47 protein-coding genes and 5 pseudogenes (1 of these 52 running past the window's edge) are annotated in these 57,671 nt (G+C 38.5%); 13 read left to right on the plus strand and 39 right to left on the minus strand.

Going from position 1 to position 57,671, the window contains the following annotated elements; all coding sequences use genetic code 11:
- From MKY82_RS30080 to MKY82_RS30125, 10 genes are all read right to left on the minus strand, one after another.
- Positions 1–187: the 5' end (the start) of an ATP-binding cassette domain-containing protein gene (locus MKY82_RS30080; RefSeq protein WP_071220935.1), read on the minus strand. 797 nt of this gene lie to the left of the window's left edge; the window shows 187 of its 984 coding nt (coding positions 1–187); its start codon is at positions 185–187; its stop codon lies beyond the left edge, outside the window.
- 110 nt (positions 188–297) lie between these two features.
- Positions 298–756 (minus strand): NUDIX hydrolase, encoded by a 459-nt coding sequence (locus MKY82_RS30085; RefSeq protein WP_071220936.1) that lies wholly within the window; start codon positions 754–756, stop codon positions 298–300.
- A 17-nt stretch (positions 757–773) separates the two neighbouring features.
- Entirely contained in the window at positions 774–1,967 is a 1,194-nt protein-coding gene (locus MKY82_RS30090; RefSeq protein ID WP_162487592.1) for a glycosyltransferase family 4 protein, read from the minus strand.
- Between the two features lie 149 nt (positions 1,968–2,116).
- Complete coding sequence (locus MKY82_RS30095; protein WP_071220938.1) at positions 2,117–3,589, minus strand: AMP-binding protein; 1,473 nt, start codon at positions 3,587–3,589, stop codon at positions 2,117–2,119.
- Between the two features lie 57 nt (positions 3,590–3,646).
- Positions 3,647–4,576, minus strand: a complete 930-nt coding sequence (murB, locus tag MKY82_RS30100) for a UDP-N-acetylmuramate dehydrogenase (RefSeq protein ID WP_083397646.1) — start codon at positions 4,574–4,576, stop codon at positions 3,647–3,649.
- The gene (murA, locus tag MKY82_RS30105; protein WP_071220939.1) at positions 4,569–5,858 is read right to left on the minus strand and encodes a UDP-N-acetylglucosamine 1-carboxyvinyltransferase; all 1,290 of its coding nucleotides are present in this window, start codon (positions 5,856–5,858) and stop codon (positions 4,569–4,571) included. Before murA ends, murB begins: the two co-directional genes overlap by 8 nt.
- A 46-nt stretch (positions 5,859–5,904) precedes the next feature.
- Complete coding sequence (locus MKY82_RS30110) at positions 5,905–6,372, minus strand: hypothetical protein (protein WP_074961878.1); 468 nt, start codon at positions 6,370–6,372, stop codon at positions 5,905–5,907.
- Positions 6,373–6,807: 435 nt separating this feature from the next.
- On the minus strand, positions 6,808–7,752 hold the full coding sequence (locus MKY82_RS30115; RefSeq protein ID WP_071220940.1) for a ketopantoate reductase family protein: 945 nt from the start codon (positions 7,750–7,752) through the stop codon (positions 6,808–6,810).
- Positions 7,753–8,951: 1,199 nt separating this feature from the next.
- A complete protein-coding gene (locus MKY82_RS30120) occupies positions 8,952–9,302 on the minus strand; it encodes an SBBP repeat-containing protein (protein ID WP_071220941.1) in 351 nt (116 codons plus the stop codon).
- 492 nt (positions 9,303–9,794) lie between these two features.
- Positions 9,795–11,429, minus strand: coding sequence for a glycosyltransferase family 4 protein (locus MKY82_RS30125; RefSeq protein ID WP_339220078.1), 1,635 nt, complete (start codon positions 11,427–11,429; stop codon positions 9,795–9,797).
- A 629-nt stretch (positions 11,430–12,058) separates the two neighbouring features.
- On the opposite strand from MKY82_RS30125, the pseudogene MKY82_RS30130 reads away from it, so the two are divergent.
- Positions 12,059–13,323: pseudogene (locus MKY82_RS30130) on the plus strand (IS110 family transposase).
- A 1,036-nt stretch (positions 13,324–14,359) separates the two neighbouring features.
- Positions 14,360–15,601: a hypothetical protein gene (locus tag MKY82_RS30135; protein ID WP_071220747.1), complete on the plus strand. Its 1,242-nt coding sequence runs from the start codon at positions 14,360–14,362 to the stop codon at positions 15,599–15,601.
- 60 nt (positions 15,602–15,661) lie between these two features.
- On the opposite strand, the gene MKY82_RS30140 is transcribed toward MKY82_RS30135, so the two are convergent.
- From MKY82_RS30140 to MKY82_RS30150, 3 genes are all read right to left on the minus strand, one after another.
- On the minus strand, positions 15,662–16,012 hold the full coding sequence (locus MKY82_RS30140; protein WP_063477440.1) for a DUF3221 domain-containing protein: 351 nt from the start codon (positions 16,010–16,012) through the stop codon (positions 15,662–15,664).
- A 179-nt stretch (positions 16,013–16,191) separates the two neighbouring features.
- Positions 16,192–16,611: a hypothetical protein gene (locus MKY82_RS30145; RefSeq protein ID WP_063477439.1), complete on the minus strand. Its 420-nt coding sequence runs from the start codon at positions 16,609–16,611 to the stop codon at positions 16,192–16,194.
- Positions 16,612–17,122: 511 nt separating this feature from the next.
- A complete protein-coding gene (locus tag MKY82_RS30150; protein ID WP_063477437.1) occupies positions 17,123–17,806 on the minus strand; it encodes an SOS response-associated peptidase in 684 nt (227 codons plus the stop codon).
- A gap of 156 nt (positions 17,807–17,962) precedes the next feature.
- Between MKY82_RS30150 and MKY82_RS30155 the strand changes: the two genes are divergently transcribed.
- Complete coding sequence (locus MKY82_RS30155) at positions 17,963–18,178, plus strand: hypothetical protein (protein WP_162487585.1); 216 nt, start codon at positions 17,963–17,965, stop codon at positions 18,176–18,178.
- 815 nt (positions 18,179–18,993) lie between these two features.
- Positions 18,994–19,656 (plus strand): hypothetical protein, encoded by a 663-nt coding sequence (locus MKY82_RS30160; protein ID WP_071220746.1) that lies wholly within the window; start codon positions 18,994–18,996, stop codon positions 19,654–19,656.
- A 573-nt stretch (positions 19,657–20,229) separates the two neighbouring features.
- Here MKY82_RS30160 and MKY82_RS30165 read toward each other — a convergent pair.
- Genes MKY82_RS30165 through MKY82_RS30175 form a run of 3 tightly spaced genes read right to left on the minus strand, consistent with a single transcriptional unit; the run spans position 20,230 to position 23,293 of the window.
- Entirely contained in the window at positions 20,230–21,255 is a 1,026-nt protein-coding gene (locus MKY82_RS30165) for a hypothetical protein (RefSeq protein WP_063477442.1), read from the minus strand.
- Positions 21,256–21,270: 15 nt separating this feature from the next.
- Entirely contained in the window at positions 21,271–22,749 is a 1,479-nt protein-coding gene (locus tag MKY82_RS30170; RefSeq protein ID WP_339220087.1) for a class I adenylate-forming enzyme family protein, read from the minus strand.
- Between the two features lie 46 nt (positions 22,750–22,795).
- A complete protein-coding gene (locus MKY82_RS30175) occupies positions 22,796–23,293 on the minus strand; it encodes a hypothetical protein (protein ID WP_063477444.1) in 498 nt (165 codons plus the stop codon).
- 435 nt (positions 23,294–23,728) lie between these two features.
- Here MKY82_RS30175 and MKY82_RS30180 point away from each other — a divergent pair, with 435 nt between their 5' ends.
- Complete coding sequence (locus tag MKY82_RS30180) at positions 23,729–24,367, plus strand: hypothetical protein (RefSeq protein ID WP_063477446.1); 639 nt, start codon at positions 23,729–23,731, stop codon at positions 24,365–24,367.
- Positions 24,368–24,535: 168 nt separating this feature from the next.
- Here MKY82_RS30180 and MKY82_RS30185 read toward each other — a convergent pair whose 3' ends face one another.
- The gene (locus MKY82_RS30185; RefSeq protein ID WP_339220089.1) at positions 24,536–25,174 is read right to left on the minus strand and encodes a hypothetical protein; all 639 of its coding nucleotides are present in this window, start codon (positions 25,172–25,174) and stop codon (positions 24,536–24,538) included.
- Positions 25,175–25,219: 45 nt separating this feature from the next.
- Entirely contained in the window at positions 25,220–25,708 is a 489-nt protein-coding gene (locus MKY82_RS30190; protein ID WP_074961862.1) for a peptidoglycan-binding domain-containing protein, read from the minus strand.
- 269 nt (positions 25,709–25,977) lie between these two features.
- Between MKY82_RS30190 and MKY82_RS30195 the strand changes: the two genes are divergently transcribed.
- Positions 25,978–26,187: a hypothetical protein gene (locus MKY82_RS30195; protein WP_063477448.1), complete on the plus strand. Its 210-nt coding sequence runs from the start codon at positions 25,978–25,980 to the stop codon at positions 26,185–26,187.
- Here the strand turns inward: MKY82_RS30195 and MKY82_RS30200 are convergent.
- Positions 26,170–26,646 carry an AbrB/MazE/SpoVT family DNA-binding domain-containing protein gene (locus tag MKY82_RS30200; protein ID WP_063477449.1) on the minus strand — a complete coding sequence of 159 codons (477 nt, stop codon included), beginning with the start codon at positions 26,644–26,646 and terminating at the stop codon, positions 26,170–26,172. The two genes, MKY82_RS30195 and MKY82_RS30200, sit on opposite strands and share 18 nt — an antisense overlap.
- Positions 26,647–27,199: 553 nt before the next feature.
- Positions 27,200–28,248 (minus strand): annotated as a pseudogene (locus MKY82_RS30205) (IS3 family transposase); the annotation flags it as partial.
- Positions 28,249–29,091: 843 nt separating this feature from the next.
- Here MKY82_RS30205 and MKY82_RS30210 point away from each other — a divergent pair.
- From MKY82_RS30210 to MKY82_RS30225, 4 genes are all read left to right on the plus strand, one after another.
- Positions 29,092–29,841 carry a DUF4046 domain-containing protein gene (locus MKY82_RS30210; protein WP_063477451.1) on the plus strand — a complete coding sequence of 250 codons (750 nt, stop codon included), beginning with the start codon at positions 29,092–29,094 and terminating at the stop codon, positions 29,839–29,841.
- A 406-nt stretch (positions 29,842–30,247) separates the two neighbouring features.
- On the plus strand, positions 30,248–31,855 hold the full coding sequence (locus MKY82_RS30215; RefSeq protein WP_082834227.1) for a spore germination protein: 1,608 nt from the start codon (positions 30,248–30,250) through the stop codon (positions 31,853–31,855).
- A gap of 4 nt (positions 31,856–31,859) precedes the next feature.
- Positions 31,860–32,960, plus strand: a complete 1,101-nt coding sequence (locus MKY82_RS30220; protein ID WP_063477452.1) for an endospore germination permease — start codon at positions 31,860–31,862, stop codon at positions 32,958–32,960.
- Positions 32,950–34,179: a Ger(x)C family spore germination protein gene (locus MKY82_RS30225; protein WP_231887923.1), complete on the plus strand. Its 1,230-nt coding sequence runs from the start codon at positions 32,950–32,952 to the stop codon at positions 34,177–34,179. The genes MKY82_RS30220 and MKY82_RS30225 overlap by 11 nt, the downstream gene beginning before the upstream one ends.
- Before the next feature lie 1,361 nt (positions 34,180–35,540).
- On the opposite strand, the gene MKY82_RS30230 is transcribed toward MKY82_RS30225, so the two are convergent.
- The 4 genes from MKY82_RS30230 to MKY82_RS30245 all read right to left on the minus strand — a co-directional run bounded on the left by MKY82_RS30230 (position 35,541) and on the right by MKY82_RS30245 (position 39,229).
- Positions 35,541–36,686 carry a Ger(x)C family spore germination protein gene (locus tag MKY82_RS30230; protein ID WP_339220095.1) on the minus strand — a complete coding sequence of 382 codons (1,146 nt, stop codon included), beginning with the start codon at positions 36,684–36,686 and terminating at the stop codon, positions 35,541–35,543.
- Between the two features lie 14 nt (positions 36,687–36,700).
- Positions 36,701–37,678, minus strand: coding sequence for a spore germination protein (locus MKY82_RS30235; protein WP_339294955.1), 978 nt, complete (start codon positions 37,676–37,678; stop codon positions 36,701–36,703).
- A 136-nt stretch (positions 37,679–37,814) separates the two neighbouring features.
- Entirely contained in the window at positions 37,815–38,363 is a 549-nt protein-coding gene (locus MKY82_RS30240) for a GyrI-like domain-containing protein (protein WP_071220731.1), read from the minus strand.
- A gap of 2 nt (positions 38,364–38,365) precedes the next feature.
- Positions 38,366–39,229: a helix-turn-helix domain-containing protein gene (locus MKY82_RS30245; protein WP_071220730.1), complete on the minus strand. Its 864-nt coding sequence runs from the start codon at positions 39,227–39,229 to the stop codon at positions 38,366–38,368.
- A gap of 439 nt (positions 39,230–39,668) precedes the next feature.
- On the opposite strand from MKY82_RS30245, the gene MKY82_RS30250 reads away from it, so the two are divergent.
- Together MKY82_RS30250 and MKY82_RS30255 are read left to right on the plus strand one after the other, a co-directional pair.
- Complete coding sequence (locus MKY82_RS30250) at positions 39,669–40,643, plus strand: phosphotransferase (RefSeq protein ID WP_339294956.1); 975 nt, start codon at positions 39,669–39,671, stop codon at positions 40,641–40,643.
- 63 nt (positions 40,644–40,706) lie between these two features.
- Positions 40,707–42,821, plus strand: a pseudogene (locus MKY82_RS30255) (Tn3 family transposase); the annotation flags it as partial.
- Positions 42,822–42,981: 160 nt separating this feature from the next.
- Here MKY82_RS30255 and thyX read toward each other — a convergent pair.
- The 5 genes from thyX to MKY82_RS30280 form a co-directional block, all read right to left on the minus strand.
- Positions 42,982–43,677 (minus strand): FAD-dependent thymidylate synthase, encoded by a 696-nt coding sequence (thyX, locus tag MKY82_RS30260; RefSeq protein WP_059040594.1) that lies wholly within the window; start codon positions 43,675–43,677, stop codon positions 42,982–42,984.
- An 86-nt stretch (positions 43,678–43,763) separates the two neighbouring features.
- Positions 43,764–44,261, minus strand: coding sequence for a DfrD/DfrG/DfrK family trimethoprim-resistant dihydrofolate reductase (gene dfr / locus MKY82_RS30265; protein ID WP_059040595.1), 498 nt, complete (start codon positions 44,259–44,261; stop codon positions 43,764–43,766).
- 232 nt (positions 44,262–44,493) lie between these two features.
- Entirely contained in the window at positions 44,494–44,877 is a 384-nt protein-coding gene (locus MKY82_RS30270; protein WP_059040596.1) for a DUF6262 family protein, read from the minus strand.
- Positions 44,870–46,906 carry a tyrosine-type recombinase/integrase gene (locus tag MKY82_RS30275; protein ID WP_339294957.1) on the minus strand — a complete coding sequence of 679 codons (2,037 nt, stop codon included), beginning with the start codon at positions 46,904–46,906 and terminating at the stop codon, positions 44,870–44,872. Before MKY82_RS30275 ends, MKY82_RS30270 begins: the two co-directional genes overlap by 8 nt.
- Positions 46,906–47,994 (minus strand): tyrosine-type recombinase/integrase, encoded by a 1,089-nt coding sequence (locus MKY82_RS30280; RefSeq protein WP_071220727.1) that lies wholly within the window; start codon positions 47,992–47,994, stop codon positions 46,906–46,908. The genes MKY82_RS30275 and MKY82_RS30280 overlap by 1 nt, the downstream gene beginning before the upstream one ends.
- A gap of 149 nt (positions 47,995–48,143) precedes the next feature.
- On the opposite strand from MKY82_RS30280, the pseudogene MKY82_RS30285 reads away from it, so the two are divergent.
- Positions 48,144–48,836, plus strand: a pseudogene (locus tag MKY82_RS30285) (Tn3 family transposase); the annotation flags it as partial.
- Between the two features lie 273 nt (positions 48,837–49,109).
- Here the strand turns inward: MKY82_RS30285 and xerS are convergent.
- From xerS to MKY82_RS30335, 10 genes and pseudogenes are all read right to left on the minus strand, one after another.
- Positions 49,110–50,105, minus strand: a pseudogene (xerS, locus tag MKY82_RS30290) (tyrosine recombinase XerS); the annotation flags it as partial.
- A gap of 387 nt (positions 50,106–50,492) precedes the next feature.
- Positions 50,493–51,239, minus strand: coding sequence for an SDR family oxidoreductase (locus MKY82_RS30295; protein ID WP_071220724.1), 747 nt, complete (start codon positions 51,237–51,239; stop codon positions 50,493–50,495).
- Between the two features lie 64 nt (positions 51,240–51,303).
- Positions 51,304–51,636, minus strand: coding sequence for an antibiotic biosynthesis monooxygenase family protein (locus tag MKY82_RS30300; RefSeq protein WP_071220723.1), 333 nt, complete (start codon positions 51,634–51,636; stop codon positions 51,304–51,306).
- Between the two features lie 139 nt (positions 51,637–51,775).
- The gene (locus MKY82_RS30305) at positions 51,776–52,483 is read right to left on the minus strand and encodes a Crp/Fnr family transcriptional regulator (RefSeq protein WP_071220722.1); all 708 of its coding nucleotides are present in this window, start codon (positions 52,481–52,483) and stop codon (positions 51,776–51,778) included.
- Positions 52,484–52,644: 161 nt separating this feature from the next.
- Complete coding sequence (locus tag MKY82_RS30310) at positions 52,645–52,914, minus strand: hypothetical protein (RefSeq protein WP_071220721.1); 270 nt, start codon at positions 52,912–52,914, stop codon at positions 52,645–52,647.
- On the minus strand, positions 52,914–53,135 hold the full coding sequence (locus MKY82_RS30315) for a MerR family DNA-binding protein (RefSeq protein ID WP_074961847.1): 222 nt from the start codon (positions 53,133–53,135) through the stop codon (positions 52,914–52,916). The genes MKY82_RS30310 and MKY82_RS30315 overlap by 1 nt, the downstream gene beginning before the upstream one ends.
- On the minus strand, positions 53,068–53,427 hold the full coding sequence (locus MKY82_RS30320) for a hypothetical protein (protein WP_162487578.1): 360 nt from the start codon (positions 53,425–53,427) through the stop codon (positions 53,068–53,070). The genes MKY82_RS30315 and MKY82_RS30320 overlap by 68 nt, the downstream gene beginning before the upstream one ends.
- Positions 53,428–53,862: 435 nt before the next feature.
- Positions 53,863–55,007 (minus strand): IS3 family transposase gene (locus tag MKY82_RS30325; protein WP_339220106.1). Its coding sequence is split into 2 segments (ribosomal slippage): positions 53,863–54,734 and positions 54,734–55,007, totalling 1,146 coding nucleotides; the frame shifts between segments, so codons are not numbered across the junction.
- A 365-nt stretch (positions 55,008–55,372) separates the two neighbouring features.
- The gene (sulP, locus tag MKY82_RS30330; RefSeq protein WP_339224612.1) at positions 55,373–57,130 is read right to left on the minus strand and encodes a sulfate permease; all 1,758 of its coding nucleotides are present in this window, start codon (positions 57,128–57,130) and stop codon (positions 55,373–55,375) included.
- 173 nt (positions 57,131–57,303) lie between these two features.
- Positions 57,304–57,633 carry a metalloregulator ArsR/SmtB family transcription factor gene (locus MKY82_RS30335; protein WP_036684721.1) on the minus strand — a complete coding sequence of 110 codons (330 nt, stop codon included), beginning with the start codon at positions 57,631–57,633 and terminating at the stop codon, positions 57,304–57,306.
- Positions 57,634–57,671 lie beyond the last annotated feature (38 nt).

Here is a 57,671-nt window from a genome sequence, read left to right on the forward strand (position 1 = left end):
CAGCTCCATTTGGTCCAATAAATCCAATAATATCTCCCATATTAATAGAAAAACTTATATCATTAACGGCATGTATTTCCTGCCTCTCTCGTGAGAATAGAGTAGATAACGCACCTAAAAAACCAGATCGTTTAGATATCGAAAGAAAGAATGATTTATGCAGATGCTTAACCGAAATAACCTCCATTTTTCTTTCCTCCAAGTAATAGAGTTATAATTAAAAAACTCCCTTCAACCTCCCCTTATATCTGTGTATAAACGCTTATAGTTTGATCCATAGATAAAAATTCCCTCGAGTTAATTTGAAAATTTAGAGATAAATTCATTTATGATTGTTTTATGACTTTTAGCTAAGTTCTCTGGAATTTCGTCAAGCGGAAAAAATTTAAAATCCTGAGATTCTTCACGATTAATTATCATCTCACCACTTATGTGTTTAGTGTAGTATGCAATTACAACAACATAAAATTCGTCACCATTCGGTGCTTTTATGAAATTTTCTTTTCCCGAATATACATTCAGCAAATTTAGATTTTCAATCCTTAAATTTGTTTCTTCTAAAATTTCCCTTTTCGCTGTTTCTTCCGTAGTTTCTCCCAATTCCATAAGCCCACCAGGAATTGCCCAAGAACCTCTAGGCTGTTTTCTTTGTTGAAGTAGGACTTCATTCGAATCATTGAGAATAATAATAACAGTTCCGGGAAAAATTAGAGGCCTAGTTCCTACTAACCTTCTTAAATCTTCAACATATCCCATCCATTATCCCCTCCAAATTAATCATTAATTATCATGTTATAAATATTATTCGTCTCAATTACAATATTATCCCAGCTATACTTTTCTATTCTTTTTAGAGCTTGTTTGGCTAATTGGGACCGGGTATAGGGGTTATTTAGTAACTTATCCATTTCATTTGCTAATATCTCAGAGTTTCCTAACGGAAATACAATCCCATTCACACCATTTTCAATAATTTCAGAAAGTCCTCCTGTTTGACTTGCGATTACGGGAATGCCCTCAGCTATTGCTTCTAGAGCTGTTATCCCAAATGACTCTTCTATACTAGGTATCACATGTAAAGATGACTGTCTTAATAATAATTTCACTTCGTTATTTTTGAGAAATCCTAAAAATTCAACATCTTTATCAATGGATAAGGATTCAGATAGTAATTTCAGCTCATTTTTTAATGGACCGTCACCAGCTATTTTCAATTTATAGTTAAAGGAACTATTACTTCTTTTTAAAATTGCAAATGCTTTTAATAAAACATCACAGCCTTTTAGAGGCGATAGGCGTCCACAAAATGTTATAGATAGTGGTTGAAATTGAGGGTTACAAGCCCTTCTAAAAGAGTCTTCACAAGAATCATAGTCAATACCATTGGGGATCACATGAACATCTGTTGCTAATTCCCCATACCTTGTACCTATTTCTTCATTCAACCATTTACTAACAACAATAGCTTTATTAGAATTATTTAACATATATCTTCGCAAAGAATCATTGAAATGGTTAGGGGGAGCTGAAATTGAATGAATAGTTGTTACCATGGGAATATTAAAAAGGTCTTTTATAGCAACACTAGTGAAGGCATGAAATGAATCATGAGCATGAAATACATCAAATGGATCAACACTTTTTAAAAATCTATATACCATAGGAAATAATTTATTACTTAGCTCTGCCCATTTAAACGGTGTTGCGATACGTGTTTTACTAAAATGAGGATCAATTTCATTACTGAAATCTCCATCCATTGTAGTGGGAAAATTAATAACAGTAAGCTTACCATTTTCACTAACTTCAAAATTATTAGGGTCATCAGAATGTCGATTAATTTTAGCAACAAGCACTGTCACAGAATTACCTTCATTAACAAATCCTGTAGCTAAATTATAGACATGTGTGCCTATTCCACCATATAAATTAGGTGGATAATCGGGAGTCATCATTAATATTCTCAAAATATCACACCTCAAATATGCATAAAAATTTCCTTCTATAATCAATTGCTTTTAGATCTCTTTTTATCTGGAAATATACTACAACAAAGTCTTTCCTTTAGCTTTGCTTAAAGATTCATTATGATTTTTGTATTATGTTTAGTGAAGCTTTACAACCTAGATCTTATCAATTTTCCACTTTCAGTTTTTGGTAATGATTTTGCCAGAGCTATGACTGAAGGAATCTTGTACCTCGAAAGTTTGTCTTCACAAAATACTTTTAATTCCTCTAAACTTAGTACTTCATTTTCATTTTTCAGTACGACAATTGCCGAAATTTTTTCACCATAAACCTCATCAGGTACTCCTGTAACAGCAACTTCTAACACTTTCGGGTGCTTATATATAACTTCCTCTACTTCTCTAGGATAGACTTTAAACCCGCCATATATTATCATCTCTTTCTTACGATTGATAATGTAATAATAAGAATCTTCATCTTGCTTCGCATAGTCACCACTGTATAACCAACCATCTTTTATTACTTTCTCAGTTTCTATATCATTATTTAGATAGCCTTTCATAAGGTTTGGACCACTTATTAATAACTCCCCGACCTTTCCGATTGTCACATCATTGCCATTTTCATCTACAATCCTAAGTTTTACTCCTGGTAAGGCAACTCCTATGCTGCCTTTCTTTTTTTTCCTTTTTAATGGATTCAAAGTAACCATTGGTGAAGTTTCAGTAAGTCCATAACCTTCTGTGATTTCAAAATTGAAAATCTCCCTCCATTTATCAAACACTTCCATTGGCAAAGGTGCAGCCCCAGTAAAGGCAATCTGCAAGCAAAGATTATATTGAGTTAATTTGGGATCCATTAACAAATACGTATACATTGTTGGGGGACCAAAGAAAAATGTTATTTCTTCTTTTTCTAGTACAGTTAGGGTTTGTTCGCTGGATTTCCAGCGCTCCAAAAGATGGACATATCCACCTATTAGCAGTGTGGAGTTTAAACAACATGTTAGAGCTGCAGAATGAAATAACGGGGAAACGATTAAGGTCTTATCTAAGTGGGTTAAACCTATCGATTCAGAAAAAACTTTCGCATTACTGTAGAGATTATTATGTGTAAGTATTATTCCTTTGGGTCTGCCTGTTGTCCCAGATGAATAAATTATTGTGCAATCTTCTACATCGGTCTTTTCATATTGTGTAGGTTGTAAGGAAGGCTTAAAACTTGTAATTTTATTAAGCTGTTCATCAATATCTATTATTGTGCTATATTTTTTGATACAATCGCTTATATTCTTAATAAAAGGTTCTCTAGACACTATGAATTTCGGTGAGGAGTCTGTTAGAATATACTCGCTTTCTCGATGGGTAAGTAGGGGATTAATCAATACTGAAATCCCATTAGCTCTTGAAACTGCATAATACCAAATTATAAATTCAAGAGTATTTAACATCATAATTCCTACTTTTTGCTTCGGTTTTAGATTTTTATTTAACAAGAAGTTGGTACAATTGTCGATCATCTTGTCAAGGGCTTTATACGTTACCTTGTGATCCATAAAACCTACTGCAAATCTTTCCGGGCTATTGATAGCATGAGACTTTATTACCTCATCAATCCTCATTTATACCTCCTATAAATTTTTTATTTGAAAGTTATCGTTCTACAATGGGACATTAGTTTAGAGATTCTCACCCAAAATTTCCACCTCTGGTATTAGGTTAATGTTGTATTTGTCGGCGATGACTTTTTTTACATGCTCCATTAACTTTAAAAAATCAGATGCAGTTGCTTGTCCTTTGTTTACAAAATGATTAGCATGTATTTCAGAGACTTGGGCATCTCCCATTCTATATCCCTTTAAACCCGATGCTTCAATAATTTGACCTGAATATTCATTAGGTGGGTTTAGAAAAACACTACCGACGCTTGGAATTCCGTATGGTTGAGTTTGTTTTCTGTGATTCATAAACTTTTTCATTCTCTTAATACTACTCTCTTTATTTCCTTCTATTAGTTTTAAATTTGCTTGATATACAACCCATTTTTTCCCTTGTAATATAGATTTGCGAGGTCCAAAATTTAATTCGTCCCTGTGCATGGAATGCATTTCTCCATTTTCATCAAGAACATGTATATAATTCACAACATCAGACATTTCGGACCCATAACCCCCAGCGTTCATGTATATAGCCCCACCAATAGTTCCAGGTATACCACAAGCAAACTCCAATCCTGACATACTAGCCTTACTTGCAAGAATACTTAGTTTAGTCAATGAAAACCCACCAGAAACACTGATAGAATGATCACTAAATTCAGTATTGGAAATATTTTCCGGTAATTTAATAACAACACCCCTCACTCCACCATCTTTTATTACAACATTCGATCCATTACCAATAAATTTCCAAGGTATATCTAATTGCTTAAACATTTCAATAGATTGTTTCAGTGATCTAATGTCATGAGGGATAAAAAATATATCTACCAATCCTCCTATTCGTAAGGTTGTATGTTTTGACATTTGCTCACAAAGTCTTATTTTCCCCAAATTCATGCTTTCAATCTTCTCTACCAAGACTTTCAAGTTTTTATGATCCTTAGACATTAGCACCCTCCTGGTATTGCATATGCGCGCCTAATGAATTAAAAGTCTTAACAAAATCGGGGTAGCCCCGTTCGATATGAAAAGTGTTGTTTATTGTAACTTTTTCACCCTCACATAATGAAAGTCCACAAAGGAGAAGAGACATTCCCCCTCTGATATCCTTGGCAGCTACTATATGATTGTCTTCAAATTTGGTTGGCCCTTTTATCACTACTTCTCTGTTTGATAATATCTCTATAATTCCCCCCAACTTAATAATTTCAGGTATATGATGCAACCGATTTTCGAATACATTTTCTTTGATATAACTTTCTCCACTACAAGTTGTTAGCAAAGCAGTTAAAATGGCCTGTAAATCAGTTGGAACTCCAGGGTATGGGTTTGTTTCGAAACTCACACTCCTATATGGGCGCTTCCCAGAAATCCTAATCGTGTTAGTGTCAACTGTTTCAATTATTGCACCAATATTCTTTATCAAATCCATAAAGCTCTCTAGGTTCTGCAAATAACCTCGAGGCACCAATATTTCGCCGTCCGTCATAAGCGTTGCAACTACATAAGTACCTATCTGTAAGCGATCAGGCATTACATCATACTCACATCCTTTAACAGCTTCAGTTCCATAGATTATTAATTTGGAACTGCCTGCGCCATAAATTCTCACTCCCATTCTAGTAAGTAAATTCTGCATATCAATTATTTCCGGTTCCAATGCTGCATTATTAATCGTGGTTTTCCCTTGTGCAAAAGAAGCCAATACCATTAAAACTATTGTTGCGGAATGACTAGGATATTCTAGCTCTATATCAATTCCATTCAAAATCTCATCTCGTTCAATTAAAAATATCCCAGACTCATATTTTATTCTTGCACCCATCATCTCAATTCCTCTCATCATTTCAGCTAGAGGTCGTTCCCCTATTTGATCTCCTCCAGGGAATGGGATCATTATTTTCTTTTTCCTTATTAATAGAGGACAGATAAGACCAATAGATGCCCTAAAACTCCGTGCTAGATCCACATCAATAATATGAGAATCAAAATTTTGGGCATGAATCGCGAGTCTACCCTCCTCTTTTATCCAATTTGACTCAACCCCCAACTTATTCAATATTTTCAAATAGTTCTCTATATCTAGAATATTCGGTACATTGGTAAAAATCACTGGTTCATGAGCAATTAGGGCTGCTGCAATCAGCCCTAGTATTGAATTTTTGGCCCCACTAACTTTTAGATTACCTTTAATTATATTCCCTCCATAAACCACTAACTTATTCTCCATTGCTTAATCACCTCGTGTATTTTAATGGAAATATTTATATAAATAATTAGAACTGATTTAGTGGAGCAGTATTAATTAAAGAATGGTAGTTTGGTATATAGATTTTCGAATTTTCTGGATAATAATCAGTTCTCAATGAAATTTGAGGGAATATTAAGCAATTAGGCTCAATGATTACTCCAGGGTTAAGAAGTACATATGATCCTATTTTGCAATTACTACCTATAACTGAACCGAATTTACTTATCCCTAATTTAATTTTTTCCTTATTTTTATTAATCATTACTATAGGACTTTCATTTAGTAAAACGGAAGCAGTTGATATGTAGGCCCCAAAATGCACATTACTTCCAATTATTGAACTGGATATTCCGCAATAGTGAGTTATGGAAGAGTTATTCAATATAAGGCTGCTTACAACTTCGCAACAGTGTCCTATTTTTGAACCTGTACCAATTATTGAATTGTCTCTTATAAATGAGGACTTACCTATAAAAACATTATCAAAAATCACGAGGGGTCCTTTTAAATAAGCAAAATCTTGAATTTCTACATTTTTTCCTATAAATACATTGCCCTCTATTGTTGCCTTAGGAGATATTTTAGCTGTTGGGTCAATATAAGATTTTAGGGTATAACTTTTTATATATTCTTCGACATTATATTCAAGTGAAGGTAAGAAATCGAAAAGCTCTGATGTCCCGAAAAAATCACTAAATTCAGAATCTATTTGACCAGGAAAGAAGTTTAAAATTTTTATAGTCTTCTCCTCCTCAAATCGAGTTGAGTTTGCATACTATTCTGTAATTGCATAGGGAATTAAATGAAAGCAGCGCTTTGGGGAAGGATGCAAGGCATATTCCCCTACGCTCAAACGAAGAGTATCTTTGGTACGCAGTTCACTTTTTAAAAAATTGATACCTATTAAAGCCACTTTCCCCTGGAGATTCTAATCCAATGCATATACATGCTGAGGAACTCCATTCTCAAATGGTTTAAGTAGTGCATATAACGTTTTTATTGTAGGCAATTCTATTTCTTTTCGTCTTGCAAGGTTGATAGCGGATCCCTGTATACTTTCAATCTCCAACTTTCTACCATTAGTTAAATCAAAATGCATTGAGGAAGTAACTTCACTAGGTAAACGTCCACACCAACGTATTGTCTTCTCAATAAAGTCTTTTTCAAGATTCACACCATAGGAACGTGATAAACACATCATTTCATTAAGTACATCACTAAAAACTTTCTTTGTTGATTCACAATTAATCAGTTGACCTATGTTTAACCTTGAGGTTGATGTCACTCCTGAGTAAGCTACTATGAACGAAAACTTTTCCCAAATAGTTCTCATAATATTTTCTGATCTTATTACTTTGATACTACAGTCCTTCATTAATTCCTCAAATCTTTCACAAAAATTTCTTTGAGTAGGAAAAAGGGCACCAAAGTATATTTCTTTTAGCTCTCCGATACAATGAATATAGCCGTCATCGTCCATAGTCACACTTATTTTGCATGTACCTCCTAAAACCTTTTCATCCCCCAATTTTTCTGAAAGAACTTTGTAGTGTTCAACTCCATTCATCAGTGGGAGTATATATGCACCCTTATTTGTAAGTTCAATAAGATTCTTCATCAATTCTGCATCGAGGTGATAATTTTTCACTGCAACAATTACTAAATCAACATCCGCTATATCTTTAGAATTTGTGAAGATGCGTGGTGTTTTTATGTTTGTTAAATTTGTGTTAGTTTTTATAATAAGTCCTTGTTTAGTAATTTGCTCTGCTCTTTTAGTACGGATCAGAAAATTAACATTTAAACCATGCTCGATAAATTTTGCTCCAAAATAACCTCCAACTGCTCCGGCTCCTATAATAGTAATATTCATATAACCCCTCCTATATTCGTGTTACTGATCAGATGAATGCCTATAAAGTAAAAGCGCTTACAAATTTTCTTGTTTCAAAGGTACCCTTAGTGATAAAGATTCCTTATAAGTTTTATTTAATTTAGATATAAATTATAGATATCATCCCAGTATTTGTATATAGTAATAAATTCCCTATTTTACTAAATATGATCTTATTTTACATAGGTATTATGGGTGGTGGAAATGAACCATTTTCGATTCGCTAATATACTATGGTTGAACCATTATTCAAATCCATAACATTGGATCGACCATAAGAGGTAGTTCACTTTTAGAAAAATAATGAATGGAACTTTAGTCTTTTATATTCCACTGTCTTATATGTTGGGGAGGGAAGGTGTCATATCAATAAATACGTCCTTATTTGCGATTTATATTTACCATTCTTGAAATCATCGTCATACATTACAGCAGTTCACCATTAGCTGTTTCCTCCACTTTCACATTGTCATCTACTGAAATAATTTTGAAATCCTTCACATGAATATGAGTGTTATATAAGATAGTTTTCTCTGATGATGTTTTTCATCTTTAAATCTATGATTATCGGAGATTTTTACTGCATCTTCAAAATCACCTGATTGTAAATCACTAAAATATCTTTCTACGACAGAAATTGCTTTTTCTCTTGGATTCTCGGGGAATTTTGATTCATAATTTGCACTCGCCTAACTTAAATTATAAACTAACTGCAAATTTGAATTACTTCTTTTCATTACATTGCTAGCTTTTAAATATACAACACCTATTTGTTACTAAAAGTTGGTTTTTTCACGACAAAAATAACCCAGCTTGTGTAAATTCGGGTAGGGGGTCGAAAGGATAAGCTTTTGTACGAGCAGATGAGGAGTTCAAGGAAAACAAAGTATTTTATTAGTGCTTAGGTTGAGATAAGTCCCTTGTTTAAACACTACATGCTACCCGCGTAAAATTCCCTATAAAACTAATTTTATACATGTTTTCTTTTACAGCTTCGGCGAACAAGCTGATAAAAACAAAAAGAGGGTTTCCATCGTCATTTTTATGCTAATGACATTTGGGACACCCTTGATTACTTTTATGATTCAATATTCATGAATCGTTTCGTACATGCTGGTCGCCGATGATTAAGGTTTAAATATATATCTAACGTATCTTTCTGAAACCTTTTATTCTATTTATACAATTGATCTGCAGCTAGAAAATCCGGGCGGACTGGGTTTTACCGTCTGGAAAGCTCCGGGCGTCGTCGGAAAATCGCTAGCGATGGTATTCCCTGTCACATAAGCATTGCCGGAACCGTCCGTGGCAACGCTACGACCAAAATTAAAACCGTCCACTCCGCCAAGAAAGGTAGAGTAGATCAAAGCGGTACCGTCAGCATTCAGCTTTGCAACGAAGGCATCCGGGCTCAGCTCCGAAATAACGCTGCGCAAAGCTCCGGGTGTCGTTGGAAAATTGGGGGACGTTGTAATTCCCGTAATCATGGCGTTGCCGAATGGGATCCACGACAATCCCAAGACCTTCATCGGTACTGCTTCCTCCGATATTAGTGGAATAGACAAGAAAAGACCCGGTCGGATCGAACTTGGACACGATTGCATCTGTGCTGCCGGCGTTAGAGGGTTGAAAAGCGCTCGGCGTAACGGGAAAACGACGCCAAAAGCACCAGTCATATAGGCGTGCCCGGACGCATCCACCGCAATGGCTTGGGTACTCCCCCCTTCGCTGGCGCCTTTGTCATTGAGTTATGACAAGAACTTATATACTTAAAACAAAAAGACCGCAACTTATGCGGCTTTCAATGTCTATATGTTCTTGTCGTTCGATATCTGTCATATGTTTATGGATAGTGTCACAAGACTTTTTGAATAGTACTATTAAAGGCTTATCTGTTATTACGCTAATCTACCCGTTAGTTCAATATTTTGCGTATTATGCCATATTATACGTTACGAATGATTCTATTTTAGCTGGGAATAATTACGTAGTAACTATAGACAAATATCGCTGTTTTCCCTCTAACTTCTGAAGAGCAAAAAGCCATCTAAATATAAATTCCAAACACTTATTATACAACGGGTAAGTTCGAGCCCTGTAATAGCTACGATGTTGTTCAGAGTACGCTTACCATCTATGAACCTTAGCATACTGTACTCGTTCGGCGAAAGAAATCTGCGACTGGGCCAGATCGGATCTTCCGAGATGGCCAGCAATCGAGTTATATCAAACCTGACCGACGAAGTAAAATACGGGATGCAGTTTTCATTGAGGGAATTGATTTGAAGTTCCTCCGCCAATCGCGTGGAGTAAGGCTGCATAAGTTTTTCATATAATTCGTATTGTTCGCCTTCAAACATTGGTGGATACCACTGAGGAGTGCCCGTTTTTGTGCTAGTTGCGTACCACCCGCATGTACGTTTATGGGCCTCGTATTGTTCAGCAAATCGGCTTGGCTCGTAAGCAACGGAACTTAATGCACCTTTACTCATTGTAGCTAGACTACTTTGTATATCTGTTACCACGTTTACTAAATTTTTTGTTAAAGCGGCTATACTAAAATGTTGATGTGCATAGTTGGCGGCTTGTCTTCCAAACTCCACACGTAGATCCTCTCTTTGCAATAAAGTAATTACGGAAGCAACACCTTTGGCCCAATCCACACGTATTCCACGTTTTGTTAGTACCGTATCTACAAAATAACCTGTTAAACCATGCTGTACAACATCCTTGAATCCCCCCCATTCAGTACAAACAACAGGCGTACCACAAGCTGCTGCTTCTGCTTGAGAGAGTCCAAAATTTTCACGATGGTAAAACCCTAAATTAGTCACCACATCTGCAGTAGAATACATTTGTGCCAGTTCGTCACCGAAAAGTGGGCCTACAAATCGTACACGTTGTGCTAAACCAAGTTCATCTGCTTTTTGTTGTAGCCACTCTTTATAATTGGTATTCCGGACCTTAAACTCTCCCAGTACAATATCATCTTCTTCACCGATGATACAAAGATGAACATCAGGGATCCCTTCACTTACAGATATTAATATTTTTAATAAATCGTGGATATTCTTCTGTATGTTTAATCTGCCTACAAATATTAAAAGCGGGGAATGAACTGGAATGCCGAATTTATTGCGTATATCCATTTGTTCAGCGATACTTCGAGGATAAAATATTTGCTCGTCTATGCTAAGGGGTATAACCCATTCCTTTAATTTGCTCCATTCTGTCAATTGCCTCCATATATCTTGGTCTGCCTTACAACTAAAGAAAATCCCATCATAAGTACGTAGTAGTGGCTGCCAAGGAAACAACATTGCCTCTGCTCCTTTGGGCATGGCTCCTCCAGCAAACAAAATCGCTGGACAAGTTAGGCCTAATTCGTCACGGAGATTAAGTGCATAAGTACTGGATGAATATAAATCTGCCCAGAGGATATCTATGCTTTTAAGAAATGAAGTCATGTTTTCCCGCTGATTAGGTTCACCTTCTGACTGTGCGTACGGGATAACCACCATGTTTTCACGCAATGCATGCGAAACATCTCGGGCCACCCTGCCCATACTCCACAATTTCCCCATTTTCTTTGGAGCAGTAGTCCATGGATAATCCCCCCATAACATTCCTATACGGGTTTGCCGGTTGAATACCAAAAAAAGCACCTCCAGACAAGTTCACCAATATATATTTACATATTAATATTCAAGGGATACTTTAATTTACCTGTTCAAATCATGGTCTCGTTGTCTATTATGTTTATCTGCCCGTTAGCTTAATGAAATTTGATAGAAACATACTTAGATACTTATCTAATCGTTAATCGGTACAAGTTCTTCTCCTCTTACTCAGGACAAGAACTTGTACCGATAAAACAAAAAAAACGCTAAATTAGCGGCTTTCAATGGGACTATGTTCTTGTCCCTCGACAGGTTTACATAAATGATGACAGAACTTGATAACATCCCCCACACCACCCCCAGAACTTGATATCTATTCCCTCCATCCCCCGAATCCGGGACTTAGTAATTGTCATCGGCGACGTCAGCAACTCCCGAGAACCAGAATGTTTGTAACGCAAAACTACCCTAACTGTCCGTTAGCGCAACGCGGCTGCCGAACCAAGCTGGCAGTCGCGTTTTAGTTATTTATTAAACTATAGTTTCCCGTTAGAATTCCTGTAATACGAATATTTTGGAGATTGAACAAAAACGAGCGCCTCGGTACGATGGGGTTACACACGAGGTCATTGCCTCAAAAAGCCCATCCAGGAGGTCGCTCTACTATGAAGTTTAAAGCACAAGATAAGCAAAATCAACTCATTGAAAACATTACCGCTCATCATCTGGTCGTCGGAGTAGACATTGCTCAAGATACTCATGTTGCCCGGGCCGTCAGCTTTCGCGGGATTGCTTTAGGTGCACCGCTGGAATTCGGTAACCATCTTGAGGGTTTCAAGCTATTTGGACGCTGGATCCAGGATCTACTCCAAACCTACAAGCTTAACAAAGTCATTATAGGCATGGAACCTACAGGTCATTACTGGCTGAATCTTGCGCGCTGGCTCTCTTCTCAGCGCATTGAAGCCGTTCTCGTTAATCCCCATCTCGTTAAAAAGAATAAGGAGAACCGTGACAACTCGCCATCTAAAAGTGACCGCAAAGATGCTCTTGTCATTGCAGACATGGTCAAAAACGGGTACTACTCCCCTGTTCGTTTTCATCCAGAAGCCTACGAAGAACTGCGAATTCTCATGGCTAACCGAGACACGGTTACAAAACGGCTCAACAGTGCTGTTAACCAAATTCATCGATGGGTTGATATCGTGTTCCCTGAGCTGCGCCAGGTCTTTAAAACCCTTACCTGTACCAGCTCTATTGCTACGCTCAGACTCTTTCCCTTACCGGAGGAAATTAGTAGATTAACCACGAAGAGGTTCTTACCGGTTGGAAACAATATGTAAAGCGTCATGCTGGAGTTAAACGAGCGGAACAGCTCATTGAACTAGCAAAATGCAGCATTGGCGCCACGCAGGCACTCCAAGCCTACAAGCTTCATCTGAGTCAACTACTAGAGGAATATGACTTGGCTCAGCGCCAACTTGAACAAATTGAGCATGAACTTCATCTCATCTTGAGGCGTATCCCCTATGCACAGAAACTGCTCGATATTCAGGGTTTGAATGCAACGAGCTTGGCTGGCATTCTAGGAGAAGCTGGAGATCTGAGCGGCTATGTACATGGAAATGCTTTATTACGACATGCCGGCCTCAATTTAACTGAAGCCAGTTCCGGAAAGTGGCGTGGTAAAATGGCGCTTAGCAAACGCGGCCGCCCTCGTCTCCGACGTTTTCTCTATCTCATGACGATGTGCATGGTCATGACCAATCCGGATATTAGAGCCCTGCACCACCATAATGTCGATGTGAAAAAACTCAAGAAAATGAAATCTATAATGAAATTGTGCGGTAAAGTCGCCCGTATGCTTGTTGGTCTGGCCAAAAGCAGTGAAGCTTACGACTCGACTAAAGTGTTTCCGCAAGCAGCTTAAGCAGTTTTTCTCACCAGCTCATGCATTCGCAGGATGACAAGAAGCACGAGGTATCGGGAGATATTAAACAAAAGGGCTCGGACCCGTTCCGTTAGAAAGACCGACCTCCACCCCTTAGTTAGATGTGACGAAGGAATGAAAGGGCTAAGACCCGTTGAGACATGGGAGTGAGAATCACTAGGGCAAAGTGGAGACGTGCATGATATGGAACAAAGTGGGTATTGGACACAACACCCTTGTTCCCGCATGCCCTTTCTACTGTCCCCAGCCACCGACTCCCCTGGATTCTCTTCTTTCATGTTTAGCTCAGGGTGAAATCCTGCGAATTCATGAGTTTGAGTGAGGAAATTGAATCACTTCGAGGGAGTTTAATAAAAGGGCGTCTGCCGCCGTCGATGAGATCAGATCGGGAATGTTATCAAGTTCTTGTCATTGTGTTTTGACAAGAACTTGATAACATAAATATATAAAGCCGCATAATCAGCGGCTTCTAATGATACTATGTTTTTGTCACCCGACACTTAGCCACCAGTTCTTCTTGCAGCTCCCTTTTTAAGTCCTCCAGTTCTTCTTTAAGCTCAATCGGAATCTGAATTGGTACTCTGGACATATTCTTCCCCCTTGGTGTATACATTTTTCCGGATCTCGTAAGCATGCACGAAAATGTATACATTTCATCCTGGCTGAAGTGTCGCCGGTTCGGTTAATTGTATACATGCGCGGCTTGGATCGAGCCCGGCCGTTGCCGCGGGCGCTCGCTTTATGTATACAACTGCTGAATTGATGTACTTGATCAGAAAACTTCTGTAACTTCAAAATCCTCGATTGGAAAAGGCGCCTTTTGGCTACATTCAAACGCCAATTCAAAATTAAATCATACTAATTTCAATTCTATATGAAACAAAATCATTGGAAAATGCGTTTAAATAGTAAACCCCCCAGTAATGGGATGAATTTACACAAAGGAAGTGAATTAGGTCACAATTTCAGCAATTGTTGTATCATCATTAAATTAATGTAAGAAGGGAGCAGACAAATGAAAAAGAAACTTCGATTCCTAACCAGATTTAGCACGGCTGCAATATTGTCTCTATCTCTGATTTCAGGCTCAGTATTTGCACAGGATTTCAATGATCCGACTCCAGTTCTTCCAGGAGAAATCCCCATTGAGGCAGGCCCTGCACCACAAAATGCTGTAACGCAAACTTTTTCAGAAGTCGAATATGTGAAAACTCAAATACTTGATGATCGTGCAAAGGTACAAGAATTCGTCACTTCTAATATGGAGGATATTTACGGTGGAGTATACACCGATGAAGATGGCTATAATGTTATTTTACTGACAGACACGTCACTTGCTAATGAAGAAAAAATCAAAAGTATCGCAAAGTTCAAAGATAAAACCAAAATTCAAAAAGTGAAATATTCCAAGGAGAAATTGTATTCCTCTAAGGAAGCATTATCTGCTTTAGCAATAGAATTAGGTCTTGAAGGGGTCGGAATTAGTGTAGAAAAGAATAAAGTGAATGTCTACATCACGGAGGAAAATTATAAAATCAATAAGGAAACAATACTTAAACATATTGATGAAGATATGGTTAATTGGGTATTTGGCGATCTTGTTGTCAAGAAAAAAGCATACAATCTTTATCCCGGTGAACAAGTTGAGAGAACTGTCACGGGCGGTGAATATCAGTGTAGCCTTGGTTTCAACGGGCGTGCCAATGGAAACGATGTCGGCGTTATAGCAGGGCATTGTGGAAATGGTACTTGGTATGATAAATCGGATGGAACTGCCGCTATCGGGAATATGTCTAATGGAAGTCTACTTGGAAACTTTGATGCTGGATATATCCGTTATACTACTAATGTAACTGTGACTCCAAGCGTCTTCCTTAATGGGAATTCTATGACAATCGGAACAACGGATTATGCAGGCTATTACCGAGAAGTAGGAGATTATGTAAGAGTCCATGCACGGTCCGGTAATGGTTCCAGCTTCGGTCCAGTTCAAGTTATTGATAACTCCTTTGACATTCCTGGAGATACACAAGATGTAGTTGTCACTACGCTATCCGGTGCAATTGGTGGAGACAGTGGAGGGCTGGTTTACTCTATCGCTAACAACGGAACAAAAAACTATGCTCGTATAGAAGGAGTTTATGCAGGATCGCTATTGGACCAAAATGGCAATGAAGTTTACGATTACTTTTCGAAGTATAGTCGTGTGTTTGATGGTCTAGGAATGTCCGGTGTTTATACTGATTCATCGTTTTAAATAAACACGCTTTTGTGGCTAACCAATCCACAAAAGCGTTTTTTAACATTGTAAATGACACTAGTTCTTGACTTTTACGGTAGCATTGGCTTGGGCGGGATAGGAGTTTTTAATTACTCCTTCAATACCTAACTCCACATTATCACCTATTGCTATAGTGTCATACACTTCTGGATTTTTGAGCGTTATCCAGATTGCATCAGGTTGGTTTTGTTTGAGAAGTTCTGATACTGACATGTTGCCAGTTTCAAGTTCAGGTTTATGCCTGACTACCAATATTTTCTGGTCTTCTTTTGCAATCACATAGCCACTTGAACGATCCCATTTCTCAGGATTGATTGATTCATTTCCAGAGCAACCAACAATAAACAAGAAAAGACAAGGTACTACAAGCAAACTCCACCTTTTCATTCATATTCCTCCTAAAACTGTTGTACCTTCCTCAATAATTGACGGTTTTTCCCTATAGAATGTTGCTATCAAATTCATACTAAATTTCGTTGCCAGGCTCCATGATACATCGGACTAAAGGATACTTTTTACGTTTCCATGCCTCTTTCTTGTAGAAAGTAGCCCCGATACTTGTACATTTATAAGCCAACCATTGCAACGGATTTGCCCGTCGAATCTCTATTGAAAATATTCATGTTTTTTGCCAGTTCATGAAGCCGTTCTTCCTTGTAATGATCCGTATAAAATAATACACTAACCCCCTTTTTCGAAGCTAGTCGTCGAATTTTTGCTGCTCTTACAGCAATCATATTCCAATCCGTGAGAGATCCAATATGAAATTCAAACGTATTAAACAACCGATTGTACCATATACCGTGTCCGTAATTTTTCTTGGAAATGGTTACTTCGACAATAGGATAAATTATAGCAGCTATTAGAAAAAAAAGAGAAATTGATGTACCGAGAATATTAGCTCGAATAGCAAAAAAACTCCCGATAATAGCCATAGTGAATGATAGTGAAAATACAAACTCGGTTATCTGCAATTTTATTTTCAATTGAGCTCTTCTCCCTCGGTGATTTGTGTAGTGTTTTACTACCTCCAATACGCACACAGGTCGCGGTCGACAGCTTCAACTTACAAGTGTTATCCTTTAGGAGATAGGGTTAACCTCGAGAAATGTGGTAATATGATCCGTCTTCATTGAATCTATAGCCCTGGGAATCTAAGTGACCGCGCACGTTTTTGTACAGTGTTTTTCCTATGCTAATGTACTGACCGGACTCTCTTTGTGCGATGTTCAATGCATCTTCTAGTAGAAGTAACTCCGCATTACTGAACTGTAGCACTTCCTTTTTATTAGCTTCTTGGCTAACATCTGAAATGTTGTCATATCGTTTTGCAATCCATCCCAAGTTTTAAACAGTCCCTTCCATGATTTTTCAGAAAGAAGTCAGTAGAATTCTCAGCCGATGAACTCGGCTCGCTTCTTCCATTATATCTCATCTTATCATCTCCTACATAGAAGACGACTACTCTACTCCCACGCCTTAGCGTGGAAGTGGGTCTTATTTTGAGTTTAACGGAATCTCATCTATTAATTCCGAACCCGTATTCTTAACGTTCCCTACTGCAGCAGAAACTGGATAGGAAAGCATGTTGGCAGCAGGGAAAGGAGATAATAATTCCTGAAGCTTTTCTTTATCTTGTACATCCGGATCCAGCCAGATGTCTGCTTTTTTATCATCCAAAATAACCGGCATTCTATCATGCACATTTGCCACCAAATCATTTGGTTTGGTAGTAATTATGGTACAACTGCGCAGTGTCTCTCCGTCCGGATCCTTCCATTCGTCGTACAAACCGGCAAAGCCATACACGCCCTTTGATTTGATCTGGAATCGATACGGCTGCTTTTTGTCCTTCCCTTCTCTTTTCCATTCATAAAACCCGTCACTCGGGATAATAATACGTTTCGTGGAAATAAGATGTCGAAAGGCCGGCTTAGATTGTATCGTTTCAGCCTTGGCATTAATCATCTTATAACCAATTTTAATATCTTTGGCCCAAAATGGAACAAGTCCCCATCTATATCCTTCCAATACCCTTCTTCCGCTACTTCCATTTACGACAGCGATCGTTTGAGAAGGCGCTATGTTGTAACGCGGTTTTAACTCATACTCGACCCTGCTCACTTTAAAATGATCGACGATTTCATTTTCGTTAATAGTTAGGGTAAATCTTCCGCACATTGATATCCCCCCATTCTTATTAATATTATCCAATATCACCGATAATTAACTTCCACAAAACACCAGGATTGTCTATACGCATGCCATCGATGAAGGGTGAGCTTACTTTACGACCTCTTAATTGCCGGGAAGTGGAAACATCGGAGGGCTCTGCATTTGAGAGGGCTCATCGTACACATGATGATGTACGTTGAGTCAGCGGTCATAACCTGGAGCATCACGCCGGGATCTGCGACGATCGAACGGGCATCGACAGCGGCGATTACCGTATCAGCTCATGGATCAGCTCACCGGACTTCAGTTCTCACGGCGTACTCGACGTTTGCGCGTACTTCCGCAAAACCGGTGTTCTCCAAAGGTAGAAATGCATAAATTACAGCACGTTTTGGATTATAAATATTGAATATCAAACAAGCCATTTGCGTATTTGGGGGGCTTGAATCCTGCCCAAATCAAACTGAATCAATTTATCGAGATCGTTTATTGTTCCGCATCGCTAAGGAGTATTTCATCTCGTACGATGAGGGCATGTGGAGCTGATACCCTCTAGCCAAAGAAAAGGGACGATATGGCGTTTTCTTCTAATCCAAAATTAAACGGTGCAAAGAAATCGTAATGCTGTCTTCCTTGGAGTGAACATAGTATAAGCTACGAACATCAAAGTTCAAAAGTTGGCGTGTATATCTTTCTATTTGCTTCTTCAAGAATACCTTAAGCGTTGATACGAAGATCCGATAGAATTGCATACAAATATGATGGTCCCATCAGATCTTGTAACGCTCTTGGTCCGGATACTGGCATACGTTTCAAAGTCTTTTCAATTTGTGTTTTGGAAATAAGATAATTTGTGGTACTTGGTACCAGATTATACCCGGCTAGTTTATAGGTATAAGTCCTCCCTCTTATTTGCCGAAACTCGCTTCCTTCGTTCTCCATGATACGTTGCCAAATCATTTCAAGAGTACCCTTAGTGTCTATCTCTCATCCATTTAGATGCCCCTATGACTCAGAATGGTTACCATAATCTTCATACTACAAGAAAAAGCCTGTACTTTTAAGACGAACAGCTCTTTAAAAAATGTTGGAGTAGTGAACATGAACTACTTCACTTTTAATAATTGGCCATCACTTTCCTTATTCGCATGATATAAATAGAAGATGAAAATGGAATGATGTGGAGGGCAAATATGACCAAAACTGTAGATCTCACAAAACTGTTCAAAAAGGCTCTTGAATTACTAAGGACTGATTTATCTAAGGCTGAATTTGAACATATCGAACCTTCTGCCACGCGGTTTTTAAACGAGATTCAGCAAAGAATTAACAGTTGGGATGAATCTTCTTCAATTTCGATTTTCGAACCCTACTGGCTCGATAAAAACGCTAATGATGTCTCGGCCGAAGGCGTTGCTAAAATGAACAAAGCTAATTTTACTGTCTTTGTCAATGATCCAATTACTCAAGACAAGTTGAAGCAGTTGCTCATGCTCCGCAAAAATGCTGATCTGGATTACAGGATGCCCGCTAAAATCTCGAAAGTTGGACTTATAGAGCATTTGGATCGTTTTAATTTCTCACGGGGAAATAAGCCTGTTTTCTATGTCCATCGCATGCTAATCATGATTTTTCCAGAGCTATTTACTTCAATCGCAGATCGGGTAAAGCTGGATGAGAGTTCGAAAGTACTTGGCATCAAGAGCAAAGGTGTTGCTTTTGAACTTGTACAGTACCAAGTCCGGGACAAGGTTAATGATTTTATTATCGAGGCAGGGCTTCAGAATGAAAGTGAGTTTGTTAAGCGGGGCATTGCATGGTGGGTGCTCGATGCTGTCAAAGCGCTAAAAGGATAATTCACAGAGGGCGAGTAAACCTACGAGTTGGATCTCCGGATGTTTCCAAATCAGATAATCATCGTTGTAATATTCAATACGGCACGGATACCAGCTTTCTATATCATCGGAATCGCCTTTGTATAGGTATTCAATTGATCTTCCGGAGGTAAGTTCACGGCCAACTAGTGTAAACCTTCCGTTACTATTACGGGTAAGAACGCCGTCTGCTGCAATTGGCGAAGTTACAGGATCTATTATATTGTGGTGTGTAAAACTCCTAAATCTATTAAAATGGAACATAGTAGAAAGGTTGGGAGAACACATGGGACTTTGGGATAAACAGCAGCTACGTGTTCATTAAAGATCATAATCTAGTGACCGTGCAGGATGCACAAAACGCCTTGAAAGATCTGTTTGCAGAAACACTCCAAGAAATGCTGGAGGCCGAGAGCACCAGTATCTGGATTTTCTTGTCCTTGGCTCGGGACAAGAACTTGTACCGATAAAATAAAAAAGCCGCTAAATTAGCGACTTTATATGGGATCATGTTCTTGTCCCTCGACAAGTCGCAATAATGCGACTACTTACAAATTATCTCTTTAATAATTCAATAAGATGTTTAATAGAATCGCCATCTTGTTTTTGTATATCGAGTAACCATTTTTGAGTCTTCTCTCTGTTATACTTTTTACTCATCAAACATTTCATGAAAAAATTTCTTAACTTCAATACATCGTTTTCAATATGAGAAAATGTACTTTCAAACTGTATAGCATCATCCAAATATCCACTTTTCATTAAATATTTAACACGCATGGTCATCAGTTTTTTGTGCTCATACAAGGCATGAAGAGATCGTAATGTTACTGGCGATATTTCTTCCTGATCAAATACCTCTACTAAACTACGATAAACCCCTACCCCCCAAGTTCTATTTCCTGAAGTCCTACCTTCCGGGTCTAAAAGCGGTACTTCTAATGCTGCATATCTCATCGAAGTATTAAACTCATTGATATAATCTTCTAGTTGAGTCACTACATAATCAAGATTTAATTGATACTTCGACTGGTGTCCTTCATCAATTCTTTTTAGCAATTGGACACCTTTAAATTCATTAGTATCCGAATACTCACTTTCCACAGCTTTTTTAAACGATTTATACTCTACAACTTCACGACTATAAGTCCCATTGAAAAAATCAGCAACATAAAAATGCTCATGCTTAGAATCGTAACCATATACAAAAATATCATGACCTATATGGTTGGAACTACGATATAATGGCAAATAAAAGGTGTCAACACCTAAATATACATAATAACCTAAGTTTATGCTATTAATTATAAAATCACAGACATCCATTTCAATACTATTAAAAATATCCTTCTTTATAAATTGTACTTCGACTAGAGGATAATGTATTCGGCTTAAAGGTTCATATGTATCCAGGTAAGTATCAAAATTAGTTACTGCAGGATATATTCCACAAAATAATTGTACATGATTATTAAATAGCCAATCATAAAAGTGAGGATGATTGTTAAGTATAGAAGTAATATTAGCACGGAATGGATAACTTTTAATTAATGGTTCACCCATTTCTAATATTTGTTTCATTCTTCTAATCTCCTTTTACTCAATATACGATAATTTTTGGCGTATAATTTTCCCATTCTCATTCCTAGGTATTTTATTCACATTATAAAAATAATGAGGAATCTTATAAGGGCTTAAATTTTGTTGGCATATCTTCTTTAGTTCAGTAATAGAGTTGTCATCAGCATTATTTGTTACTAATAAAGCTATTATTAATTCACCAAGAATAGGATCCTTTTTACCATAAACCGCAGCATCTAATATATCCTTTTGCTTAACTAAAAATTCTTCGATCTCCTCAGGGTATATTGTATTTCCTCCAACCAGAATGACATTCTTTTTTCTTCCAATAATACATAGTTCCCCTTTTTCGTTCAGGTATCCTAAATCCCCTGTTCTTAGCCAATTATTATTTAGTACTTCTCTCGAAGCTACTGGATTATTATAATAACCAATCATATTGCCAGGACTATTAATTAGAATTTCGCCGATCTGATTTGTTTTACATAGTTCATTATTCTCAGTGATTATTCGAAGTTGGATGCCCTCAAAAGGTCTACCGACAGTTTTATCATCAGTGCTAGGATATATATCACTATCGGGGTCAGTACAAGAAACTCTAGGCCCTGCCTCTGTAAGTCCATAGGCTTTTATTATTTTTGTATTTGGTAATTTCTTTCTAGCTTCAATTAGTTCTTGCGCCGGAGTATAATCACCGGCGCTAATTATAAATTTTAAAGATGATAGTAAGTCTGGGTCTTTTGGAGGGTAACGATTCATTAAATGCAAATGTGTAGGCACACAACCCAGTGAATAAATTCCATGCTCCTTTATTAATTTGTAAATATCTCGTGGAAAAAAGGGTTTAGAATAAACTACTGAAGTACCACCTAAAATTAATTGTGCCAGTAGTTGTGTTGTGTTCACGAAACTTGATGTTAGTGGAAGGATAATTAGTGTCTTATGAATACTATTTTTAAAAACTCTGTTATTATGCCTTTTTGCGACCCATAACAAGCCAGAATGAGATAATTGGACAATCTTAGAGGATTTGCCTGACGTCCCTGAAGTCGGTATCAAAACTGCTGTTCCATCTTTTAAATACCTTATATCCCTGTCATTATTGATAAAGGTTTCTTTTTCGCTATAGTTTAGAATTTTTATATTGAATTCTTCGCGGTCTAATAAAACATCCTCTCTATCTGTTATAAGAATAGTTGAATTCGTTTCTCGAATATGATTTTTAAGTTCCTGTACTGTGCTTTTTATTGATACTGGAACAACAACGCTTCCGGAAAAAAGGATCGCTAAATATGAAATATAGTAAAAAATAGGGTTATGAAGACATACAGAAATATTGGTTGGGTTTCCAAGTTTATTTGAAAGCTTTAGAGCCTCTTCCAACAATGAATCATATGTGATACTTTCGTTGTTCCATATTACTGCGATATTATCTGGGTATTTTCGTGCTGTTTCAGTAAATACACTTTGTATAGTATTAGTGCTCATATACATAATATGATCTCCAATGAAAAATAATAAAATATGCTGGATTCAAAAACTATGACAATGGAATAAAGGATCTAACCTTTCCTGTACTTGAATCTGGAATTATTATGTCAACTTTTTCTGTTGTCACAAATATATCGCATTTCAAAAACCTCTTTAATGCCTTTTCTATTTCTGTCTTAACATTTTTATCAATAATACCTTTTCCGGTATATTTTATATGGAACAGTTCGTAGTTTTTTTGTTCAACTTGTATTTGTATAATATCAGCTATAGGATTTAATAGAAGCCAAATTTGTGAGAGAACTGATCTATTTACAGGGCCTTTAGGTGTGATTACAGATTCACCCGTTCTACCTAAAATTTCAAGGATAGGTTCGTTTGAGCCACAAGAACATTCTTCCTTTAAAAAGCGACCTACATCACCAATTCTATAACGTACAAGAGGCATAGCTAATTGCATTTTTCCAGTTACGATAATATCTCCATACTCCAATCCGTATTCGTTGAAGAAGAAGAAGTTGGTTTCTCTAGTAACAGTTTCGCTCATGGGTTCACTTTTGTTTAGTGGTATAGCAAGTGCTGCTCAAGCAGGCTTCAGTTGGTGGCCGACTTTGAGAGAAGGTTCAACTGGTGGTTATGTTTCAGGTTTACAGGCTAACTTGTGGGCGTTCGGACAACAACCATATACAGCGATTGATGGTAGTTTTGGATCCGGAACAAAAACAGGGGTTATGAACTTTCAAAGATATGCGGGTGTTACCGCTGACGGTGTAGCTGGTTCATCTACATGGAATAGGTTCGATTACTACTCATTCTATTCAACCGATAAACATTGGTACCTAGATAGCCCCCAAAGCTCGACTTATTGGACCTTCTACGATGCAAACGGAACTAGAGTATCATACGAAGTACTGTATAAGTCTAATAACGCGAGAGTTAAATTCGGATATGTCAATTAATTAACAAGGAGGTACATTATACAATGAAGATAAAAAAAATACTTGTTACATGTGCGACAGGGGCTTTACTTCTAACAGGTGCTGGATATGCGTATCAGTCCTATGCTGCCGAAGGGGATACTACGATTCCAGAAGTGGTTACAGAAGAAAATACAGTACAACAAAGTGAAGGAATTACCGCCTCAAACACTCAAGAAACAGTAGTCCCGCCTGATCCGGGAGTTCAAGACAAGAGAGTTGATCTGTCTCAGCTTCCAGAGGGTGTTGAAGTGCGTATTCCTGAATCAATCAAGGACACAGCTCCTGCAGGAATAAGTGCTGCACAAAGCAGTGATGTTCCTAATTTGAAACAACTCACTCCTATCACTGCTAATGAAGTTGCTCCTGGTGAGTTTCATTTCATAGCAAGATACCAATCGCAAAATGGTGCTGAGATTATTGTAAATCAGGTACCTGTCGAGGGAAGTACCATCGAGACTATAAAGGGCTTCTATAAAGAACCGACAGAAGTTACCGAAATCAACGGCCATACCGTTGTTTATGTAGATGGCGAACATAGAAAAGCCGCACATTTATTCTTGAATGATCATCTGTTTAATGTCTCCACCTCCACTGGAGACCTTGATGATGTAATGAATGTACTCCAACAAATTCAGGAGTAACAATAAAAACCCACCGGGATTGAACTGTACCTCCAATGTTAGATGTGTCTAACAATTGGGGTGCAGTTCATACGCGGTGGGTTTTCGCTTGTTTAACTTCCGTCAAATCCATCGATAAAGCTTCCGCAAAATGCCTAGTTGCTCCTTTCTTTGAGTGTGCCTTTTGGATTACTCTTTAATTTCTTTCGCTAGTTCAATCAGGTAATCAAGAGTCACATCTTCATAAACTGTACCCACGGTAAATACATGATCATTTGTAACAATGTGGACCGTTTTCCTTGGGCCTTCATCTGTAGTCACTGCTTGGAATCCATTGATATCAATCACGGACACTTCACTAGAGTCATATATGCTCAAATTTTTAAAATAGTCAATAGACACCCTTGGGTCACGGTCTACTTGGAAAAACGTTACTTCTGATCCGCTCTTAAGAGCATAGATTACTTGTTTTTCTACATTTGTTCCCCAATCAGTTTCATTTGCCAATACCAATTTCTCAATAGAATTGTTAGACGCAGTACTTATATTCGCTTGAGACATTGTTCGATCTGCCAAGTCTAACGGAATATGGATATTATCAGTCGAAGCATTTTCAATATCAATATTTACAGTAACCGGTTCAGGACGTTGATTATCAGTAAAATCGCTTTCATTAACAACACCTTCCAAATCAGACGGTGTAGACTCAGATATGCTGCTTTCATTTACATTTGTTACAAGCGGTTGTTCAGCGGTATAAGCATAAATTGAAGTGCTTGCTCCCAAAGCAGCCACTATTCCTAAAGAAATTAGAATAGACTTTTTCATGTATTCATCCTCCTATTGATTTTATTGAGTATATTCGAGATAACATTAGAGCCATCTCTGGAAAACCAAACCAGAACTTACCACATTTCCATTTGATCTGTACTGAAGATAATAATTCATAGTTACATCGACGTTAGTCGCATAGTATGAATATATAGTTTGGTAGGTTGTGCTACCAGGATGAAGGTAACGGTATTCTCCATACCCCCCAGTAGGCATCACATAAGTATCCATCCTTGACCATGTACTTGAGCCAGCAACCCCGTCTGATGTCAATCCTTCTCTTGATTGGAAAGCTTTCACCGCATTTGTAGTGCCAGAACCATAACTGCCATCTATCGTTCCTACTGTTGATTGATATCCAGATGACCACAAGTTAGCTTGAAGTGCTCTAACATACCCTCCAGAAGAACCGGAACGAAGTGTTGGGAACTCCTCCCTGAAAAGTGCATCAGCTGCAGTACCTAAAAATAACATACTGGATAGAGAAATAGATGAAGCAAGCAATAAGACTTTCGACAGTGCTTTTTTCATTTTACCACCTCGTATTCTTATATTAACTTCATAAACTTGTAAACCATTACATCACAAATTATTACCATAAACACCATTTAATATAAAAATAGTTATTAAATTCCTAAAAATAGGGGTGGTTACCTACAAAATACTTAAAACCTAAGTATTCCGTTGGTTATATATATAAACACCTAAACCAGACTAAAGGTTAGGAAGAGTTGAAGAAATTTATCCGATATGCTGAATTATCGATAGGATACAAGGTGTTATTAGTGGAGAAATAAGGGGTGAAATTTAGGACTCATGCTAGCAATCCCAAGATATCGCTTTATAATGCTAAAAGAATAGAAGCGATTGAAAATCTGGAAATGCTTACAAAGGTGCAGCGTGAAATACAAAACTACCCGGGGGCGCCCGCAACAGAATTTTTTCGAGAATTTACTGTTTTAAAAATAAAGAAAAAGCCTAACTCTGCTGAGTTAGGCTTTTTTATCTAACTTCCGAATTAACTGACTCACGTAACCTTGGGAAAAACCAAGCTTTCTTGCCCATTCGCCTTGCGTAGCGTTGGGATAGGTCTCCATCACCTCGGCGAGCCGCCTCAAGGCATTGTCCCCTTTTTTTCCTCCAATACTACTCCCCTGTTCCGGTTGATCATCGCTTTCCAAAGCGGCGGCGCTTTCAAGGATGGCCATTGAGTCTAAGTCAGGTTGAGACACCATATCTCGTAAACAAGATCCACAAACTTGCCGCCCCTTGAAGTAACTTATCGACTCCATCGAATCACAAAACAAACATCCCGATTGATATTTACGAAACATCAATCGATTCGCCTGATCATCGATAAAAATCTCAACCGGCTCTCCCACATCCATCCCCAAAACCCGTCGTAATTCGATGGGGATCACAATCCGGCCAAGCTCATCCACCTGCCGGACAATTCCTGTACTTTTCATATAGCTTCCTCCTTCAAGCAAAAACTTTGCAACCCATTATGTTATCATCCAAGCTTTTTAGGACTTCAATTCATTTTGCTTACTGGACGTTGTGAAATATGTCGTTTCTAGTTAACACCAAATTTTATTAGAATTATAGATGAATTTACCTAATAAATCTATATTTCTATATAATTTGGTATTTTAATTATGGTTGGCTACGTTGCGTACCGGCTATCTAAATGACCGCTTTACCCCACATAGTCCGACTTTTTTATATTCAGAAATCCGGTACACCCACCAAGATGAATCGGCCGTCTTCCGGAAACGATAGCTAACACACAGAGCGGTTGCTAAAACCATAACCCTTGAATTACCTCTAGGGAAAGTTCAAGATATTTCGATATAATTTCTTGAGAGACAAACTTTTAGGCTTAGTGACAGGGTAGCTGCTCTAGACCGCAAAGTATTGTTTTCATTCTCTAGTCAATAGATTACACTCGAATTATTATAATATATAAGTTGGTTTGTTTATTATTATTTTGTCCACTATAATATGTAAAAAATTAATAATTGGATTTGTGTAGTGGAATCCTTGATCAGAATGAATCAGTGCATCTGATGTAAGTGTTATTGACCGGTTATTTTTTAGCTTTTTAACCGTTTCTAGTGCAATATCAAGCGTAATCTTATCCGACACCTGATAAGCCAAAATTTCATTGGTAGATGCATCTTGAATCGTAGAGAGATATGCTTTCTTCCCTTGTCCATAAAATAAATAGGTAATATCAGTAAGTAGTACTTTCCCAGGAGTTTCTTGTTTGAATTTACGGTTTAATTCATTTTTTAATACACGATGTTCCTGCGTAGCCTTAGCCATTTGACGATAAGGATTTGCTTTTCGGATGGGGCAAACAATGTTATATTTTTTCATTATTCTACGGATCCGTTTTAAGTTAAAGTTCACACCAAATTGAAGGGCTAACGTCATCTTAATCTGACGTGCTCCTTTTTTGCGATTGCGGTAACGAAAGGCTTTGAGGACCCATTCCTTAGCCTTTTCATCCTGTAGATCCCTCTGATTGCGACATAGCTGTGCCTGCATTGAAAAATGATTATAGTAGCCTGATCTGGATACACCAGCGATCTGACATAGGTACTTGACCATACGAATAAGGTGAAACTTTTGGATAACGGAATGAATTAATGTGAATTTTGTTGTATTAGCTATTTGAATTTCTTGTTCATCAGTCTCCTTTCTTCCATTTCGAGCTTTTATAACAGTTCGTTTTCTGCTTGTAATAGTTTGTTTTGAGCTAACAAACGTTCATACTTCTCCTCCATCGATAGCTCACGACCCAAAGGTCTACCTGAGTTTCCCTTACGTGTATCTGTAAGTCCATCTAACCCACTGGTCGTGTATGCACTCTTCCAACGTTTTGCAGCCTTATTTACACGAACCATTCCGAGGATTTCAATGTCAAAGCCGCAGGACTCAAAGATTTCTCTGGGTAGTCGACCTGACTCATATTCTGCAATAAATAAGCGTTTGAATTCATCTGTGTACGTAATACTCTTTTGACTTACGCTTTTCACATACGGATTGGATTTTATCTTGTTCACATCACGTTGACTAAATTAACTTAATACTCATGGTTTTCTCCCCGAATTTTATTTCCTTAAGTATATAGAAAAGTACCCCGTAGAGTAGACCTTTGGTGTCTACTCTACGGGGTACATTTTATATTACTGGCTGACCTTTTTTATAGGTTCTTATTATAATGACAGTCAGGATAGAATGTAGCGCATCGTTTTGAATTTCCGGCTGTCGAACAGGGTTTCGTTGTCCAAGCATACTTTATGACACATTTATTAGGATAGTTCCTGCCTAGCTGACATTATCTAAACGAGCGTGTCAAAACCTCTCGAAATATAAAGCTCTGCTATGTCACATTCTTGTGGAAACATCCCAAAAAGCAAGCTAAATCTGAACCCTACAGAATTTAAAAGCAAATGATTCTTTTTATTGAATTATTAAATGGACAAAGAGAAACAAATGATTTCATTTTGGTAAAAATAACGACCCCAAAAACAATTTAAGTGTGAATAAATGAGTCATATGGTGGAAAAGTATTTAACAAAGGAGGCTGTTCACACTGCTGAATATATTTAAAATTCATGAAACATTTGGTTGGATTTTTTACTTTCGGAGTTATTTTTTCTAAAGACTGGGTATATTCCCCTGCTTGTCCTGATAATTATCAATTTAGTACAGATATATGTTACAAATCGCCTTGCTAACGTCGAGGTAAAACCAAAATAACCTGCATCATTAATATGGCACCAGAACTCCGCTTAGACTGCAAAGCTAAGGAAATCCCATTATATAAAGCCCAATTTCTCGGTGTTGTAAGTGGGAAATTAGGCTTTAGTTAGTTCAAAAAAGCACCCTAGGAGGAATGGATTATGGAGTCGTCAGAAATAATCACGATATATCGGGAAGTATTAGAAGGAAAGCGAGCACGTTTTCCTAACTATTTTTTTGATGGGAAGCAAGGAAAGACACATCTTATCTGTCTAACTCAATACTTATTAGAAAAGCATCTGAACATACCGACTAAGGATATTCCTAATAAAGTGAATGCTAGACTCCTGTGGAGCCACCGCCTGCGGCCTCCAGCCAGCATGCATGGATGGAGTTTTATGGAACTAATTCAACATGCCTATCCCGGGCAATTTCACTCATGGCAATTTAAACAGGTATCGAATGGTTATTGGAGGGGACACATAGGATTAGAACGTGCTGTGGAAACGATCAAATATGTTATTGAAAATAAGTGCAATATTCCACACAACAAAATCCCACAGCACATAGACTGTCACTTCTTTAAACAACATAGGTTGACTGGTATTCTTTCTTTGTTTGGTGATTCTCCATATCAGGCCATTAATGCCGTATACCCAAACCAATTTCAACCTTGGGAATTTAATAATGTCCCTATGAATTATTGGAGAAGTGATCATAACATTAAAAAGGCCATGAACAGTCTCATTTTTGATAAGCTTAGCTGTTCCTCATACGATGAAGCTCATTTAAAACTAAAGAAGACCCACTTTGAAAAGTATGGATATTCCGGATTATTTCAAACAGCATTTAACATGCGATTATATAATGTAAGAAAGTGGTTAGATGAAGCCGGCGATTCAGGTAAATAATGATTCAGTTCGAAGGTGCTTGGAAGTTCTTATTGCCATTCGGAGCCAAAAATCCCTACCGAAAATAGAGGTTCACGAGAGTCTCTATCCAGAAGTCTTTCATCTATTGTATTGAGTTACTTCTAGTTCATACATTGGGTTTTCGTTTCCCGCTCGTTACTCTATATCATGAATGAGAACATAGGGATGACGAAAATCTTTGGTAAGGTTAAAAAGAGATTATAGAATTGCGGTGAAAGGTCTAATATGAATATCTAACAGACAACCGTCAAAGGCTGTCTGATTTTTTACTTTTTAGGTATCCATTAATAGTGTGTTTTCAACACCGTGTAGATGAATAAATCTCCACATCTTTACACATGGTAAGAACTATAAAAATAAATCAGTGTTTGGAGTGTTTCACGCTATGTTTAAAAGAGGACGTCATTTTTCTATGCCTCGAAAAAAAGAGGCACCATTCATTCAAGGGAAATTATCAAATCATCATTCCGAACGGTTAAGTCCAGCGTTAGATGAGAACCTGAGACAGATCCATGCCCGAATTGGGGAAAATGGTGATGTTATCAATCGAGAGTTTCTTATCTTCGGGAAATACCGCGGGGCTATTGTATACTTGTCATCCCTGGTTGACGAACCCTCCATTTATAGAGATATACTGAAGCCTTTAATGCTGACTCCCTCACATGATAAAGACTTGGATGTTCCTTGTCAGGAATTGATCGATATGATCTGGTGTGAATATTTACATGTAAGCAAGGGAAAAAACATATCAGAAGTGAGCTTAATTCTTGAATCCCTCTTTCAAGGAAACACCCTATTCGTGGTTGAAGGCTCCTCGGAAGCCATCCTGTTAGATACGCGCACTATTCAGAAAAGAGGAATCCAGGAACCTCAAACGGAGCAGGTCATTCGTGGCTCTCGAGAGGGATACATTGAAGTTTTAGAAACAAACTTAAACCTCCTTCGTGCAAGATTGCAGACGCCTGACCTGCGAATTACCATCAAACCTATCGGCCAAAAAACCAAGTCAAAGGTCGCTGTTTGTTACTTAAACGGTATTACAAATCCAGAACTGATCGATGAAGCCAATAAAAGGCTATCTAAGATTAATACGGATGGGATATTGGATGCGGGCTACATTGAACAATTCATCGAGGATTATCCCTACTCCCCATTCCCACAAGTTCAAAATACGGAGCGACCGGATAAAACAGCCGCTTCTCTTTTGGAAGGACGTGTAGCTATTCTGGTCGATGGGTCCCCCTTTGCCTTGATCATTCCTGCGGTATTTAATCAGTTCTATCAAACCCTAGATGACTATACAGAACGTTTTATTATAGGCAGCTTGATACGTACGATTCGATTAGTTGCCTTACTATTTTCACTGTTTATTCCAGCGCTGTACGTATCGATCATTTCCTTTAACCCGGAATTGATTCCCACTGAATTTGCCGTCGCTGTGGCAAGCGGACGTGCAGGTGTACCTTATCCAGCCGTCGTTGAGATCTTGATTATGGAAGTGTCGATGGAGGTCCTACGTGAAGCCACATTAAGGCTCCCTCAACTCATTGGAGGCGCCCTCTCGATTGTGGGTGTTCTTGTTATTGGAGATGCGGCTGTTTCAGCGGGATTTGTTAGTCCCATTACTGTCGTCGTTGTTGCTTTAACCACCATTGGATCATTCGCAACTCCAGCCTATAATGCTGCGATCGCAGTACGTATGCTGCGATTTCCAATGATTATCTTAGCAGGCATGTTTGGCATTTACGGTATGGTGATTGGCATGCTATTCATTGTCAATCATGTATTGAACATTGATTCGTTTGGAGTTCCTTACTTATCCCCTTTTGTTCCAGGAAATAAGCAAGGGCTAAAAGATTCTCTTATGAGGGCGCCATTATGGTGGATGTCTCACCGTCCAAGCCACCTGCATACACTCGATAATACGAGGCTCTCAGACAATGATCAGCCCAGCACAGATTCCGTATTACAACCAACAAGAGAAGAGAGATAAATTCATGTACAGACAAAGATCCATAACCTGGTTTCAAGCATCGGCCGTAGTCATCAGCTCTATTATTGGTGGTGGTGTACTCGATATCCCTCGTATCGCAGCTGCCACTGCGGATAGTGGCGCTCCTCTCATCACATTGGCTGGAATTGCGATTGCTTTATTGGGTATTTGGTTGATAACCGTTTTAGGCATGCGTTTTCCGAAGGAAAATTTGTTTCAGTATAGTCAGCATATCCTCGGAAAGCCAGTTGCATATTCGGTTAACCTATGTATGGTTCTTTTCTTTGTAATCCTTACAGCCTTGACCGTAAGGCAGTTTGGCGAGGTTGTGGTTTCCGCGGTATTGCGGAAAACACCTATTGAAGTCACCATCATCATATTATTGCTGCTTGCCACTGTAACGACGCGACGAAACATAATCAGATTTTCTTACATCCACATGTTTTATTTACCATTTATCCTCGGACCTGTCCTTGGTATTGCATTGATCTCACTTCAAAATGCTGAGGTACTCAATCTGCAACCCATCATCGGTAACCATCCCAAGGACGTTATTGGGGGGGGATTGTCCATCACAGCATTGTTTCAAAGCTCCTTGATTATCACGTTGATCATTCCCTTTATGAAAAAACCAGAGAAATCATTGAGATCCAGTATGCTTGGAGGGACTATTGCTGGATTATTGTATTTCATCATCGTTATCTCAACTGTTGCTGCTTTCGGCCCTCAAGAGACTATTCAACTGATTTGGCCAACACTGGAAATAGCAAGATTAACTTCCCTTCCCGGTAAAATTTTTGAACGCTTAGACGCTATATTTATTGCCGTGTTGGTTATTACTGTGTTCACGACCATTTATGCTACATATTATTTGGCAAGTTATGCTGCGCGCGAGACGTTTGGTTTAAAGGATCATGGTTTTCTTTCAAGCTTTCTTCTCCCCTTTCTATACCTTGTTGCCATGATCCCACAAGATATATTTCAGTTATACCGAATGGGTGAAATCGTAGGTAAAGTTGGCCTTTCATTAACACTGGGCTATCCATTACTACTATGGATTATCGCTGTAATACGAAAAATAAGGGGGAATCCCGTTGAAGAATAAATTCATGAAAGTCGTTGTTTATCTGCAGCTCCTAGCTATTTCTGTGCTATTGAGTGGATGTTGGGATAGTACCCAAATCGACGATCGTGCCCTTATCTTAGGATTAGCGATCGATGAGGCTGGCCCGGAAGCCTCCAAAAAGGAAGATCTCGCGAATCACAAAGAAAGAGATGTTAAACAACTTAATAAAAACATGATCCGTTTAACTGCTCAAATCGCGGTGCCTGGACGCGTTCCACTCGGTCCTGGCAATGGAGGTAGCTCAGATAGTAAAAAAAGCAGTCCGGTTTGGGTTGTCCAGGTTGTGGGTCACACGATCGAAGATGCGATGAATAATTTGCAACAGGAAATAGCAGATCCTCGCTTTTTAGAACACCTCAGGATCATCGTGATCAGTGAGAATATCGCGGAGAGAGGTTTGGATGATCTGAATGATGTTTTTCGCAGGAATGCGCAAGTCCGCCGTTCAACCTGGTTACTCGTTACCGATACAAAAGCTTCTGATTTGATGGAAGTTGCTCCTCCTCTCGAACGCGTACCCACTTTATATGTACTTTCTATGCTGGAAAAATCCGTTGAGATGGGGAAATTTCCAGAGATGTATTTGTCACACTTTTGGAATAATGGTTCTAAACTTGGACAAAACCCGTTTTTGCCCTATATTTCGATACGAGAAGGTGAAAATATCCTGATTAATGGATTTGCTTTTTTCAGAAATAATAAAATGGTTGGAACAACGTCGAGCCCTATTGAAATTGGCGTATATATGGCAGCAAAAGGGATAAATCCTGGAGGTTATACAGTCCTGTTCCCTGTCCAAGATACGGGTTATGTCATGGTTAGAGCCAAAAAACGAAAGAGTTACACTAAAGTTCGAATACAGAATGGAAAGCCACATGCTGATATTGATGTTTATATTCATGGTGAACTCGTTGAAAAACTCTCTGCGAATACAAATATTGACACGACTCTAGACTTGAAAAAAATTGAGGAAGAACAAGAACGGAGAACAACTATGGCTATTAACGACCTGATAAAGGAGACGCAAAAGGTTAAGTCTGATATTTTTGGTTTGGGTGAATATGTAAGAGCCCATGAACGATCCTACTGGAATGAGAATGTTCGAGCTAAGAATGATTGGGAGAACTTGTATGCCGGCATGTCCATACATGTGAACGTTAAAGTGAACATTCGTAGAGTAGGTATGAAAGTTAAATAAGGGAGGATCTTTTGAAGATGATACTTAATCTAGGGTGGTCCTTGGTGGCTCTTTTCGTCCTGTCTGGATTATTTTTATTAGCTGTAGAAGGTCCGACATTTCGGAGAAAACACATGAAAAAAGAACGAATGGTTGCGCTTAGGTTAGGATGGATCCAATTAATCCTATCTGTCTTTCTGACTTCTATCGTGGTCACCTTGCAATTCCTTGGAATAGGTCGGTAGTAGAAAATTGAAAGCAGTTTATTTTCGTGCTATCTAGAGGTATTCATAGCAAGAGTGAACCAGGTTTGAATTAAAAACTCACTGAAGTTGATGTACCGCTTTATCAAGGTAGCGGCAACCCCTGCGATCTCATGCTTTATCCGTTGCAGTCACGGATAGAAAGGTGTTGTAGTGATGCAAGCAAGCATGGAGTAAGATATCTATATGCATAAATGATTAGTCCTGCTCACAAAAAAATCTTCGCTTACACTTCACTGTCTTCATCTATCCCTAAGTCATGCTGATAGATCAAATTTTGCCCATATATACTGCGAGTCCCTTAGTGAAGATCAAGTAGTAAACATATGTACACAACCGACCCCTTACCAAAAAAATTCATATCCTCTAGGGTAGGAATACATTTCGGATGTTTTTGCCCATCCCCTCGAAAAGGTGGAATAAGGGAACTTTTGATAAAGATATATTTATCAATATAAAGAATGGGCGCATCTTATTCAAGAAAAGCGCCCGATTGCGGAAGTGTTACTATTTCGTTATCAATAATAAGCTCCGAATCGGCTTGAATGCAAATGTCTATTTTTTGCCGAATGGAAGCCTTCTCATTGAACTCTTCTGTTCGTTACTTCAATGAAAATCAACAACACAGTTTAACAAAGCCATTATTTTAAGTTCTATTTAAATCCTTCTTCGTCTGGAAGAATTCAGCCATTGTCGGCGACCGCGATAGTGCATTTTTCTATGCTAATTCAAGAATTGATTCGGTTGCGGGCCTCAGGGTGAAAACAAAAACTTAGGATCGTAATGGCTCTCATTCTCCGTCATTCAGTATTCAATCCTTATGTGTGTACATTTTCAACGATTTCAATGCCGCAAAAAACAGAATAGCAAGGCTTCTCATTGTGTATACAACTGTACACTTTGTCCTCTATTTGTATAGCTGAAGCAGCTGTAGTAACTTGATCTTGATCCCTTTTGTAAGTAACTATATCATAAAGAAAGAATTAATTTGATGAGAACCACAACAACAAGGAGCGCTGCTACATGAAAGCAATACAATTCACCACGTACAATGCATATGGAGAATTTTGTTTTTATGTTAAAAAAGAACTACTGCAGGAATAATTTCACTTGCCAGAATCACGAGGTGGATTCACCATGTTCATGTAATTTATATCTTCCAGGGTAAACAATATTCACCTCAACCTTTACATGGCGCAGGGAATCTTGGTTTAAAACGAGTTGCTGTTTTCCTGTGGCAATGCTCTTCCATTGATGTGGATGTTTGCGATACAAAGATTCGCCCAAATTGTAAATATCTATACCCTCTTTAAAAGCAGTTTGATACGTTTTGCGGATTTGCTCCTCTATTTTTTCCTGAGCCATTTGTGTGAGTTCCTTTTCGGTAAGGTCCGTATGCAATTCATTGATCCCTGCCTTCACTTTTACTGAAATATCGAAATACGCCTTGTTCAATTTCACAATAGGAGTCACTTCATATTTGGGTTTTTCTGCGACAAGAACAGCCGCAAGCTTCTCTTCGGCAAACAAATCAAGAGGTACTCGGATCGTGTGAGTACTTAGCCAGGGCATTCCCGGCAAATCCTTAAGATCCATTCGTCCATAATAATTGTGTAGATCATATACATGTATGCCAGAATATCTAAGCAGCTCTTTTGGTTTATTACTTTCCTGCCATTGACCTTTGCGAAGCGATAATTCCGGTATATAACTGGTTCTGGCCTTTTCGTTTGAGTCCAGTACAAATTGTTGCAGGCGGACCGGAGCAAGGATAGAACGCTGTCTGAAATTTTGCTCGGGATTGTGAAGAATGGATGCATTTGGCGATAATCTAAAAAATGGGGTTGCCAGCAAGATTTCTTCAGGAGGCTCTCTTGTGCTAAACAGCCAGACCAAGTACCTTATTTCACGATAACGGTTGATCAATTCCAGCACTTCTCCGACTTTGTTTTCCTTCATCAATCTCTCGCTGAACAAAATGGCAGAGATTTGTCCCCAGTTTAAGCGTTGTTGTGATGTACTGTACAAATCATTTGCCGCCTCCGTAAACGAGGAACCTTCGCCTTTGCCCACCCAAACCGGGGGCTGCTCCGCTTTTTGCTGTCCCTCCAGCTTGGCCACTGTCGAGAAATCGAGCATTTGCACATACAAGGTGTATTGGCCATCGACATAGTCTATTCCAACAGCCGTAGCATAGTTCATGTTTTGCACTTCATATTCGCTCCAGCAACCGGTAAGGGTGAGAAGAAGGAAAAGTGCAACCATACTTTTATATCTCCTCATTTATGCCTGTCCCCTTGCCTTGTAGAATCTCGTGTCTTCAACATGTCCGGTCGAGTGTTTCGCCATGGCCAAGGTAATCGAAACAAAGCGTTGGCCAAGTCTTTAAATGGAGGTGATATTGGGGCCAAGTAAGGCAAGCCGCATGAACGCAATGAGGCTAAATGGCTGAGCACAATAAATAATCCAAGAAAGAAGCCATAAATGCCAAGCGTGGCAGACAGAATGAAAAGAAAAAAGCGTAAGATACTAATCGTTCCAGCCAATGATAGGCTCGATAAAGTTGAACCAAAGATTTGTGTAATTGCTCCGATGACAACGATACCTGGGGATAAGAATCCAGCACGAATGGCCGCATCCCCCAGGATAAGTCCTCCTACAACCGTTGCCGTGGAGCCGACCGCAGAAGGCAATCGGATACCAGCTTCCCGCAGGATTTCTAAGAAGAGAAGTACAATAAACATTTCAACTGCCACATCAAAAGGGATTCCCAACCGGTTAATCCCCAAAGTGGCAAGTAGATAATAGGGCAGCTGATCTTGATGATAGGTAAGAATGGCAACAAAAAATGCAGGAAGCAGTAGCGATATGGACAAGCCAAGTAAACGAAGCGTTTGACCAAATGTAGCTGCCAAAGCAGTAAAGTGGATATCTTCGGGTGCTTTCACAAGCAAAAATAAATTGGCAGGCGCAATCAACGCAGCTGGTGTACCATCCACAATCAACGCTACACGGCCATTTAGCATACAGTTAGCGGTAAAGTCTGGTCTGCCTGTATACCCCATCAAAGGAAATAATGCTTTTGTCGGTTCCATTAATTCTTCTAGCTGAGTGGCGCTAAACGCTCCGTCAATGTGAAGATCATCTAATTTATTCTTTACATCTTGAACAATCTTAGGATCAACAATGTCACGCATGTATAGAATCGCAACGGTTGTTTTCGTGCGAACGCCTACTTTTTTCGTTTCATAAACCATACTGGGGTAATACCAGCGTAGCTGATACCACCCGCAAACGCATGGATAAAAATGTAAGAACTCTCCAGACGCGGAGAGTTCTTTTTATGAGTGATAAATGTACCAATTACAGCCTGTTTGTTAAACTAACGTTTAGCTAGACTTGCTTAATCGGTATATAATAATCAAGTATCAGTACTTTCTGTCCGCGTTTCTGGGGCATTCCAAATCTTTGATCCGTATAAACTTCACATTTAAAGTAATTTTGCCAATCCACTTCATATCCATTTTGATGAATGGCTTCCATTGTCAGTCGATGTGCATTCGGATAGATATCATGCTCTTCGCCCTCAATCCAAGTTTTTGCAATGGTACAAGCTGGTATGTCATATGCTGCATACCCATCGGGCACAGGTGTATTAACTTTCATTAAAAAGCCTGCAACGTATGTAAATGTTTCATCCTCTTTGTTGAAATCTCTTACGTACCCTTCATAACCATTCGGCGTTTCGGCAGGACAATATTCAGTCATGTTTGCAAGGGTATCAAATGTGCCGTCGGAAAAGCATTGTTTCCACAACGATGGAATCGTTGGATATTTTGATGGAAAAATAGGATTAAAGTTTTCAATCTTGGTTCTAATTTCTTTTCCAACCATCTTGTATGGACCAAAATCAACAAATTCAATTTTTTTCAAATTAGCCATAGTCATCTTCCTTTCGCAGTAATAGGAACCCATAATTCATTTTGGGGATAGTGTCCTGGAGGATAAAAGCATTCAACTGCTGGCAAGTCTGCCAGTACATAATCTGATGTAGGAACCCAATCCGTATACAAACACTTCCATGCGTTTACGAGGTCGGCAGGATTTTGGGCTTCGAATACAACCCATTGGCTTTCAGGGAATGTTAGCTTTTCCATATCCGCAGGAGTTTCTTTTTCATATGGTACAGCCAAGTAATAGAAGAGAGTTTCATTTTTACCCCAGTCACCTCCTGATAAAATGCCCAATATGCCATTAGGTACTTTTTCAGGGTTTTCACCCATTAAACCAAGTAATTTGTCTCCAATACCATTCATTCCTGCTTCTTGCCAGATTTTAGGTATGGAATTGAACGCATGATCAGTATTCACGCAATTTTTGAAGCCTGCAGCTGAAAACCCAGGATTTTTTTCAATTCTGTAGTTCATTTCTGTCCTCCCCGCAATCGAAATGTGGAAAGAAATACGTGGATAAGCCTTCATCTTTACCCCTGATTTACGAGTTGATGTTGGTGAAGTCCCGTGCAGTTCACGAAATGCTCGCGTAAATGAAGCATGAGATTTATAACCATATGTTTGTGCGATTTCGATCACACTTTTGTTGCTTTGCTGTAGCTCAAAAGCAGCAAGTGTCAGCCGTCTTCTTCTGATATAATCAGAAAGCGTCACCTCTGATATGAACGCAAACATTCGTTGGAAATGATAATTCGGGCAACAAGCTGCTTTTGCAGCTTGCTTATAATCAATTTCCCCAATCAGGTTGTCCTCAATATAGTCAATTGCTGCATTCATTCGATCAAGCCAATCCACTAATGGTCCTCCTTCCATATATAAGTCTAGCAGAAAAATAAACTGCCGCTTTGCAGTTGTTGTACAAAATATGCAAAAGAAAAAAACTGCTATTTATTTTTTTGTTGAGCAGGTGTAGTCCCCATTAATAAATAAAAGTTCCTAATTTGGTCAGTATCGGAACAATGTAGTTGAAATCAGTATATCTGAGCTATATATTTTAAACAATATGAATCTCAAAAAGCTCTATGTTCCACTTACAAAAGAAAATACGGAACTTTAATGTTTGTGAATTATTTGAACCTTTCGCTACAGCATGTTTTTTGTGCTCCTTCAGTTATTGGAAGTGCTTTACAGTCGATCGATAAGATACTACAATTTATAGGAACGTTAGTTCTGCATCTTATTAAGGCGCTTAACCAATTTGGTTCGTATACTCCACTATTGAGAGGTGATCATTATGGAAGCAGCTAGAGCAATAAATCTTATTGAGGAAGAGATCATTAATGACCTCAGAGGCAAGTTTGGATGGCATATTCAATCTGTAGAAGCAAACAACTTGGGATACGGAAATATGAAGTGGATCATGAAGACCGACAGCGAATCCTATTTTGTGAAGAAATATTGTAAAGTTAGGTACCGAAGAGGACTTGAAGACGTTCACGAAGCATTGCGGTATCAAGATTTGATGTATCGCGATGGCATACCTTGTCAGCCTGTATATTCGTACAATAATCGGTATATTCATCGTTTACAATCCGAAGAAGACTATATGATTACTGGTGTTAGTAAGGGGGAGCTTATCCAGGCAGGGACTGCTGATCTCCAACAAATGTACAGTCTTGGGGAAGCTACTGGAAGAATGCACAAATGGATGAGTATCCATATGCCTCGACGCATAGCTCTGCATTGGGAGTTGCCGAGCAAACATAAAATGATTGCCAGACTAGAGCTGAATTTGCATGAGACAGAGGAAGCAAATCACGAAAAATACGTACTAGCCATTCAAAAGCAGATGGAAATACTTAGCGGACTAGACATGGATATATTCAATGAATGCGCTAAGGGATGGGCCCATTGGGATATGCATGTTGACAATCTTTTGTTTTACAAGGATGGAGTTGCTGATATTGTCGACTTTGATCGAGTACAGTTTGTTTATCCTGATTTTGATATCTCACGAGCGTTGCTATCGTGTGCTCTTAAAGATGCCCAAATGCGATTGGATGCTGTAGAGGCTTATGTAGAAGGCTACAGGGTACATATGAGCTTATCTAATGAGCAACTCGTTCGATCCATTAAACTTACTTGGTATAAGGAGTTCAAGTGGGTACATGCGATGTATAGCAGTGAAAAGACAATGGGACGCTTTATTGATGAGATGATCTGGATCGGGGACAACTGGAACGAATTGAATGATATTTTTAAGCTCTGAATTGATTTTTTACATATATATCCACCTACTTTGCGGGTGGTATCAGCTTCGCTGGTACTACCCCAATTAGCTGTTCTTCGGTATCCCAGTTGGCCATACACTCATATCAAAAACATCCCGGATTCAGTCATACATTATATATCGAAACAAATCGGTGCCACTTCATCTTCGATTAGTCTTTATCCTCAAAGAGAAAATACACTTTGGGATCATTTGAAAGAAATTCGAAGTGAATACGACTTTGTAACTTTTACACTAAAAGAATATCGAATAGCATTTAAGCATCTTCATCAATTAGCTTTGGAAAATGGCGATGCCATGCATCTACTACATGAATGTATAGATTTTCTAAGAAAAAAGAAAATCATTCTGCCTGCTATCACTACACTTGAGAGATTGGTGTGGGAGGCAAGGGCAATGGCTGAAAAGAAGCTATTTAATACGGTTAGTCAAACTCTAACAAATAACCAAAAAGAAAAGCTTGAAGAGATCATTACTTCGCAGCATCCATCCGAATCCAATAAAACGATATTGGGTTGGTTAAAGGAACCACCGGGTCATCCTTCATCCGAAACATTTCTAAAAGTAATAGAACGACTCGAATACATACGAGGTATAGAATTAGAAACGGTACAAATTAATCATTTGCATCGCAATCGCTTGTTACAGCTATCTCGCTTAGGTTCAAGATATGAGCCTTATGCGTTCCGTGACTTTCAAGAAAATAAACGATACTCGATTTTAACCGTCTATTTATTACACCTTACTCAGGATTTAACGGATAAAGCCTTTGAAATTCACGACAGACAAATACTCAGTCTGTTATCAAAAGGCCGTAAGGCTCAAGAAGAAATTCAGAAACAAAACGGGAAAAAGCTGAATGAGAAGGTTATACACTATACGAACATCGGACAAGCTTTAATCAAAGCAAAACGGGAAAAACTAGACGTTTTTGAGGTTTTAGAATCGGTTATTGAATGGAATTCTTTTGTTTCTTCAGTGGAAGAAGCTCAGGAGCTTGCACGTCCTGCCGACTATGACTATTTAGACTTACTGCAAAAACGATTTTATTCTCTTAGAAAATATACGCCAACCCTATTAAGGGTATTGGAATTTCATTCCACAAAGGCGAATGAGCCACTTTTACAAGCTGTAGAGATTATACGAGGAATGAACGAATCTGGGAAGCGAAAAGTACCTGATAACTCACCTTTGGATTTTATTTCAAAACGGTGGAAAAAGCATTTATACGAGGATGATGGTACAACAATCAATCGGCATTACTATGAAATGGCTGTTTTAACAGAACTTCGGGAGCATATTCGGGCTGGTGATGTTTCTATTGTGGGCAGTAGACAATATAGAGATTTTGAGGAATATTTGTTTTCCGAAGATACATGGAATCAAACGAAGGAGAATACAAGATTATCGGTTAGTTTATCATTCAAGGATTATATTACAGAGAGAACTAGCAGCCTTAATGGGAGGTTACAGTGGTTAGCTGCTAATTCCAACAAGTTAGATGGAGTTTCTCTTGAAAAAGGAAAGCTGTCACTTGCACGATTAGAAAAAGATGTTCCAGAAGAAGCAAAGAAATTTAGTGCAAGCCTGTATCAGATGCTACCAAGAATAAAATTAACCGATTTACTGATGGATGTTGCCCATATAACAGGATTTCATGAGCAATTTACACATGCTTCTAACAAACGAAAACCAGATAAAGAAGAAACAATCATTATTATGGCTGCTCTTTTAGGAATGGGAATGAATATTGGCTTGAGCAAAATGGCTGAAGCAACACCCGGGCTTACATATAAGCAACTAGCCAATGTGTCTCAATGGCGCATGTATGAAGACGCAATGAATAAAGCCCAAGCTGTATTAGTAAATTCTCATCACAAGCTACAATTGTCTTCTTATTGGGGAGACGGTACAACATCCTCGTCAGACGGTATGAGAATGCAGCTAGGTGTTTCATCACTACATGCAGATGCAAATCCACATTATGGAACCGGAAAAGGAGCCACCATCTACCGTTTTACTAGTGATCAATTCTCTTCTTACTACACAAAGATTATTCATACTAATTCAAGGGATGCGATTCATGTTTTGGATGGTTTGTTGCACCATGAGACGGATCTAAACATAGAAGAGCATTATACAGACACGGCCGGTTATCAATACCTTTTTATAAAAAAGTTAGAATTTAATTGTGTTCTTTCATTATAGACATGTATTTAAAGAATGATTAAAAATGACTAACGACTCAAAGTCGTTAGCCATCATCTTCCATTAAAGCACTTAAATAAATGGAATTAACAAGAACCATCCTTACTTTTTAGTTATATTTGAGGAGAGCGTCAAGGGACAATGGAAACTTCTCATGTGCTAATTCCTGCACAGCTTCAGCAAGAACTCTAATTTCGTATTGGGCATCCTCTGGGAGTCTTAAATTCAAGAAATGGGCTACACCTTGAAGAGAACCAGTCCAATAATATCTCACAAACATAGAGTAAGCAGGAAGAAATAATCGAGCTTGTTCTGGAGCCACACCAGCTTCCATGGCTTCTTCATAAAGGCGTTCACCTTCAGCAATATGCTCTTCAAGCTTCTTTGTAAAAACTCCTCCAGATAATTCACTTAAATTCTCGCCAGAGCCTTGTTTTGAATTTGCTGGTTTCGATCTCCACTCATTAGCATTAGGTATGTAAAACTCTGGTTCTTCAGTAATATAACGACGAGAAGATTCATTCCAAGCAACGAATGGGTCCTGAAATCCAGAACCAATGATATGCTTCCAATGTTGTCTTGCGACGTAAAGAGGGACGTAAACTTCAAATTGAAGTGAAGTGTGTCTGAATGGACTTGTGTGACCTTCACGAGCGAGAAAGTCAATGAGTCCCTTATCTTTATCGTCAAGAACGTCCTTTTTCTTGTTATAAGAAACACGAGCTGAATTTGTAACAGATAAGTCGGAACCCATGTAGTCTTGTAAGATCACATATCCACCATTTAAAATGTCAATTTTTTTCATTTTCCAAACCTCTCTCTAACCAAAAATTATTGTTGCTTAATATTTTAATCATTTTTTAAAAGTTTTACTTAAAATCTCTGAAACTGTTAGCTTAATAAATTTATTCTTTTATAAACATGAAAATAGTAGTTATATGGGTTTTTTTCATTCATAATTCCTTTTTCAACAGATTCTTCTTTCCATTCATCAAAATTAACTTCAGGAAAAAATGTGTCTCCCTCGAATTCATGATGAATTCTTGTTATATACATTTTTTCAACATAAGGTAAGAACAAACTATAAATCTGTTCTCCACCGAAAATAAAAATCTCTTCTTCATCTTTACATAACTCAAAAACATCTATAATTGAATGGGCAATTTCACATCCATCAAAATTAAAACCTTTATCTCGTGTCAGAATAATATTCCTTCTGCCAGGTAAAGCTATTCCGATAGACTCAATGTTCTTTCTACCTAATATAATTGAATGTCCATTTGTAGTATCTTTAACATACTTCCAATCATTCGGAATTCTCCAAGGAATGTCATTCTCTTTACCAATTACTCTATTCTTATCCATCGCAACAATTAAAGAAATCTTCATATATACTCAGCCTTTTTTAACTATTTTACCTTGCAATTTTTTATTTCTATTGAAATTTCTTTTTCCACTAAATGACCCTATATTTTAAGTACAATCTTTCAAAATCTCTTCGATATTTTAACATAAATATTCATGAATCCGATGTCATTGTACAAAAAAGACATTCAACATTTTTATGGCTTCGTCATATTACAAGAAAAAAATCAACAGGGAAAGGAAAAAGAGTGGGAACTTAAATATCCTCATACATTTTCCCATATTGAATTTTCAATTGTTCTTTAATTTCTTTATTTTCCTTTTCTAAATGCTTGACTCGCTTCCGTAAGGAAGCGATAATTACATCTTTTGATGCGTCACTCATATTCCTTTTAACTTGCTTTATTGAGGGGAGACCCTCTTGTTGTTTGCGAAGTGTTTCGATTCGATCTCGGAGTTTTGTATTTCTGTATAGAAATGCCTTTGAAACCCCTGATTCTGCAGATATAGAGTTAAAATTGATTTTCATTTGTTTTTTTATCATCTTTTTGATCGCTTCTTCAACTTTTTGAATGGACTTTTCCGTTTTCAACTTCGCATATTTTATAATACCTTCAGTATTTGGGGTTTCATTAGACATTTTGCATCACCTTCTCACGTTCATCTCCAACATACTCACGTCTAGTTTTATCTAAACCAAAGATTCCACCAGTATGTAGTAAACCATTTGCTAATTCTTTATATCTTTTTAATTTGGGTTCAATTAACTCAATGGAACGTAACCTTCCGGATTTTTTGTATACTTCAATATCAGCTTCCATTTTAGATATCTGTTCTTGATAATAGTCGAGAAAAGTCTTGTCAACGTGAAAACTTCGGCAGTTGTTTTTAATACATGGTGGTTCCAATGTCTGTTCAAGAAAATCACAATGAAGTTTTGGGCTTTTTACACAAAACCCATGATCTAAACGAATGGAGTCCATGTTGTGACGTATCCACTCCAGTTCAACTCCATTTTCTTTAGCCTGTTGAGCTAAATCAGCGACAATAACTTCTCCACGTGTATCTAATCTTACTGCGCCATTATCTCGAGCCTTTTCCCATTCATCACGGAGTGACTGGTCATGAATTTGGGCATAGACTAATGTCATTTCAGGACTGGCATGTGCCATCAATTTTTGAACATGAAGGATATTCATTCCGTTATTAATCAAATTAACACCGTAACGGTGTCGAAATGCATGATTTTTAAACCAATAAATTTCTCCATCCTTGTCCTTAATATTACATCTGTTAGCTAGTTTATTAAGGTTCAGCTTTATGGAATCCTGCGATATGGGATTACCCATCCTTTTCCCTTTAAGTACTGGAAACAAATATTTCTTAGGGTTCGTGTCTAAAGAGGATCTCTTTTTTGTAATTTCTTGCTGCACCAAGACAACATTAGCAATTTCTTCTGAAATAGGAACTTTATGATTTTTATAACTTACTTTTCTTTGATCTCCGATAATCCACCAGCCATCTTCTTGTTTTACTAAGCAGTCAATTATAAGTGATAAAACGTCACTAATTCGAAAACCTGTAGCTTCCATTAGAAGAATTATAGGTATATGATCTGAGGAAAGTTGGTTAATATGGCAAACTAACTGTTCCCATACTTCATCCGGAATATATTTAATTTCATCAGCCTTTGCTCTTTTCTTTTTAGGAATATCCTCAATTGACAATAGTGAAATAACTGACTTTATCGGAGCTTCTTCCCATTCGAATTTTTGTATGTATGAGATAAACGTTTTAAGGTCTATTAAAAAACGATTTACATAATTGTGATCTGGATTAATTAAATATTTTCCTTTTTTAATAGTAGAATGTCGCAAGTATTCAATATACTCCTCAATATCCATTCTAGATAGCTGATTTAATTCTTTCCACTCAGGATATTTCTCCTTCAAAAAGGTGAAGAAAAACAAAAGTCTATTTAAATAACATATTGCTGTAGAAAAGCTAATGGATTGCTGAACAACTAGGCAAGTCTTTATATATTTTTTAAATAATTGTCTATAAGGTTGCGGAATTTTCGAAAAGTCTAATGAATATCTACTGATTGTATTGTTATAATTAATCTTCAAATTTCGTACATCCCAACAATCCTTATCTGTTTCTTCTCGTTCGTCATAAAAGTAATAATAAAAATCATAAACTTGAAGAAATAGTCTAATATACAATGATGGTTGAACTGTTGGTGACATCCACGGTGATGACTTTTTCCGGTGTACAATCTCAACTGATTTTCCTTTCTCTACAAGAAATGTTCGATACTCTATTAGAAACTTTTCTTTCGGAATATCAATAATAGAATCTAAATCAGCATAATATCGAGAGATGAATTCTGTAAAAACTTTAAGACATGGAGAATAATGCATAAAAGCATAGATAATCGAGATCCTTGTCTCCTGTAACCCCTTATAAAAATAATATTTTAATTCATTTTTTAATCTAAGATTGTGTACCTTATCAAAAATCAATTTTCTATTCCAATCATAATGTTTATCCAAAAAGGGACATTCTTGTACATCCCACACACCATTTGCCCAATATCCAAGTAATGGTTCATTTATCTGTTCCAAATGATGGGGAAGGGGTTTTATTTTGAATGTGTTCTGTATCATTATTTATCTCTTCTTCCCATTTTTTTATTTGAATGAGCTTGTTCCCAGCTTTCACGTATGGTTTCATCGGATGCATGGATATAAGTCTGTATGGTTGTTTGAACGTGTGCATGCCCTAATAACCTCTGTATGATGGCAATATCAACTCCTGCTGCGTGTAACTCTGTGGCATATGTATGCCGGAGCATATGAGGGGTAAAATCTATTCCTGTTTTTTTCTTCATCCGTTTAATTAAAGAACGTACAGAACCATCAGTCATTGGTTTACCACGATTTGGTCCAGTTAAGGTGATAAAAACATAATTGCTATCAATTTCGTAAGAATGATAGTCTATTAGATAATCTTGAAAGAGATTCATAGTCTCAATAGACACATAAACTTTTCGTTTTTCTCCATCTGATGTTTTGGATTTCCTCACCGTAACAGCGTTTTTACCTATATCAAAATCCTCTACCCACAAAGAAAGGGCCTCTCCAATCCGTAATCCTCCTTCATATAATATACGGAATAATAATTCATCCCGTATATTGCTGCACGCATCATGGATCACTTGGATTTGATTTTTACTCAAAGTTTTGATTAAACGCTTTGGTTCCTTAATCTTTAAAATGTTTTTATCATAAGAATTCCCTTTTGTAATGTGATGAAGGAAAGGTTTGAAAGTCTTAAAACGCCCTGGGGCTTGCTTTATTAATTGATCATTTAAATTCCCCCCGTAATCCTCATTACGAGTCAAATAGTCATAGAACCCTATGACACACGTTATGATGGTATTGACCGTTTTTTCTGATCGTTTCGCTAAGGTTGCTTCAAAATAAATGACTTTTGTAGATTGATCAGGGATTCTCAGCCAACCGATGAATTGAGCTAAAATATCAAGGTTTACTTCTTGATATTCTAATCTACACTCCTCTAGGAATTGAAAGTAAAGCTTTAGATGGTAACAGTATGACTTTAGTGTGTTTTCAGCTTTTCCAATGTTATCTAAATACTTTATATACTTTGCAACTGAAGTAACTGGATGCCCTCCATTGTCAATTAACAGATATCTTTTCTTCTCATGAATGAGAACTTCTTGTACTTTCAAAATTTCCCCCCATGTCTAAAATCATTTCGTTAGATACTATATATCCATAAAATTCATAGTACATATAATGAATCTATAAGGAAATAAAAAAGAAGTAGTTGATAACATGAGATACGTTAATTACTACTTCTAATACTAGTACAATTAATGCTGGTTACACAGACCAAATATTCGGATTGACTCATTTATTAGGATTTAAATTTGCTCCAAGAATAAGGGATTTATCAGACTCGAAATTATTTACAATAGATAAAGCAAGTGAATCTCCAAAATTAGAAGCCATTTTACGTGGACAAATAAATACAAAGGTCATTAAAGAAAATTATGAGGATGTTTTGCGATTAGCTCATTCTATAAATGAAGGAACAGTTTCAGCATCCCTTATTATGGGGAAACTAGGTTCTTATTCAAGACAAAACAGCTTGGCTACCGCTTTACGTGAGATGGGCCGAATAGAAAAAACGATCTTTATTTTGAATTATATTTCGGATGAATCATTAAGAAGAAAAATACAAAAAGGATTGAATAAAGGAGAAGCGATGAATGGACTGGCAAGAGCTATTTTCTTCGGAAAACAAGGAGAGCTTAGGGAACGAACCATACAGCATCAATTGCAAAGGGCCAGTGCCTTAAATATAATCATTAATGCCATCAGTATCTGGAATACTTTACATCTAACAAAGGCAGTTGAATATCAAAAACGGTCAGGTAGTTTTAATGAAGAATTATTGCACCATATGTCACCTCTAGGTTGGGAACATATTAATTTACTTGGAGAATACCATTTTAATTCGGAGAAAATGGTCTCGTTAGATTCTTTAAGACCCTTGAAACTTTCTTAACGTTGTTAAAACTGGGGGAATAGTCGGGGAAATGGGCTTAGCGTTGTAAATCCGCATTTTCCTGACTGTACCCCTATTTGATCCAAATTACATTCACTGGGTTAGGTTTGTATCATTCCGCCGATTATAAGGGGAGTTTTGTGTCACAGTCTCACAGTACCGCCATTTACAGGGGGAGATTTGTGTCACTAACGCTTAATACGAGGGGAAATTTGTGTCAAAAGCTCTTCCATTTCTAGTCTGATAGTACACATTCTCTTTATGCTTTGTGTCTTATTTATCCATATTATTTACTGCAATACGCATTTCTTCATCAGTTAAGTGTGTATAAATCATTGTGGTTTGTATTGATGAATGCCCTAATTGATTCTTTAATCTTGGTACATCATTATTCTCCATGTGATATCTTGTTGCAAACGAATGTCTCAATGAATGAACTGATAAAGACGGTTTCCCAAAGGCTGTGGCGTACTTTTCAATCAACTTCTCTATAGACCTAGCTGTTAATCGTCGGTTTTTTCCTTTACGACCAACTGGTGCTGCCATAAACAAATAATTGTCGTTTTTCTCTGCTTTATATCGTTCTTCCCGGATTTCAAGGAAATTTTCTAAATCCCACAAAGCTTGCTTGCTAAAATATACATACTGTTCTTTGTTACCTTTTCGCAATACTCGAACTTGACCTTTAACGATGTCTAGGTCTTCTATATTTATGCCAGCGACTTCTGACAATCGTAATCCTGATCCCAGTATTAAAGAAACGATGGCTGTGTCACGTTCACGATTAAATTCATGAAAGTGTTTAAGTCGTTTGTTATCTTTGTTAATTACACCATAGTCATGGGCAACAAATTGACGAAAAGTCTCAAAGTCATCTTCTCTGAGTATTTTACCTTCAATCCGATTCGCAATGGTTTCTTGAGTCTCTTTAACAGTGTTGAATTCCATTTTTGCCATAACATTGCGCAATATATATGGCTTCAAGTCAGGAGTTTCTGCTTTGTTTTGTAGATAATCAAACAATGATTTGAGAGCCGATAATTTGCGGTTTATCGTATGACTGGAGTTGTTCAACTGATATTCGAGAAAAGATAGAAAATTCTCAATCTCCCTGACCGTCAATTTCTCCAGAGTTTCTAAACCTATACTTTTACGGCTATCAGCAGCATAATTTTCCGATACTAACCAATCAAAAAAAATGATGTAGTCATGGCAATAATTCAAAAGGGTTGTGTGCGATAACTTCCGTTTACGACTATCTATGTATTCCCCCTCGTATTAAGCGTTAGTGACACAAATCTCCCCCTGTAAATGGCGGTACTGAGAGACTGTGACACAAAACTCCCATTATAATCGGCGGAATGATACAAACTTAACCCAGTGAATGTAAATTGGATCAAATAAATGATATCATATTCTGTAACGCTGTTAATAAGGGGAGGTTTGTGTCAAGTAGTACGGCAATCGGTACAAGTTCTTGTCCTCGACTCGGGACAAGAACTTGTACCGCGATAAAACAAAAAAGCCGCTATTTTAGCGACTTTCATTGGGAATATGTTCTTGTCCCCCGACAACCAGAGATTAATAGCTCTGCCTGAGTTAATACATGGGCTTATCAATTGCTCAGATGACAACTCATCCCCTTCTAATGTACAGTCAGACTTGAGCAATACCGCCATCTACGAACAATTCAATGCCGTTCACATAGCTGCTTTCCTCCGAGGCCAGAAACATCACCGCGTCGGCAATCTCCTCCGTCTTGCCCAAGCGGCTTAGCGGAACGACATTCTTCGCCGATTCAAGGACTTGATTTAGCGACTCGCCAAACAGATCATCATAAGCTGGCGTGTGGACCCCGCCTGGGCTCAGTACATTAAGTCGTATCCCAGTGCCTTTCAAATCCATTATCCAGCTCCTCGCCATCTGACGGAGAGCCGCCTTGCTACCTCCGTAGACACTAAACCCTGGGTCGCCAATCGTACCCGCCGTCGAACCGGTTATGATGATGGTTCCCGTCATATTTGGAAACAGCGGCAAAGCCTTTTGGATGGTGAACAAAGTACCCTTGACGTTCACGTTGAAGGTCTTGTCGTACTGCTCTTCCGTAATTTGACCCAAGGGCAGGATGCTGCCAAGTCCAGCGTTTGCGAATAGAATATCCAGATGTCCTTTCTCCTGTTTTACCGTATCAAACAGTCTGTCCAAGTCCTTCAAATTAGAAATGTCACCTTGAACGCCGGTAACCCGGTCACCGATCAATTTTACTGCCGCGTCCAGCTCGCTTTGTCTGCGGCCGGTAATGAATACGTAGGCCCCTTCCGAAACGAATCGTTGCGCCGTGGTAAGCCCGATCCCGCTTGTTCCTCCAGTGACAAGTGCTACTTTTCCTTCAAATTTCCCCATTTCTATATGCCTCCTATTGAAATTAATGTATCCACCTGGACCTTAAAGCGTTAAAGATTTAACGTCATCGCGCATTCGTTATATGACTTCCCCATTCGCCCTTCGGTTGCAACCAGCTGACGCTTCTATCCACAATTAAATCGCCCAGTGTTCCTTCGTAATTCTTGCGGTATGGTTTAGTAAATTCTTCTGCAAGCCAGCTATCTCTCGTGCCTTGCCATGTTTCATAAATGATCAAGTCATCCGGCTGATCCAGATCGTCCGAAACAATGGCGCTAATGAATGCCTTCTCGGATGACATCTCCTCAATAAGGGAATATAGCTCCTTGCGGAAATCTTCTTTTTTCCCTGGTTTAGCTTTGAATCGTATATTCAGTTGAACTTGTTGATTGGACATGTTGACTCCTCCTGTAAGTTTCATATTTTGCAGCGATTCCGTTACGACATTTATCATAGCGCTAGATGTATAATTAGACAGTAATATAGATTACGCTGAAAAGTATACAGTCGAAGGAAAATTCATACAGGTCATGAAATCAAGCTAGTTCTTTCATCGCTTTTTCGATATGAATCATGACCGTTCTACGGCTGGTCACGAGAATACCTTCATTGGATAGTTCCTGTAAGGTAAGCGATACTGCTTCTCTTGTGGCACCGATCATATTGGCCAATTCTTGATGAGTTAGGGGAATATCGATTTTTTGGTATCCATTTTCTTCTATACCGAACTTTTTAGATAGTCGGTTGAGAAAGTAAAGCACTTTACCACGCAGATCCCTAAAAACCAATTTTTCCACCAATTCATCCGTATCTCGCAGGCGTTTGCTTAGTTCCGATAAAAATCGTAAAGACAATTCAGAATACTTGCTTAAAAGCGGTTCGAATTGTTCGGTCGGGATCGAAAAAACAATCGAGTCTTCCATCGTCTCCACATAAGTCCCTCTTGTGCCCAATGAAAACGTTTCAACTTCCCCAAACATGCCGCCTTCGCTTAGAATGCAGACCGTATGTTGTTTGCCGGCCGAATTGGTTTTGTATACGCGAAGTTTACCGGCGATTACGAAAAACAAGCCATTCCTTTCATTATCGGGCGTCTGAAGAATAGAGTTTTTTGAAAGCTTATACGTATTGGATCTTGTTACCAATTGTTCGATTTCACGGATAATTTCTGCCGGAAGCGATTCAAATATCTTTATTTGTGGCAAAAATGATATTATGTTTTCCATCGCCTCATAATGTAACATTTTGCCCCTCCTTTCAATGTTGCGAACGACAACCGCTCCACTCTCCACGATACTCGTTCCTCGTGTAACATAACCTATAGTGGAGTGTTACATTCATCATAAACCACCACAATTTCCTCTTCTGTAATCCAGATTACAAACCCTATTTTCAGACAATCATTTTAGCGCTGGGGCCAACTATCAACGTCATTTGCGATCGCATTTTCACCAGGCAGTTCCCTTTCCAAATGTTCACCAGAATGCTTGGAGCGTACAAGGAGGATGAGATGGATTCCTTGCTGCAGGGCAAAATAAGTAATCAACTTCGCCACAGAAAATGATGCCCCGGTCTGAATCTTAAAGAAAGAAAAAAGCAGTCGATCATTTGACCCGCTGTTAGTTGAATTATTTAAATAACATTTCCCATTTAGCAAGACATTGCTAATATTCATTAATATTTTCCAAATCCTCTTTCACAAGAAATGCCTGAGTTAAGGATGTCATGCAGGCTCTGCTTGGATTCATTTAATTTTTGCTGAGCCGCTTCAATTTGCGCAATTTTATTTTGTACCAGGCTCACATGCTCCTCCTTCGACATTCCGTTTCTAGAGATCATGGATTTGATATCCTGAATCGAAAAGCCAACTGCCAAAACTACTTGTATTAAAAGCATCCTTTATACGTGAAATAGTAAAATCACTAATCGGCCTAGGCAAATCCTCTAAATTGAAAAAATTACATTCAGTTACTTCTTCCACATCTGGCTGTGGTTGTTGATTGTCGACCACTCGGGACAAGAACTTGTACCGATAAATCAAAAAAGCCGCTAAGTTAGCGACTTTCAATGGGACTAGTTCTTGTCCCCCGACATCAGCTTCTAACTCGGTTACCTGTTCGCTTGAACTTGAAGTATTAATCCAATTAATAAGCCTTCGAATAATCCTATCGTCATATCCATCTGTCATTCTGACAATCCTTGAATTATCTGTGCCCTTTAAACGAATTACTTGTATTGACGAAACTTCACTGTCAGTTAGTTTGTGACTCATCGCTGGGTGCATTAACACCATCCAATATTGAAAAGTTGATTACCCCCTTTGGCCCACATCAAAATAATACATCTCCACCAAATGAGAAATATCCTCTTTTATTTTTGGCTTTTTTGCCCATTTTGCCCATACAGTTATCAAACTATCCTGCCTGTTAGCTTCTTTTATTTGCAGTCATCGATTAGATCATATCGGAATGTAACAATGTTCTTGTCATCTGTCGGGAATGTTATCAAGTTCTTGTCATTGTGTTTTGACAAGATCTTGATAACATAAATATATAAAGCCGCATAATCAGCGGTTTGGGACTGCCCCCTGTTTGTGAGACGGGGATCAAAACACCTTGCAAGTTTAAGCAGCCAGTTGCCGGAAATGAAGCGGCGACTGGTTGTTTAGTTTTGTTTGAATGCGAATTGAGTTATAGTAAGTAATGTAGTCTCGAACGGTCTGCTCGACGATGGCCGTCGTCGTACAGGTTAAACCTTCGAGATAGAACGTTTCAGACTTTAGCGTGGAATGAAACGATTCAATGGGGGCATTATCAGCGGGCGTACCCTTGCGGGACATGCTCATGGTAATGCCTTTTCCCTTTACAGCTTCTTGATAGGCCTGAGATGTGTAGACGCTGCCCTGATCGCTATGGAGCATGGTGCCCGGCAGAGTGGGCAGCTGACCCAGCGTGTCCAGGACAAACCCGGTGTCTTGCTTGTCAGAAATACTGTACGCCACAATCTCTCCGTTAAACAAGTCCAAGATACTCGACAGGTATAACGTTTTTCCACCAAACGGCAAATACGTAATATCTGTAACGAGTTTTTGCATGGGGGCATCGGCTTCAAATTGGCGCTTTAACAAGTGTTCTGCGATATAAGCTGGCTGCCCTGTAGGTTTGCGTTTCTTCACTTTGACACGACATTGGAGCCCCTCGCGCTGCATAATCCGCTGTACGCGTTTATGGTTAATCTTATGCTCCATCCGAAGCAGAGCCGTGATCTTTCGGTATCCATAACGAAATTTATGCTGACTACAGAGTTCACGAATCTTCTCTACCATGCGATCTTTACATGGGTTCTCGTGGGCGTCCTTCCAGCGATAGTAGGTGGAGCGAGAAAGCCCGATCCATGCACACGCTTGAGTTACACTGACTTCTCCTCGAACGGACTCAACCCACTCCACTACAACCTTTGGCGACACCTCCTTTGCATTTCCACGAACTTTTTTAGCAGATCTAATTGTTGCTTCAGAAACCGATTTTCCGCCTGTACCTTCTCGAGTTCTGATGTATATTCTGGGCCTTTACCGTAGCTGTATTGTTTACCGACAGGCTGCTCCAACCGGTTCCATTGGCCACTGCGATACCATCTCATCCAGGTCTCCACTTGTGTCTTATTTCGTATGTTCAGTTGCTCCATGACTTCTTTCACTGGAATGCCGTCCAACCTCATTTCAATAGCTTTCTTTTTCACTTCTACTGGATAGCTGACTCTTGTTGCCAACGCAAAAACACCTCCAAAGTTGTCCCCATATCTTACGACATGGTTGCATTCTCTTGAAGGTGTTTTTAATTTGTCTCACGTTATGGGGTCAGTCCAGAATAAACAACACGAGTTCCAGCTTTCATTCCTATTACGAGATGTTTTAATTTAAAACACCCAAATGTTGGGATACTATTGAACCTTGACTTTGTAAACGCGATTGAAGCTTATTGACACTTTTCGGTCCTTCACAGAGTAACTCCAAAATCTGCAATCGCAGCGGATGAGCCATGATCTAATAAAACATTTATTCTGTATTGCTGAAGTGCGAGTTGCATAGCCACTCACTTCATTTCGTCTTTAGGGCGATTTTGAGTGAGAATAGGCTATGTCCTTGCTGGATCTGGCTTTAAGCTGGTCACTTCTTTTGGAGTCTCCTTATTTGATAACGTCGCACATTCACGGAAAGCGAAATGTTTACAACCTAGACATTTATTCAAATCCAGTTGCAATAGCGCGAAGTTAAGTGCTTCACCGGTATGTCCAAAAAAATGCTCAGCCCCAATCAGCGTATACAACCCTGTTCTTTTCAATACATCCAAAGGCTGAGATTGAATTCCGGATACAAGAATAATCCCGCCAAATTTCCCGAAATGTTTCACCAAACTGGACAGATTAGATTCACCCGTCGTATCCATAAAAGGTACTTTTCCCATGCGCAGCAGTAACACTTTCGGCCTTAGATGAATCGTATCCATAATGGACTTTTCAAACATGTTCGCGGCGCCGAAAAAGAGGGGGCCTTCGATGGTATAGATCCCGATTTGTGGACAATCGTGGCCTTCTGTTACCATATGAGCTTTCACTTTTTCATGTTTTGCTGTTGGGTCAGGCAAGACCTTGGAAACCAGTAACCCGTCACTCATACGTTTCACAAACAGCAGAACAGCCAAAATTAATCCGACTTCAACGGCAGTCGTTAAATTCGTAAAGACCGTTAACAAAAAAGTAAGAAGGAGGACAAGGGAATCGCTCGTTTTGGTTTTCAAGACGTGAGCGAATTCTTTTCGTTCGCTCATGTTCCAAGCAACCAACATCAGAATCGGTGCCATACTAGCAAGTGGGATCTCCGATGTGTAAGGTGCAAATAAAATGAGCACCATCAACACTACAATGCCATGTATAATACCCGACAGAGGTGAGACCGCACCGTTTTTAATATTGGTTGCTGTTCGTGCAATGGCACCTGTCGCTGGTATACCTCCAAAAAGAGGGGTTACCATATTGGCGACGCCTTGCCCAATCAGTTCCCGATTGCTGTTATGACGACTTCCGGTCATACCATCGGCAACAACCGCCGATAATAAAGATTCGATGCCGCCCAACATGGCAATAATAAAGGCGGGGCGAATCAAGCTTTCAATGCGATCCCAGGTTAGATCAGGGAAACGAAAATGGGGTAGGGTGCTTGGAATAGCTCCAAATGACGATCCAATCGTTGCTACTTCCCCTTTAAAGAATACGGTCGCCAATACAGTGGATACGACAAGCCCCACCAAGGAACCAGGGACTTTCGGTAGAAATTTCGGTGTTAGGAGGATGACAGTCAAGCAAACCACTGCTGTGATAACACTGAAGAGGTTTGTAGTTGTGAGATGCATCACAATTTCCTTCATATTAGGCAGAAAATTCTCATGTTTCTCGATACCGCTCAAACCTAAAAAGTTGGCAATCTGTCCGCTGAAGATTATGACGGCAATTCCAGCGGTAAATCCGATGGTTACTGGGCGAGGAATAAACTTTATCAACGCACCGAGTTTAAATAGCCCCATAAGAACAAGAATAATTCCCGCCAAAAATCCCGCAAGCAATAAATTTTCGTATCCGTATTCCATTACAATCGCGAAAAGGATTGGAATAAATGCACCGGTCGGGCCGCCAATTTGAAATTTAGAACCACCGAACAAGGAAATACAGATACCGGCAACGATGGTGGTATAAATGCCATATTCCGGTTTCACACCAGAAGCAATAGCAAACGCCATCCCTAATGGAATGGCGATAATGCCAACAATGAGACCTGAAATGAGATCCTTTCGGAATGCGGCTGCATGGTATCCTTCAAATCTTCCCGTCCATTTCATCTGAACAACCTTCTCTTCTTCATATATTTGATTATTTGAATATATGTGAAATGTTACTCCTGTCATCGAACTATGTCAATCGTGAAAATCCAACATCGTTCAGCATGTTTCCGATTGAAAAACGAAAAAAACAAGATGATCACTGTGGTTACACGGATTCCCTTGTTATACGTTTATGATTCATTTCGAATGACCTCAAGTAATGAAATGGCATCAACGAGATGATTATCGAAAATCTGCTTTGTGACTGCGAGCAGGTCTTTAATCAGCGGGTCACGTAACGAGTAAATGACAGAAGTGCCATCTTTTAAGCCTGTCACCACATTTTTATTTCTCAATACCGCCAACTGCTGAGAAACGGCTGAACCTTCTGAGCCTAAAATACTCTGTATCTCATTTACGTTTTTATCTCCCTCACTTAGAACCTCCAGGATTCGAATCCGCATGGGATGCGCCAGCGCCTTAAAAAAATCGGCTTTAAACTGTTGGATATTTTGATTCATGGCTAACGCCTCCTAATATCGTTATACTTTTGAATGTA

Source organism: Paenibacillus sp. FSL W7-1279, assembly GCF_037969845.1.
Taxonomy (GTDB): domain Bacteria; phylum Bacillota; class Bacilli; order Paenibacillales; family Paenibacillaceae; genus Paenibacillus_AQ.

Coding starts and splice junctions, on each gene's coding strand:
- MKY82_RS30335 (WP_036684721.1), bottom strand. CDS start 57,633: ATGAATCAAAATATCCAACAGTTTAAAGCCGATTTTTTTAAGGCGCTG.
- MKY82_RS30270 (WP_059040596.1), bottom strand. CDS start 44,877: ATGTCTAATGAAACCCCAAATACTGAAGGTATTATAAAATATGCGAAG.
- MKY82_RS30165 (WP_063477442.1), bottom strand. CDS start 21,255: ATGAAACAAATATTAGAAATGGGTGAACCATTAATTAAAAGTTATCCA.
- MKY82_RS30215 (WP_082834227.1), top strand. CDS start 30,248: ATGTTTAAAAGAGGACGTCATTTTTCTATGCCTCGAAAAAAAGAGGCA.
- MKY82_RS30210 (WP_063477451.1), top strand. CDS start 29,092: ATGGAGTCGTCAGAAATAATCACGATATATCGGGAAGTATTAGAAGGA.
- MKY82_RS30200 (WP_063477449.1), bottom strand. CDS start 26,646: ATGAAAAGTACAGGAATTGTCCGGCAGGTGGATGAGCTTGGCCGGATT.
- murB (WP_083397646.1), bottom strand. CDS start 4,576: ATGTCTAAGGATCATAAAAACTTGAAAGTCTTGGTAGAGAAGATTGAA.
- MKY82_RS30190 (WP_074961862.1), bottom strand. CDS start 25,708: ATGAAAAAAGCACTGTCGAAAGTCTTATTGCTTGCTTCATCTATTTCT.
- MKY82_RS30250 (WP_339294956.1), top strand. CDS start 39,669: ATGGAAGCAGCTAGAGCAATAAATCTTATTGAGGAAGAGATCATTAAT.
- sulP (WP_339224612.1), bottom strand. CDS start 57,130: ATGAAATGGACGGGAAGATTTGAAGGATACCATGCAGCCGCATTCCGA.
- MKY82_RS30240 (WP_071220731.1), bottom strand. CDS start 38,363: ATGGCTAATTTGAAAAAAATTGAATTTGTTGATTTTGGTCCATACAAG.
- MKY82_RS30160 (WP_071220746.1), top strand. CDS start 18,994: ATGACCAAAACTGTAGATCTCACAAAACTGTTCAAAAAGGCTCTTGAA.
- MKY82_RS30300 (WP_071220723.1), bottom strand. CDS start 51,636: ATGTCCAATCAACAAGTTCAACTGAATATACGATTCAAAGCTAAACCA.
- MKY82_RS30140 (WP_063477440.1), bottom strand. CDS start 16,012: ATGAAAAGGTGGAGTTTGCTTGTAGTACCTTGTCTTTTCTTGTTTATT.
- murA (WP_071220939.1), bottom strand. CDS start 5,858: ATGGAGAATAAGTTAGTGGTTTATGGAGGGAATATAATTAAAGGTAAT.
- MKY82_RS30220 (WP_063477452.1), top strand. CDS start 31,860: ATGTACAGACAAAGATCCATAACCTGGTTTCAAGCATCGGCCGTAGTC.
- MKY82_RS30135 (WP_071220747.1), top strand. CDS start 14,360: ATGAAAAAGAAACTTCGATTCCTAACCAGATTTAGCACGGCTGCAATA.
- MKY82_RS30315 (WP_074961847.1), bottom strand. CDS start 53,135: ATGCTTTTAATACAAGTAGTTTTGGCAGTTGGCTTTTCGATTCAGGAT.
- MKY82_RS30185 (WP_339220089.1), bottom strand. CDS start 25,174: ATGAAAAAGTCTATTCTAATTTCTTTAGGAATAGTGGCTGCTTTGGGA.
- dfr (WP_059040595.1), bottom strand. CDS start 44,261: ATGAAGATTTCTTTAATTGTTGCGATGGATAAGAATAGAGTAATTGGT.
- MKY82_RS30120 (WP_071220941.1), bottom strand. CDS start 9,302: ATGAAGGTCTTGGGATTGTCGTGGATCCCATTCGGCAACGCCATGATT.
- MKY82_RS30085 (WP_071220936.1), bottom strand. CDS start 756: ATGGGATATGTTGAAGATTTAAGAAGGTTAGTAGGAACTAGGCCTCTA.
- MKY82_RS30175 (WP_063477444.1), bottom strand. CDS start 23,293: ATGAGCGAAACTGTTACTAGAGAAACCAACTTCTTCTTCTTCAACGAA.
- MKY82_RS30115 (WP_071220940.1), bottom strand. CDS start 7,752: ATGAATATTACTATTATAGGAGCCGGAGCAGTTGGAGGTTATTTTGGA.
- MKY82_RS30235 (WP_339294955.1), bottom strand. CDS start 37,678: ATGGTTTATGAAACGAAAAAAGTAGGCGTTCGCACGAAAACAACCGTT.
- MKY82_RS30295 (WP_071220724.1), bottom strand. CDS start 51,239: ATGGGGAAATTTGAAGGAAAAGTAGCACTTGTCACTGGAGGAACAAGC.
- MKY82_RS30275 (WP_339294957.1), bottom strand. CDS start 46,906: ATGATACAGAACACATTCAAAATAAAACCCCTTCCCCATCATTTGGAA.
- MKY82_RS30310 (WP_071220721.1), bottom strand. CDS start 52,914: ATGAATATTAGCAATGTCTTGCTAAATGGGAAATGTTATTTAAATAAT.
- MKY82_RS30230 (WP_339220095.1), bottom strand. CDS start 36,686: ATGGTTGCACTTTTCCTTCTTCTCACCCTTACCGGTTGCTGGAGCGAA.
- MKY82_RS30170 (WP_339220087.1), bottom strand. CDS start 22,749: ATGTATATGAGCACTAATACTATACAAAGTGTATTTACTGAAACAGCA.
- MKY82_RS30320 (WP_162487578.1), bottom strand. CDS start 53,427: ATGACAGATGGATATGACGATAGGATTATTCGAAGGCTTATTAATTGG.
- MKY82_RS30180 (WP_063477446.1), top strand. CDS start 23,729: ATGAAGATAAAAAAAATACTTGTTACATGTGCGACAGGGGCTTTACTT.
- MKY82_RS30150 (WP_063477437.1), bottom strand. CDS start 17,806: ATGTGCGGAAGATTTACCCTAACTATTAACGAAAATGAAATCGTCGAT.
- MKY82_RS30305 (WP_071220722.1), bottom strand. CDS start 52,483: ATGTTACATTATGAGGCGATGGAAAACATAATATCATTTTTGCCACAA.
- thyX (WP_059040594.1), bottom strand. CDS start 43,677: ATGAAAAAAATTGACATTTTAAATGGTGGATATGTGATCTTACAAGAC.
- MKY82_RS30095 (WP_071220938.1), bottom strand. CDS start 3,589: ATGAGGATTGATGAGGTAATAAAGTCTCATGCTATCAATAGCCCGGAA.